At 31.6% G+C, this 57,671-nt stretch carries 60 protein-coding genes (2 of these 60 only partly in view); 46 read left to right on the forward strand and 14 right to left on the reverse strand.

The annotated features are described in order from the left end of the window. The 21 genes from DFQ07_RS12130 to DFQ07_RS12210 form a co-directional block, all read left to right on the forward strand. Positions 1-114: the 3' portion of a hypothetical protein gene (locus DFQ07_RS12130; RefSeq protein ID WP_133537227.1), read on the forward strand. Its footprint begins 96 nt before the window's first position; only the last 114 of its 210 coding nucleotides appear in the window; its start codon lies off the left edge, out of view; it ends in the stop codon at positions 112-114. Between the two features lie 12 nt (positions 115-126). Further along, positions 127-363 (forward strand): hypothetical protein, encoded by a 237-nt coding sequence (locus DFQ07_RS12135; protein ID WP_133537229.1) that lies wholly within the window; start codon positions 127-129, stop codon positions 361-363. Positions 364-379: 16 nt separating this feature from the next. Further along, on the forward strand, positions 380-595 hold the full coding sequence (locus tag DFQ07_RS12140) for a hypothetical protein (protein WP_133537231.1): 216 nt from the start codon (positions 380-382) through the stop codon (positions 593-595). Between the two features lie 22 nt (positions 596-617). After that, entirely contained in the window at positions 618-791 is a 174-nt protein-coding gene (locus DFQ07_RS15625) for a hypothetical protein (RefSeq protein WP_166627778.1), read from the forward strand. Positions 792-824: 33 nt separating this feature from the next. Further along, entirely contained in the window at positions 825-983 is a 159-nt protein-coding gene (locus tag DFQ07_RS15630) for a hypothetical protein (protein ID WP_166627779.1), read from the forward strand. 80 nt (positions 984-1,063) lie between these two features. Further along, entirely contained in the window at positions 1,064-3,250 is a 2,187-nt protein-coding gene (locus DFQ07_RS12145) for a peptidase domain-containing ABC transporter (RefSeq protein WP_133537233.1), read from the forward strand. An 82-nt stretch (positions 3,251-3,332) separates the two neighbouring features. Then, positions 3,333-3,524 (forward strand): hypothetical protein, encoded by a 192-nt coding sequence (locus DFQ07_RS12150; protein WP_133537235.1) that lies wholly within the window; start codon positions 3,333-3,335, stop codon positions 3,522-3,524. 23 nt (positions 3,525-3,547) lie between these two features. Then, positions 3,548-3,739: a hypothetical protein gene (locus DFQ07_RS12155; protein WP_133537237.1), complete on the forward strand. Its 192-nt coding sequence runs from the start codon at positions 3,548-3,550 to the stop codon at positions 3,737-3,739. A gap of 163 nt (positions 3,740-3,902) precedes the next feature. Further along, positions 3,903-4,088 carry a hypothetical protein gene (locus DFQ07_RS12160; protein ID WP_133537239.1) on the forward strand — a complete coding sequence of 62 codons (186 nt, stop codon included), beginning with the start codon at positions 3,903-3,905 and terminating at the stop codon, positions 4,086-4,088. A gap of 18 nt (positions 4,089-4,106) precedes the next feature. Continuing rightward, complete coding sequence (locus DFQ07_RS12165) at positions 4,107-4,298, forward strand: hypothetical protein (protein ID WP_133537241.1); 192 nt, start codon at positions 4,107-4,109, stop codon at positions 4,296-4,298. A gap of 10 nt (positions 4,299-4,308) precedes the next feature. Further along, positions 4,309-4,491, forward strand: coding sequence for a hypothetical protein (locus tag DFQ07_RS12170; protein WP_133537243.1), 183 nt, complete (start codon positions 4,309-4,311; stop codon positions 4,489-4,491). Between the two features lie 17 nt (positions 4,492-4,508). Next, positions 4,509-4,727, forward strand: coding sequence for a hypothetical protein (locus tag DFQ07_RS12175; protein ID WP_133537245.1), 219 nt, complete (start codon positions 4,509-4,511; stop codon positions 4,725-4,727). A 108-nt stretch (positions 4,728-4,835) separates the two neighbouring features. Then, complete coding sequence (locus DFQ07_RS12180) at positions 4,836-5,015, forward strand: hypothetical protein (RefSeq protein WP_133537247.1); 180 nt, start codon at positions 4,836-4,838, stop codon at positions 5,013-5,015. Positions 5,016-5,036: 21 nt separating this feature from the next. Beyond that, entirely contained in the window at positions 5,037-5,216 is a 180-nt protein-coding gene (locus DFQ07_RS12185; RefSeq protein ID WP_133537249.1) for a hypothetical protein, read from the forward strand. Positions 5,217-5,299: 83 nt separating this feature from the next. Continuing rightward, on the forward strand, positions 5,300-6,589 hold the full coding sequence (locus DFQ07_RS12190) for an HlyD family secretion protein (RefSeq protein ID WP_133537251.1): 1,290 nt from the start codon (positions 5,300-5,302) through the stop codon (positions 6,587-6,589). Positions 6,590-6,670: 81 nt separating this feature from the next. Further along, positions 6,671-6,850: a hypothetical protein gene (locus tag DFQ07_RS12195; protein WP_133537253.1), complete on the forward strand. Its 180-nt coding sequence runs from the start codon at positions 6,671-6,673 to the stop codon at positions 6,848-6,850. Between the two features lie 21 nt (positions 6,851-6,871). Next, positions 6,872-7,030, forward strand: coding sequence for a hypothetical protein (locus tag DFQ07_RS15635; RefSeq protein ID WP_166627780.1), 159 nt, complete (start codon positions 6,872-6,874; stop codon positions 7,028-7,030). A gap of 65 nt (positions 7,031-7,095) precedes the next feature. Beyond that, on the forward strand, positions 7,096-7,260 hold the full coding sequence (locus DFQ07_RS15640; protein ID WP_166627781.1) for a hypothetical protein: 165 nt from the start codon (positions 7,096-7,098) through the stop codon (positions 7,258-7,260). 406 nt (positions 7,261-7,666) lie between these two features. Next, positions 7,667-8,383, forward strand: a complete 717-nt coding sequence (locus DFQ07_RS12200; RefSeq protein ID WP_166627782.1) for an LOG family protein — start codon at positions 7,667-7,669, stop codon at positions 8,381-8,383. Between the two features lie 45 nt (positions 8,384-8,428). Next, positions 8,429-11,260, forward strand: coding sequence for a gluzincin family metallopeptidase (locus tag DFQ07_RS12205; protein WP_133537255.1), 2,832 nt, complete (start codon positions 8,429-8,431; stop codon positions 11,258-11,260). 117 nt (positions 11,261-11,377) lie between these two features. Then, the gene (locus DFQ07_RS12210; protein ID WP_133537257.1) at positions 11,378-13,831 is read left to right on the forward strand and encodes an alpha-ketoacid dehydrogenase subunit alpha/beta; all 2,454 of its coding nucleotides are present in this window, start codon (positions 11,378-11,380) and stop codon (positions 13,829-13,831) included. Positions 13,832-13,952: 121 nt separating this feature from the next. Here the strand turns inward: DFQ07_RS12210 and DFQ07_RS12215 are convergent, their stop codons facing one another. Continuing rightward, entirely contained in the window at positions 13,953-15,224 is a 1,272-nt protein-coding gene (locus DFQ07_RS12215; RefSeq protein ID WP_133537259.1) for a DUF2851 family protein, read from the reverse strand. A gap of 124 nt (positions 15,225-15,348) precedes the next feature. Between DFQ07_RS12215 and DFQ07_RS12220 the strand changes: the two genes are divergently transcribed. From DFQ07_RS12220 to DFQ07_RS12230, 4 genes are all read left to right on the forward strand, one after another. After that, positions 15,349-15,981: an NAD(P)H-dependent oxidoreductase gene (locus DFQ07_RS12220; RefSeq protein ID WP_133537261.1), complete on the forward strand. Its 633-nt coding sequence runs from the start codon at positions 15,349-15,351 to the stop codon at positions 15,979-15,981. Between the two features lie 63 nt (positions 15,982-16,044). Continuing rightward, positions 16,045-17,487: a sodium:solute symporter gene (locus tag DFQ07_RS12225; RefSeq protein ID WP_133537263.1), complete on the forward strand. Its 1,443-nt coding sequence runs from the start codon at positions 16,045-16,047 to the stop codon at positions 17,485-17,487. Beyond that, complete coding sequence (locus tag DFQ07_RS15645; RefSeq protein WP_166627783.1) at positions 17,480-17,653, forward strand: hypothetical protein; 174 nt, start codon at positions 17,480-17,482, stop codon at positions 17,651-17,653. The genes DFQ07_RS12225 and DFQ07_RS15645 overlap by 8 nt, the downstream gene beginning before the upstream one ends. Next, a complete protein-coding gene (locus tag DFQ07_RS12230) occupies positions 17,616-18,131 on the forward strand; it encodes a cupin domain-containing protein (protein ID WP_243743979.1) in 516 nt (171 codons plus the stop codon). Before DFQ07_RS15645 ends, DFQ07_RS12230 begins: the two co-directional genes overlap by 38 nt. Before the next feature lie 124 nt (positions 18,132-18,255). On the opposite strand, the gene DFQ07_RS12235 is transcribed toward DFQ07_RS12230, so the two are convergent. Further along, a complete protein-coding gene (locus tag DFQ07_RS12235) occupies positions 18,256-18,879 on the reverse strand; it encodes a LysE family translocator (RefSeq protein ID WP_133537265.1) in 624 nt (207 codons plus the stop codon). Between the two features lie 106 nt (positions 18,880-18,985). Between DFQ07_RS12235 and DFQ07_RS12240 the strand changes: the two genes are divergently transcribed. After that, positions 18,986-19,879, forward strand: a complete 894-nt coding sequence (locus DFQ07_RS12240; protein ID WP_133537267.1) for a LysR family transcriptional regulator — start codon at positions 18,986-18,988, stop codon at positions 19,877-19,879. 29 nt (positions 19,880-19,908) lie between these two features. Here the strand turns inward: DFQ07_RS12240 and DFQ07_RS12245 are convergent, their stop codons facing one another. The 5 genes from DFQ07_RS12245 to DFQ07_RS12265 are packed head-to-tail and all read right to left on the reverse strand — an operon-like array spanning position 19,909 to position 26,553. Then, the gene (locus tag DFQ07_RS12245) at positions 19,909-21,177 is read right to left on the reverse strand and encodes a YaiO family outer membrane beta-barrel protein (protein ID WP_243743980.1); all 1,269 of its coding nucleotides are present in this window, start codon (positions 21,175-21,177) and stop codon (positions 19,909-19,911) included. Then, positions 21,177-23,597: an LTA synthase family protein gene (locus DFQ07_RS12250; protein WP_133537269.1), complete on the reverse strand. Its 2,421-nt coding sequence runs from the start codon at positions 23,595-23,597 to the stop codon at positions 21,177-21,179. Before DFQ07_RS12250 ends, DFQ07_RS12245 begins: the two co-directional genes overlap by 1 nt. Positions 23,598-23,602: 5 nt before the next feature. Further along, on the reverse strand, positions 23,603-25,036 hold the full coding sequence (locus DFQ07_RS12255; RefSeq protein WP_133537271.1) for a glycosyltransferase family 2 protein: 1,434 nt from the start codon (positions 25,034-25,036) through the stop codon (positions 23,603-23,605). Between the two features lie 13 nt (positions 25,037-25,049). After that, a complete protein-coding gene (locus DFQ07_RS12260; RefSeq protein WP_133537273.1) occupies positions 25,050-26,162 on the reverse strand; it encodes a hypothetical protein in 1,113 nt (370 codons plus the stop codon). Between the two features lie 22 nt (positions 26,163-26,184). Continuing rightward, the gene (locus tag DFQ07_RS12265) at positions 26,185-26,553 is read right to left on the reverse strand and encodes a response regulator (RefSeq protein ID WP_133537275.1); all 369 of its coding nucleotides are present in this window, start codon (positions 26,551-26,553) and stop codon (positions 26,185-26,187) included. Between the two features lie 129 nt (positions 26,554-26,682). On the opposite strand from DFQ07_RS12265, the gene DFQ07_RS12270 reads away from it, so the two are divergent. Genes DFQ07_RS12270 through DFQ07_RS12280 form a run of 3 tightly spaced genes read left to right on the forward strand, consistent with a single transcriptional unit; the run spans position 26,683 to position 29,478 of the window. Further along, positions 26,683-27,063 carry an Hpt domain-containing protein gene (locus tag DFQ07_RS12270; RefSeq protein ID WP_133537276.1) on the forward strand — a complete coding sequence of 127 codons (381 nt, stop codon included), beginning with the start codon at positions 26,683-26,685 and terminating at the stop codon, positions 27,061-27,063. Positions 27,064-27,098: 35 nt separating this feature from the next. Further along, the gene (locus DFQ07_RS12275; RefSeq protein ID WP_166627784.1) at positions 27,099-29,045 is read left to right on the forward strand and encodes a sensor histidine kinase; all 1,947 of its coding nucleotides are present in this window, start codon (positions 27,099-27,101) and stop codon (positions 29,043-29,045) included. A gap of 10 nt (positions 29,046-29,055) precedes the next feature. Then, complete coding sequence (locus tag DFQ07_RS12280) at positions 29,056-29,478, forward strand: response regulator (protein ID WP_133537280.1); 423 nt, start codon at positions 29,056-29,058, stop codon at positions 29,476-29,478. A 75-nt stretch (positions 29,479-29,553) separates the two neighbouring features. On the opposite strand, the gene DFQ07_RS12285 is transcribed toward DFQ07_RS12280, so the two are convergent. The 3 genes from DFQ07_RS12285 to DFQ07_RS12295 all read right to left on the reverse strand — a co-directional run bounded on the left by DFQ07_RS12285 (position 29,554) and on the right by DFQ07_RS12295 (position 30,851). Further along, the gene (locus tag DFQ07_RS12285; protein ID WP_133537282.1) at positions 29,554-29,811 is read right to left on the reverse strand and encodes a DUF6952 family protein; all 258 of its coding nucleotides are present in this window, start codon (positions 29,809-29,811) and stop codon (positions 29,554-29,556) included. A gap of 2 nt (positions 29,812-29,813) precedes the next feature. After that, positions 29,814-30,122: a thioredoxin family protein gene (locus tag DFQ07_RS12290; RefSeq protein ID WP_133537284.1), complete on the reverse strand. Its 309-nt coding sequence runs from the start codon at positions 30,120-30,122 to the stop codon at positions 29,814-29,816. Positions 30,123-30,209: 87 nt separating this feature from the next. Then, positions 30,210-30,851: a peroxiredoxin gene (locus tag DFQ07_RS12295; RefSeq protein ID WP_133537286.1), complete on the reverse strand. Its 642-nt coding sequence runs from the start codon at positions 30,849-30,851 to the stop codon at positions 30,210-30,212. Positions 30,852-31,127: 276 nt separating this feature from the next. Between DFQ07_RS12295 and katG the strand changes: the two genes are divergently transcribed. Next, positions 31,128-33,329 (forward strand): catalase/peroxidase HPI, encoded by a 2,202-nt coding sequence (gene katG, locus DFQ07_RS12300; protein ID WP_133537544.1) that lies wholly within the window; start codon positions 31,128-31,130, stop codon positions 33,327-33,329. 73 nt (positions 33,330-33,402) lie between these two features. Here katG and DFQ07_RS12305 read toward each other — a convergent pair whose 3' ends face one another. The 4 genes from DFQ07_RS12305 to DFQ07_RS12320 all read right to left on the reverse strand — a co-directional run bounded on the left by DFQ07_RS12305 (position 33,403) and on the right by DFQ07_RS12320 (position 37,819). Continuing rightward, complete coding sequence (locus tag DFQ07_RS12305) at positions 33,403-34,566, reverse strand: sigma-54-dependent transcriptional regulator (RefSeq protein WP_133537288.1); 1,164 nt, start codon at positions 34,564-34,566, stop codon at positions 33,403-33,405. A 51-nt stretch (positions 34,567-34,617) separates the two neighbouring features. After that, positions 34,618-35,463 (reverse strand): mechanosensitive ion channel family protein, encoded by an 846-nt coding sequence (locus tag DFQ07_RS12310; RefSeq protein ID WP_133537290.1) that lies wholly within the window; start codon positions 35,461-35,463, stop codon positions 34,618-34,620. 100 nt (positions 35,464-35,563) lie between these two features. After that, positions 35,564-36,886, reverse strand: a complete 1,323-nt coding sequence (locus DFQ07_RS12315; RefSeq protein WP_133537292.1) for an ABC transporter permease — start codon at positions 36,884-36,886, stop codon at positions 35,564-35,566. Positions 36,887-36,889: 3 nt separating this feature from the next. After that, complete coding sequence (locus tag DFQ07_RS12320; RefSeq protein ID WP_133537294.1) at positions 36,890-37,819, reverse strand: ABC transporter ATP-binding protein; 930 nt, start codon at positions 37,817-37,819, stop codon at positions 36,890-36,892. Between the two features lie 188 nt (positions 37,820-38,007). Here DFQ07_RS12320 and DFQ07_RS12325 point away from each other — a divergent pair, with 188 nt between their 5' ends. From DFQ07_RS12325 to DFQ07_RS12400, 16 genes are all read left to right on the forward strand, one after another. Then, positions 38,008-38,454, forward strand: a complete 447-nt coding sequence (locus DFQ07_RS12325; protein WP_133537296.1) for a MarR family winged helix-turn-helix transcriptional regulator — start codon at positions 38,008-38,010, stop codon at positions 38,452-38,454. Positions 38,455-38,482: 28 nt separating this feature from the next. After that, positions 38,483-40,888, forward strand: a complete 2,406-nt coding sequence (locus DFQ07_RS12330; protein ID WP_133537298.1) for a 3-hydroxyacyl-CoA dehydrogenase/enoyl-CoA hydratase family protein — start codon at positions 38,483-38,485, stop codon at positions 40,886-40,888. A gap of 4 nt (positions 40,889-40,892) precedes the next feature. Beyond that, positions 40,893-42,083, forward strand: coding sequence for an acetyl-CoA C-acyltransferase (locus DFQ07_RS12335; protein ID WP_133537300.1), 1,191 nt, complete (start codon positions 40,893-40,895; stop codon positions 42,081-42,083). A 41-nt stretch (positions 42,084-42,124) separates the two neighbouring features. After that, complete coding sequence (locus DFQ07_RS12340; RefSeq protein WP_133537302.1) at positions 42,125-42,487, forward strand: four helix bundle protein; 363 nt, start codon at positions 42,125-42,127, stop codon at positions 42,485-42,487. Between the two features lie 45 nt (positions 42,488-42,532). After that, entirely contained in the window at positions 42,533-44,341 is a 1,809-nt protein-coding gene (locus DFQ07_RS12345; RefSeq protein WP_133537304.1) for an acyl-CoA dehydrogenase family protein, read from the forward strand. A 247-nt stretch (positions 44,342-44,588) separates the two neighbouring features. Then, positions 44,589-45,587: a PliI family lysozyme inhibitor of I-type lysozyme gene (locus DFQ07_RS12350; protein WP_133537306.1), complete on the forward strand. Its 999-nt coding sequence runs from the start codon at positions 44,589-44,591 to the stop codon at positions 45,585-45,587. Positions 45,588-45,597: 10 nt separating this feature from the next. Beyond that, a complete protein-coding gene (locus DFQ07_RS12355; protein WP_133537308.1) occupies positions 45,598-46,026 on the forward strand; it encodes an META domain-containing protein in 429 nt (142 codons plus the stop codon). A gap of 658 nt (positions 46,027-46,684) precedes the next feature. Beyond that, positions 46,685-47,530 (forward strand): hypothetical protein, encoded by an 846-nt coding sequence (locus DFQ07_RS12360; protein ID WP_133537310.1) that lies wholly within the window; start codon positions 46,685-46,687, stop codon positions 47,528-47,530. Positions 47,531-47,601: 71 nt separating this feature from the next. Next, positions 47,602-48,678, forward strand: coding sequence for a DUF418 domain-containing protein (locus DFQ07_RS12365; protein WP_133537312.1), 1,077 nt, complete (start codon positions 47,602-47,604; stop codon positions 48,676-48,678). 384 nt (positions 48,679-49,062) lie between these two features. Then, positions 49,063-49,962 carry a Hachiman antiphage defense system protein HamA gene (locus tag DFQ07_RS12370; RefSeq protein ID WP_133537314.1) on the forward strand — a complete coding sequence of 300 codons (900 nt, stop codon included), beginning with the start codon at positions 49,063-49,065 and terminating at the stop codon, positions 49,960-49,962. Beyond that, on the forward strand, positions 49,929-52,226 hold the full coding sequence (locus DFQ07_RS12375; RefSeq protein WP_133537316.1) for a helicase-related protein: 2,298 nt from the start codon (positions 49,929-49,931) through the stop codon (positions 52,224-52,226). The genes DFQ07_RS12370 and DFQ07_RS12375 overlap by 34 nt, the downstream gene beginning before the upstream one ends. Positions 52,227-52,368: 142 nt before the next feature. Next, positions 52,369-52,929 (forward strand): helix-turn-helix domain-containing protein, encoded by a 561-nt coding sequence (locus tag DFQ07_RS12380; RefSeq protein ID WP_133537318.1) that lies wholly within the window; start codon positions 52,369-52,371, stop codon positions 52,927-52,929. A gap of 86 nt (positions 52,930-53,015) precedes the next feature. Continuing rightward, positions 53,016-55,430, forward strand: coding sequence for a heavy metal translocating P-type ATPase (locus tag DFQ07_RS12385; RefSeq protein WP_133537320.1), 2,415 nt, complete (start codon positions 53,016-53,018; stop codon positions 55,428-55,430). Positions 55,431-55,574: 144 nt separating this feature from the next. Next, positions 55,575-55,796, forward strand: a complete 222-nt coding sequence (locus DFQ07_RS12390; protein ID WP_133537322.1) for a heavy-metal-associated domain-containing protein — start codon at positions 55,575-55,577, stop codon at positions 55,794-55,796. Positions 55,797-56,075: 279 nt separating this feature from the next. Further along, on the forward strand, positions 56,076-56,618 hold the full coding sequence (locus tag DFQ07_RS12395) for a Crp/Fnr family transcriptional regulator (RefSeq protein ID WP_243743981.1): 543 nt from the start codon (positions 56,076-56,078) through the stop codon (positions 56,616-56,618). Between the two features lie 80 nt (positions 56,619-56,698). Continuing rightward, a protein-coding gene (locus tag DFQ07_RS12400) for an NAD(P)/FAD-dependent oxidoreductase (protein ID WP_133537326.1) crosses the window boundary here: on the forward strand, positions 56,699-57,671 show its 5' portion. The gene runs 302 nt beyond the window's last position; 973 of the gene's 1,275 nt are visible here — the first part of the coding sequence; it begins with the start codon at positions 56,699-56,701; its stop codon lies off the right edge, out of view.

Below are 57,671 nucleotides of genomic sequence, written 5' to 3' on the forward strand. Positions count from 1 at the left end.
GACCCAGCATTACAATGTTGTACTACTAGTTACTTAGCTCAAAACAACACTAGCTGTGGTGGAACTTATATTTCTGGTTGTCAATATCACCCAGCAACAAACTGTTGTATTTAAAAAATATTTATTATGAAAAAACAAATTTTAAATTTAGGAAAAACGCTAAGTAAAAAAGAACAAAAGTTGGTAAATGGTGGTGGGGCTATAGGCTTTTGTGATGAAGGAGGAAACTGTCCTACAGGACAATACTGCGAAGGCATTTACTGTTACCTTAATGATGGTGGTAGCAATAACGGGGGAAATAATAACTGTACAGGACCGTGGCAATTTTGTCCTGAAGGCAGTATTAGTTGTACTGGTTGTTAAATACAAAATTTAAATTATGAAAAAACAAATTTTAAGTCTAGGTAAAGTTCTATATAAGACTGATCAAAAAGAAATTTACGGAAAAGGACCTATTGAAGGACCAGATTGTAAATGTTTTTGTTATAGTAATGGAGTAAAGGTCTCTAATTCTTGTCGCCAATACTGTCCAGACGGAACAATTCCTGGTGTAGAATCAGGCGACCCTTCATGTTGGACAGGTGCTGAATACTAACTATTAATTCAAAAATTTACTTATGAAAAAGCAAATTTTAAACTTAGGAAAAAGTTTAAGCAAAACAGAACAAAAAAACACCTTTGGAGGTATAGAATTAAAACGTGAAGATGCTTGCTCTGGAGAAAACACTTGTACTGTAGATGATGAATGTCCAGGTAGTTGTTGCTGTACTAGCGATAATGTCTGTATATAAAACACATAACATAATCTTTAACTTTTATAAATTATGAAAAAACAAATTTTAAACTTAGGAAAAACTTTAAACAAAGTTGAACAAAAACAAGTTAATGGAGGTGCTCCTGGACATTGTACAAAATTTGATTGCTACAATCCATATACAAGGGAATGGAGCTGTGTTCCATCAGCTGAATACTGTCCTTATTAATAGGTCGAGTTTTTAACAAAAAAGAGTGGAATTTTTTCTATATTTCACTCTTTTATTATTCTTATTTATCTCTAATTCACTTGAAAAAATTTCCAAATTACAAACAAACTGAAGCCAAAGATTGTGGCCCTACATGTATAAAAATCATAGCTAAGCACTATGGTAAAACCATCAATACTCAACAGTTACGAAAATTAAGTGAAACAACCAGAGAAGGAAGTAGTTTGCTTGGATTAAGTGATGCTGTTGAATCTATTGGGTTTAAATCCTTAGGTATAAAATTAGCTTACAATAAACTTAAAGAAGCTCCTTTTCCTTGTATCATTCACTGGAATAAAAACCACTATGTAGTTCTTTATAAGATTAAAAAAGATGTAATCTACATATCTGATCCAGCACATGGACTCATTACTTTTACTAAAGAAGAGTTCATACAGCATTGGATAGGAAACAATGCCGATGAAAATACTGAGGAGGGAATTGCTTTACTGATTGAACCTACTCCAAGGTTCTATCGAGAAGAATTTGAAGAAGATGAAAAGTTTGGGTTCTCTTTCATTTTCAAATACTTATTCAAGTACAAAAAATTTATAGTTCAACTTATAGTTGGTTTATTAGCTGGAAGTTTACTCCAATTAATCCTCCCTTTCTTAACTCAGAGTGTAGTTGATGTGGGGATTAAAAATCAAGATTTAAACTTTGTTTATTTAATTCTATTCGCTCAATTATTTCTGTTTGTAGGTAAAGCATCTCTTGAAATTATTAGAAGTTGGATTTTATTACACCTTAGTACTCGTATTAACATCTCCTTAATTTCTGATTTCTTTATTAAATTAATGAAACTACCTATCTCCTATTTTGATGTAAGAATGACAGGTGATTTATTACAAAGAATCAACGATCATAAACGTATTGAACGAATCTTAACAACATCATCATTAACAGTACTTTTCTCCTTTTTCAACCTTATAATATTCAGTTTAGTCTTGGGATATTATAGTCTGCAAATTTTTGGAGTATTTGTGCTCGGAAGTGTTTTGTACTTTGGGTGGGTATTATTCTTCTTTAAAAAACGTAAAGAACTAGACTACAAACGTTTTTCTCAAGTAAGCCAAGAACAAAGTAAAGTGATTGAACTTATTAACGGAATGCAAGAAATTAAACTCCATAATGCAGAAAGACGAATGCGTTGGAATTGGGAATATGTTCAAGCTCGATTATTTAAAGTTGCTACAAAAAGTCTCGCCCTTGAACAAACTCAAAGTGTAGGATCAAACTTTATCAATGAACTTAAAAATATGTTCATTACCATACTTTCTGCCAAACTTGTAATAGACGGTAAAATTACACTGGGTATGATGATGGCTATTAGTTACATTGTTGGCCAATTAAACGGACCAATTACTCAATTAATTAATTTTATGAGAGATATACAAGACGCGCAAATCTCTTTGGATAGATTGGGTGAAATTCATAATATGGAAGATGAAGAAAAACCTACCGATGAAAAGGTAACAACCATCCCTGAAGACGCTTCAATAAAACTAAACGATATTTCTTTTAGATATACTGGTGGATTGGAACCTGTTTTAAAAGATTTATCTCTTGAAATTCCTGCCAACAAAACAACTGCAATTGTAGGGGTTAGTGGTAGTGGTAAAACTACCTTAATGAAATTATTACTTGGTTTTTATCAAGTTGACCAAGGAGATATCATGGTTAACAATTTCAGTTTAAAAAATATTTCTCAAAAAGAATGGAGAAGAAATTGTGGAGTTGTTATGCAAGAGGGATATATCTTTAACGATTCCATAGCCAAAAATATAGCTGTAGGAGAAGACTATGTAGATAAAGAAAAGCTAGCTCATGCTATTGATGTAGCCAATATTGGAGACTATATTGAAGGTTTGCCATTAGGCTACAATACTAAAATTGGAAGTGAAGGTAATGGGCTTAGTACTGGGCAAAAACAACGACTACTTATCGCTCGTTCTGTATACAAAAATCCAAAATTTTTATTCTTTGATGAAGCTACCAGCGCCTTAGATGCCAATAATGAAAAAGTTATTATGGGGAAACTTAATGAGTTTTTTGCTAACAAAACAGCTGTTGTAATAGCCCATAGATTAAGTACTGTAAAAAATGCACATCAAATAGTGGTACTTGAAAAAGGAAAAATTATAGAAAAAGGAAACCATCAAGAACTTATTAAATTAAAAGGAAGTTATTACCATCTAGTTAAAAACCAACTAGACCTTGGTAAATAAAACATTTTTTACAAAAAAGTAGACACAGACCTTGAGTGTCTTTAAATGATCAAGGGGTAATCAAATATTTTAATTTTTAATTATGAAAAAGCAAATTTTAAACTTAGGTAAAGCTTTAAACAAAGTTGAACAAAAATCTTTTTGGGGTGGTTTTGGCTCTGTAGATGAAAATGATCGCTGTTTTTGTCTAATACAAAAAGGAGGTCAATTTTATGCGCATTACGTTGACTGCTATAGTACATGTCCTGATGGAAGTGATCCTTTACAATATTAATCTATAATTATAATCTTATGAAAATGAAAAAGCAAATTTTAAGCTTAGGGAAAAACTTAAGTAAATTAGAACAAAAGCAAATAAGAGGTGGCGGTTTAGGGTCTACTTGTGATCTTATTGAAGGACAATGCAAAGGTTGTTGCGAAATAGGTTCAGATGGTGGATGTTATGCTGTTATTGATAAACGATGTGATCCAGGCCCTGCAGATTTTTAGTCGTTAGACCCGAAAAGTTACAAATAGAAAAACGATTTTAAATATAGACAATTAAACAAAATCTAAATAAAACACGACATTAAAAATTCTTTCGCGAAGAATAGACATAAACCTTGAGTGTCTTTAAATGGTCGAGGATTAATTAATATTTAATTTTTTAATCATGAAAAAATCAATTTTAACCTTAGGTAAAGCTTTAAACAAGGTTGAACAACAACAAATTAATGGTGGATATATAGAAGCTACATGTGAAGATTTAGGATGGAATAGTTATACATGTAACCGATGTGAATGGGACTATGATAGTTCTTGTTGGCTACAAAGTGGATATAGAAAATGTTGTTTTTAATCTTAAAAATTAATAATCATGAAAAAATCAATTTTAACCTTAGGTAAAGTTTTAAATAAAATAGAGCAAAAAACTATAAATGGAGGAGGTCACCCTGCTTGTTACTCACATAGTGACTGTCCTGGAACAATGGGTTGTTGTAATGGTGGTTATGGAGAAATGGGTATATGCTTAACCTTTGATCAATATCAAAAATACTGTAACCTTTAATATAGCAATAATGAAAAAAGAAATTCTAAATTTAGGAAAAAGCTTAAGTCAAGCTAAACAAAAGCTAATTTTTGGAGGTACAGATGAATACGGGGTCTGTAAAGAAAAGTTCGGATTCTTTTGCGGTGTAGATGGACATGTATGCTGCAATTATATGTGTGTGTTACCTTCTCACTCTGCTTGTAACTCCTAATAAATAAATTAATTATTATGAAAAAATCAATTTTAAACTTAGGTAAAGCTCTGAATAAAATAGAGCAAAAAACTATAAATGGAGGAGGTGAATCATGCCCTCCAAGAGGATGTTATTATTCTGATGACCCTCTTAACACACCTGCAACTCTTTGTGGCACCTGTCAAGATTACCACAGTCTTCCACAAGAATGTCAAATGAGTGTTTTAGTCAATTATAAGTGTTTTTCTAGATAAGAAAAACTTCTTAAATATAATGTTACAAAAAACTTTCGCGAAGAATAGACACAAACCTTGAGTGTCTTTAAATGTTCAAGGATTTTATCAAATTTTTAATTTTAAAAAATGAAAAAATCAATTTTAAGTTTAGGGAAAGCTTTAAACAGAGTAGAACAGAAACAAATTAATGGTGGAAAATTTATCTGTTGTTACAACAACCCTTCATGTCCTCCTACACATGAAACTTCTTGTATTATTATTGCAGGTCGATGTATTTATGAACCAGATGAAGGTGTTCCGTGCTAATACCCTTAAAACTTGTTAATTATGAAAAAAGCAATTTTAAACTTAGGGAAAAACTTAAGTAAATTAGAACAAAAACAAATTAATGGAGGAGCAATTGTTCTTTGCCCTATGGAAGTTGGTGGATGTACATGCAACTGCTATTGGGATGAAGAAGGAAGGTGTGTAACAAACACTAGTGTTCCTACAAAACCTTGTAATTAATTACTAATTTCAAGGGAAAGATAGATATATCAAATTCTTTGGAGAGGGATACTCCCTCTCCTTTTAAAAGCTAAAAATATTAAATGCCAAACAGTACTCAAGACATAGAAATTAGAAGCGAGGAAGTTCAAGAAATTTTAACCCATGTACCAAATTGGATGATTCGTTGGGGTAACACGCTTTTTTTAGGCCTTATCTTTATGTTATTATTTATTTCATGGTTTGTAAAATATCCTGACGTTATTTCTACTGAAGTAATGGTTACCACCTCTACACCTCCTGAAAAAATTTATGCAAAGTCAACAGGACAATTTGAAACCTTTTTAACCAGCGAAGGCAAAAGTGTTACTGAAGGAGATGTTTTAGCTATCATTGAAAATAGTGCTTCTTATAAAGATGTTTTATTATTAAAAAGTATTGTTGACACTATTAGAATGAATCAAGAAAAATTCTTTTTTCCTATTGATGATGTTCCTCCTTTAATTTTAGGTGATATTACCTCTAGCTATTCTCAATTTGAAAATGATTATTCCGAATACATTTTAAACGAAAAACTAACTCCATTCAAGTCTGAAAATTTTGCTAATCAAATGTCGGTAATTGAAGCTAAAGGAAGATTACAAATTTTATTATCTCAAAAAGATTTAAATTTAAAAGAATTAGGATTTAAAGAAAAAGATTTAGAACGTAGTCGAAAAATGTTTGATCAAGGTGTAATTTCTGCCAAAGAAAAAGATCAAAAAGAAATAGAATACCTACAAGCAAAACGTTCTTACAAAACACTTGAATCTTCAATTTCACAAATCAGAGAATTAATTAGTAACTCCAATAAAAACCTAGAAGGAACCTCCATAAAGAAAACTCAACAAGACAGTCGATTAAAAAAGAAAGCTATACAATCGTTTTTATATCTTAAGAAAGCAATTAAAGATTGGGAAAAACAATACGCTTTAACCTCTTCTATTAATGGAAAAGTTTCTTTTTTATCCTTCTGGAATAAAAATCAAACTGTAAAAACTGGAGATTTAATTTTCACCATCATTCCTAATGAAGGGAATACTTTTATAGGAAAAATTGAAGCTCCCGCAGCTAACTCTGGTAAGATAAAAAAAGGGCAAAAAGTTCAAATAAAACTACTGAACTACCCTTCTGATGAGTTTGGTGAAATTAATGGAAAAGTAAAATCTATTTCACTTATACCAAATGAAAAAGGGAATTACTTAATAGATGTCGAACTACCCCAGAACTTAGAAACAACATACGATAAAACGATTCCTTTTAGGCAAGAAATGAAAGGTGCTGCGGATATTGTAACAGAAGATTTACGTTTGATAGAACGTTTTTTCTATCAACTTAAAAATATTGTCAAATAAAAAATTCTCTCGCGAAGAATAGACACAAACCTTGAGTGTCTTTAAATGGTCAAGGATTATTAAATATTAAATTTTTTAATCATGAAAAAACAAATTTTAAACTTAGGTAAAGCTTTAAACAAAGCTGATCAAAAACAAATTAACGGTGGTGGTTTTGGTAGTTGTTACCAAGATGGATGGAAGTGCTGTCAAACAACCTCTAGAGGAATTGTTTTCTGCGATGCCGGAAAATGTGGGACTTACGGATGTTTTTGGTACTAAACTTAAGATTATCTTAAAATTATGAAAAAATCAATTTTAAATTTAGGTAAAAAGTTAACAAAAGCAGAACAAACACAAATCAACGGAGGCAGAAAACAATGTATGAAACCAGGAGGTACTACTTGTTTTGACTATGGATGGTTTTGTGCTGAATCTGAATGCCAAATAGGTCCTTTCTAAAATTCAATTTAATATAGTAACCATTGTCAAAAAAGTTTGGCAATGGTTTTAAACTTTTATTTATCATGAAAAAATCAATTTTAAATTTAGGTAATCCTCTAAATAAAATACAACAAAAACAAATTAATGGAGGAATTGACCCTTATTTATGCACACTTAATGACCCTTGTTATATTTTCATAGGAGCTATATGTACAGATGTATGCATGCACGAACCTATTGGAAAGTAAATTTGTAATAGCTACTGTAGCTGTAAAAGAAAACAACTAAAAGTTCTCTTATAAAAAATAAGACATAGCACTTGAGTGTCTTTAAATAATCAAGAATTATGAAATATTTATTTTTTAAACTATGGAAAAGTCATTTTCAAATTTAGGCTATCTTTTAAATAAAGCACAACAAAAGCAAATAAACGGAGGTACAATTTGTAGAACAGATCTAGATTGCCCTTCAGACTCTTATTGTAGAAATAGAGTATGTGATTAAAATAATAATCACATGAAGATTAAAAGGTCGATTAAAAATTAATCGACCTTTTTTAAATTGTGATTTGTTAGAATAAAACCACTAAATTAGCAGGCTTGCTAAAATTCTAAATTTTAGGAGTTCTTTAAATTGTTAATTTAATAAAGGTAAATGAATATGAGTCCGAATGATGACAGAAAAATTAGAGAAAAACTACAACAAAAAACGTGGAACGAAATAAAAACCAACGATTCATGGGCAATTTTTAAAATCATGTCTGAATTTGTTGATGGATATGAAAAATTAAGTAAAATTGGACCTTGTGTATCTATTTTTGGATCTGCACGAACAAAAGCTAATGATCCTTATTATAAACTAGCAGAAGAAGTAGCTTATAAATTAACACAAAGTGGTTTTGGGGTAATTACAGGAGGTGGTCCTGGTATTATGGAAGCTGGTAACAAAGGAGCACATAGAGGTAAAGGAACTTCTGTTGGGTTAAACATTGAGCTTCCTTTTGAGCAACACGATAATCCTTGGGTTGACAGCGATAAAAACCTAGAATTTGATTACTTCTTTGTTCGTAAAGTTATGTTTGTAAAATATTCTCAAGGTTTCGTAGTAATGCCTGGTGGTTTTGGTACTATGGATGAGCTTTTTGAAGCTATTACCCTTATTCAAACAAAAAAAATTGGGCGTTTCCCTATTGTTTTGATTGGCACGAAATTCTGGGGTGGTTTATTAGATTGGATTAAAAACACTTTAATCGCAGAAGGAAATATTAACGAAAAAGATTTAAACTTATTTAGAATCGTTGATACAGCAGACGAAGCTGTTGAACACTTTAACAAATTCTATGCTAAATATCAGTTAAAACCAAATTTCTAAAAATATGTATCTTTAAAGCTCGTTGTATTCCCAACGAGCTTTTTTATGTTTGTATTGAAATCAAAAACATACTTCTTTGTCTGTATTATTTTATTGTGTTGTTTAAAAATAACAGCGCAAGTAAATTCAATTAATATTAAAGCCAAACTAGATGTAAAAAACGACTTACTTCACATTCAACAGAAAACTGTTTTTTTTAACCAATCATCTACTAACTTAAAAAAACTTTACCTACATAATTGGGCTAATAGCTACATAGATAACGAAACACCTCTGGGCAAACGTTTTATCGAAGATTACAAAAACGATTTTTATTTTTCAAAAGATAATGACAGAGGTTTTAGTTATATAAAAAATTTGGCTATAAACTATAAATTAGTTCCTTTTAAAGAAAAAAAGAACCAACCTGATGTTATTGAAATTTCTTTAACAGATACACTTAAACCTCAAGATAGCTTAACTATATTCACTTCTTATTTTGTAAAAATCCCGAATGCAAAATACACTGGGTACGGAAAAACAAAAACCGGGTATCATTTACGTTTTTGGTATATAACTCCTGCAGTTTTTAATGAAAATTGGCAAATAATGAGCAACTTAAATTTAGATGATTTATATGAAAAACCTTCTAGTTATACTATTTCTATTGATGTTCCCAAAAATTATCACATCGAAAGTAATTTATATCAATATAAAACTGAACAAGGAGAAACTACCAATTTCTATTTAGTAGGACAAAAGAAAAAAGACATTATACTTCATATTGATACAGTAAAGACATTCAAATCTTTTAAAACAAAAGATAAAGAAGTAAAAACTGATGCTTATTTAAAAGACATCTCGAATAAAGAAACTACCGAAATTATAAATCGGCAAATACAATTTATTGAAGATTTCTTAGGAAAAACTCCGCATCCAGAAATTCTTGTAGATGCTCGTACTGTAAATAAAAACTCCTTACATGAAATTTATGGAATTCCTCGCTGGTTAAAACCATTTCCTAAAAATTTCAGATGGGAAACAGGTTTTTTCAAAGCACTTACACAAAAATATTTTGACGATGTTATTATTCTTAATACAAGAAAAGATTATTGGTTAACAGACGGATTACAAACTTTTTTAATGATGGAGTATATAAAAAAGTATTACCCTGATGTTCCTATTTTAGGTAAATATGCCAATAATTGGCTTATAAAATCCTATAACCTTTCTAAACTTAAACAAAATGATAAATATGCTTTTGTTTATCAATTTAGTGCTCGTAAATTTTATGATCAACCACTAACAACACCTAGTGATTCACTTTCTAATTTCAACCGAAAAGTAGTCAGCAAGTATAAAGCTGGGCTAGGATTTAAGTATTTACAAGATTTTGTTGGGGATAGTGTTTTAAAGAAATCTATAAGAGAGTATTACTTTAAAAATCAATTAAAACTAACTAGTGGTGAAAATTTTGCTACCATTATTCAACAAAACACTTCAAAAGATTTACGATGGTTTTTTGGTGACTATATAAACACCAATAAAAAAATTGATTACAAAATAAAAAAAGTAAAATACTCTAAAAACAAAGATTCCCTTAACATTACCATTAAAAATAAAAGGAATTTTACGGCTCCTGTTGCCTTATATGGTATTCAAAAGAAAAAAGTAAAATTTAAAACATGGGTCACTAATATTGAGTCTATAAAGACTATTAAAATAAAGAGAGGTGATTTTGATAAATTAGCTTTAAATTACGAGAACAACTACCCAGAATTTAATTATTTAGACAACTTCAGAAATGTAAACGACAAACTTATTAACAAACCTCTACAATTTCGTTTTTTTAAGGATGTAGAAAACCCATACTATAATCAATTCTTTTATTATCCAGACATTAAATACAACCTATATGATGGGCTAATATTAGGAGTTAACATTAATAATAGACCTATTATTAATCATAACTTTGAGTTTAGCATAACTCCCAACTACGGAACAAAAAGTAAAAACTTAACAGGCTCATTTGTTGTCGCATACAATCATTTCCTCAAAAAATCTAGTTTATATAAAATACGATACGGTATTGGTGGTAGTAATTTTCATTATGCTCCTGAACTAGGTTATAATACTTTAACTCCATTTGTAAGTTTTCAATTTAGAAGAAATACCCTTCGAGACATAGGATCTAAGTTTTTTTTGGTTCGTTTAGTAGGCATTAATAAAGAAGTCGTTCCTGATGATACTCAAACAGATCAGGACAAGTATAATATTTTTAATTTACGCTACATCAATAACAAGTACACCGCAATTCAAGATATTAGATATGCTTTCAATGCTGAAATAAATTCAAACTTCAACAAAATATCTACAGATATTAGGTACAGAAAGCTTTTCACTACTAATGAAAGCTATGAAGTTCGCTTTTTTGGAGGATTATTCTTAACCAACGATACTGAAGGTGATTATTTTAGCTTTGGATTAAATCGTGGAAATGATTACCTATTTGAACAAAACTTATTCGGACGATCAGAAAATGAAGGGATTTTTAGTCAGCAATTTGTTACAGATCAAGGAGGTTTTAAGTCTAAATTTAAAAACCCTCATTATGCTAATCAATTCATTTCTTCCATCAATACCAGTATTAGTGTTTGGAAGTGGGCAGAAATTTATAATGATGTGGCTATGTTAAAAAATAAAAACACATCACCTAAGTTTTTTTACGAGAATGGGATTCGCTTAAACTTTCTCCCCGATATTTTCGAATTTTATCTTCCTATTTATACCAATGAAGGTTTCGAAATCAACAAAGGAGCCTATCCTTCAAAAATTCGATTTATTATTACAACAGACATTGATAGAATTTATAACTTTTTTAGAAGAGGCCTATTATAAATACTTCAACAAAAACTGTTTTTTTTCTATTATTTTAACAAATATTCAATAAAAACCGAAATTTTTAAATTTCAACTAAAAAAGCTATCTTTGTAACCGTACCTAAATTAGATGATTATGACGCAAAATACCGAAATAGCTAATACTCAACAGCTTTCTTTTCAAGATTTTAAAAACGAAGTTTTAAAAGACTATAGAACCGCTCGTATTAGTCGAGAATGTAGTTTATTAGGAAGAAGAGAAGTTTTAACTGGTAAAGCTAAATTTGGAATTTTTGGAGACGGTAAAGAAGTGCCGCAATTAGCTATGGCTAAAGCTTTTCAAAATGGTGATTTTCGTTCGGGGTATTACCGCGATCAAACCTTTATGATGGCTATTGGAAAATTAACTCCTCAACAATTTTTTGCAGGGTTATATGCTCACACCGATATTGATATTGAACCAATGTCGGCAGGTCGTCAAATGGGTGGACATTTCGCAACCCATTCTTTAGACGAAAATGGAAACTGGAAAAACTTAACAGCTCAAAAAAACTCATCTTCAGACATCTCCCCTACTGCTGGTCAAATGCCTCGTTTATTAGGCTTAGCACAAGCATCAAAAATCTACAGAAATGTTGAAGGATTAGAAAAGCACACCAACTTTTCTATCAACGGAAATGAAGTTGCTTGGGGTACGATTGGTAATGCTAGTACAAGTGAAGGATTGTTTTTTGAAACAATCAATGCTGCAGGTGTTTTACAAGTACCAATGATTATGAATGTATGGGACGACGAATATGGAATCTCTGTACACGCTCGTCATCAAACTACCAAAGAAAGTATTTCAGAAATTTTAAAAGGTTTTCAACGCGAAAATGAAAGCAATGGATATGAGATTTTTGTAGTGAATGGTTGGGATTATGTTCAGTTAGTAGACACCTATAACAAAGCTTCTCAAATAGCAAGAGAACAACATATACCCGTATTAATTCATGTAAAAGAATTAACACAGCCACAAGGACACTCTACTTCAGGTTCACACGAACGTTACAAATCGAAAGAGCGTTTAGAATGGGAGCAAGAGTTTGACTGTATTGCGCAGATGCGTAAGTGGATTTTAGAGTTTGAATTAGAAAATGAAGATGGTGAAACTTTAAAATTTATTGATTCAGAAGAAGATTTAATCAATATTGAAAAAGAAGCTAAAAAAGAAGTTAGTAAAGCAAAACGTGATGCTTGGAGTGCCTACACAGATGAAATAAAGAATGAAGTTTCAGAAGCTATTACTTTGTTAGACTCTATAGCACAAAAAAGTAACAACGGTTCCTTCATTACAAAATATAAAAATGATTTAGCGGCAATTGCTGAACCTATCAGAAAGGATATTTTAGTAGCTGCTCGTAAAAGTTTACGTTATTTAAAAGATGAAGATTTTACTGAAAAAGTAACGCTTCAAAACTTTATCAAATCTTCTATCAATAAAGCTGCTGTAAAATATTCGGCACACTTATTAAGTGAAACTGAATTAGCAACAGAAAATATTGCAGCTGAAGCTCCTACATACGCTTCAGAAAAAAACATCGTAGATGCACGTATTATTATGCGTGATAATTTTGAAGCTATTTTAGCAAAACACCCTGAAGTATTAATTTTTGGTGAAGATGCTGGATATATAGGTGATGTTAATCAAGGATTAGAAGGATTACAAGAAAAGTTTGGTGAATTACGTGTTTCTGATACAGGAATTCGTGAGGCTACTATTTTAGGCCAAGGTATTGGTATGGCAATGCGTGGTTTACGTCCAATTGCAGAAATTCAGTATTTAGATTATTTATTATACGCTTTACAAATTATGAGTGACGATTTAGCAACGCTACGTTACCGTACTTTTGGAAAGCAAAAAGCTCCATTAATCATTCGTACTCGCGGGCACCGTTTAGAAGGAATTTGGCACTCAGGGTCTCCAATGGGAGGAATTATAAACAATGTAAGAGGAATTCACGTATTAGTTCCTCGTAACATGACCAAAGCAGCTGGATTCTACAACACATTATTAGAAGGTGATGATCCTGGTTTAGTAGTAGAATGTTTAAACGGATATCGTTTAAAAGAAGAATTACCAACAAACTTAGGTGAATTTAAAACTTCAATTGGTGTTGTTGAAACTATTAAAGAAGGAAACGATATTACCATTGTTTCTTATGGTTCTACCTTACGAATTGTTGAAGAAGCTGCCAAAGATTTAGCACAAGTTGGTATTGATGTAGAAATTGTAGATGCACAAAGTTTATTGCCTTTTGATATCAATCACGACACTGTTAAATCGGTTGCTAAAACGAATCGTTTATTAGTAGTTGATGAAGATGTTCCTGGAGGAGCTTCGGCATATTTATTACAAGAAATTGTTGAAAACCAAAATGGGTACAAACATTTAGATAGCAAACCACAAACCTTAACCGCAAAGGCACACAGGCCAGCATATGGTACAGATGGAGATTACTTCTCTAAACCATCTGCTGAAGATATTTTTGAAAAAGTGTATGAAATTATGCATGAAGCAAATCCTGCTAAATTTAAGAGTTTATACTAACAACTTTTAAATCACTTCGATATTAAACAAAACAATAAAGATGAATCTCGTGAATTTAAATTCACGAGATTTTTTCATTCTACTCTAAATCTTATATCAGAATCTCTTCGCTAGAAATGTTTTATCTACGCAACAAACTATTTCCTATTGCACATTTTAAACAATGCTTTTTTACACAGTAATTATTTTTCAACTCTAATAAAGCTTGACTTTCAAAAGCATTTTTTGCTTCAATTTTTAACTCAGAAAACTTACTTATAATCGAGTTCTTTTCGGGTTTTAGTTGCTGCATCAATTTCAATAATCCTTCTTCATTAACCTCACCTCTAGCTTGCTCGTAAACAAATTTTAAAGGAATAATTGTATTAATAATCAGCAAATCTATAAATGATTTTGTAAGTCGCTTTGCCGATTTTTTAGAAACAGTTTCAAACGTATAATGTATTTTCCAGAAGTCATTTACCCCTACCGAAAACAACATATAAAAATCTTTTAAACTATAAACTTCTAATATTTGGGAAAACAAATTTTGGTGCCTGTGATACAACGCTACTAACTGTGCAATCCGGATTGTTGGAAAGTTACTCGGTCGCATTCTAAAAAACTGAAAACGTTGTTTCGCCAAAGACTTTAACTGATATTTATGTTGCAGATAGTTATATTCTTTTTGTAGTTGTACATAATAATTATCCTTTACATCACCTTCTAAAAAACCTGCTTGCCCCAACAATAATGCTGATAATTGCTCTTCATTAAATCGAACTTTCCGCAATATTGAAAAATCAAAAGAATTCGACAGCTCTAAAAACGCTTCTCTATTTACTTTTAATCCGAAATTTTTAGCTAGCAGTTGGAATAACACTGCTTCATAATCATTATTAGATTGAATTAATAGCTCTTTTATAAAACCAGCTTTGTTTTCTAATCGTTCAAAATATAAACGTTCTAACCAATTATCCAGTAAAAAAGAATCTACTTCTCTAATTTGTTTCTCACAGGGAATCCACCGTTGTTCTTTTAAGAATAATTTCTGATAGTTTTCCAATACTTCTTTTTGAATAAACTGTTGTAATTCTACGGTAGGCAAAGGAAGGTTGTTTTTCATAAATACTTCAGCATCGTAATCCCAAACTACATGCAAAGTAACCGCATCATAATTAATATCTCTTTCATGATGGTGCATATACCAATCCGATGATTTTACATGGATTTCAATATTCCCAATCCATAATTGACCATCAATCTTTACTTCTGCATTTAAGAAATCAGGACCAGAATTGGTATTATAAACTCCTGAGTTAATTACCTCAATTGTCTCACCTTTTACAGATAGTAAACTTTTAGTATTGAATAATTTATACTGCCATAAAAAATGTAAAAACTCTTCTCTCATAACATTTCTTTTTCATTTTCAAGGTACAAAAATATTCTCTATAACATCATCAATTTTTATTATCCAAAGTGCTTTTCGGTAATTTCATATTAGACTACTTTTGACAAGTAAAAAATTAAATTATATGAATAGTATTGAAAATTTACAATGGCGTTATGCTGTTAAAAAATTTGACGAACATAAAATTCTTTCCGAAGAGCAAATCAACATTTTAAAAGAAGCTTTCAACTTAACAGCTACTTCTTATGGATTACAACCTGTAAAAATGATAGTTGTAAAAAACAAAGACATACAACAACAATTGGTTGAACATTCTTGGAATCAACCTCAGGTTGCACAAGCTTCACATTTATTGGTTTTATGTATCCCTAACGAATTGACTTCTGAATATGTTGAAAGCTACTTTAAACTAGTTAAAGATGTAAGAAACACTCCAGACGAAATCTTAAATCCATTTAAAGAGTACTTAACAAACGACATTGAAAACAAATCGCAAGAAGTTTTATTTCAATGGATGAAAAACCAAGCATACATCGCCTTAGGTAATCTAATGACTGTAGCAGCAAATGAAAAAATAGACTCATGTCCTATGGAAGGCTTTATTCCTGAAAAATATAACCAAATCTTAGAATTAGATAAGTATAATTTACAATCTGTTTTAGTATTACCTGTTGGTTTTAGAGCAGAAGACGATTATATGAAAGACTTAAAAAAAGTTCGTAGAAAAACCGAAGAAGTAGTGATTGAACTTTCTTAGAAAACGTAAATTATGAATTGCGAATGATAATTTTAGTACTTTCGTAATTCATAATTTAACTGTATGCAACCACTACATATATTACTCCTCATTTTAGCTTATTTCGGTGTTTTAATTCTTATCTCATACATCACCGGTAAATCAGCAAACAACGCCACATTTTTTAAAGCTAACAATTCATCACCTTGGTATTTAGTTGCCTTCGGTATGATTGGTGCTTCCCTTTCAGGAGTAACCTTTATTTCAGTTCCTGGATGGGTGGAAGGTGATAAAATGAGTTATATGCAAATGGTATTAGGGTATGTATTAGGATATGCTGTTATTGGTTTAGTACTTCTTCCACTTTATTATCGATTAAACTTAACCTCTATCTACACCTATTTAGAAGGTCGATTTGGTAGATATTCTTACAAAACAGGCGCTTCTTTTTTCTTACTTTCAAGAACTGTTGGTGCTGCTTTCAGATTGTTTTTAGTAGCTAATGTTTTGCAATTAATCCTGTTTGATGCATATGGAATTCCTTTTTGGGTAACGGTAACCATTACTATTTTACTTATTTGGTTGTATACCTTTAAAGGCGGTATTAAAACAATTGTATGGACTGATACTTTACAAACTTTATTCATGCTAATTGCTGTTGGAGTGTGTATTGTAATGATTAAAGATGCAATGAAAATAGACAATCTGTTTTCGTACGTTGCTAATAATAACTTATCAAAAACCTTCTTTTTTGATGATGTAAAAGCAGGTAATTACTTTTGGAAACAATTCTTCTCAGGAGCTTTTATTGCTATTGTAATGACAGGGTTAGATCAAGATATGATGCAAAAAAACCTTACTTGTCGCAATTTAAAAGATGCTCAAAAAAACATGTTTTGGTTTACCATTGTACTAGTCATAGTAAACTTTTTCTTTTTAGCCTTAGGAATTTTATTAACGGATTATGCCACTGCTAATGGTTTAGATGCTCATAAAGACAACCTATTCCCAACCGTTGCCATGAGTGGAGATTTAGGAATTGCTACTGCGTTGTTTTTCTTACTAGGATTAATTGCCGCAGCCTACTCTAGTGCCGATAGTGCTTTAACATCGTTAACCACTTCATTTAGTATCGATATTTTAGAGATTAATAAAAAAGATAACGAGCAAGAAAAAGAAAAAACACGAAAGAAAATTCACGTGTTATTCTCTTTCATTTTGGTAGCTACCATCTTAATTTTTAAATACTTTATCGCCAATGAGAGCGTAATTGCTAAAATATTCCAGTTTGCTGGTTATACCTACGGCCCTTTATTAGGATTATATGCTTTCGGGTTATTTACCAAACTAAAGGTAAAAGACAAACTGGTTCCTGTCATTTGTTTAATTGCTCCAGTGTTAACCTATGTCATTAGCTTTTATAGCAAGGAAAAACTAGGGTTTGATTTTGGATTCTTTGTCTTGATTTTGAATGGATTCTTGACTTTCTTAGGATTATTAACTATTAAAACATCAAAAAATGCCTAAAAAAGGGAAAGCAAAAAACACCGTAAACAAAGCGAAGCATACACGCTTAATGAAGCAGAAAGAAAATAAACTTCGCTTAGAAAAACAGCGTACGAAAGAGCGTTTAAAAGCCATTATTAAAAAAGTGAATGAACAAAAAGAAAATGACAGCACAACAGATAATTAAAAAGTTTGACTTAACGGAACATCCTGAAGGCGGTTTTTATAAAGAAACCTATAGAAGTGAGGGGATTATAAAAAATGAGCAACTAAGCTCTAATTTTAAAGGAGACAGAAATTATAGTACATGCATTTACTTTTTACTAACCTCCGAAAAATTCTCTGCTTTTCATAAAATTAACCAAGATGAAATTTGGCATTTTTATAAAGGAAGTTCTCTGAAATTACATATGATTTCTTCTAAAGGAGATTATTCTTTTGTTCTTATAGGAAATAACATAGAAAATAATGAACAGCCACAATTTGTGGTTCCTGCTGGTTATTGGTTTGCTGCAGAGGTTATTAAAGAAAACTCCTATGCATTTACTGGTTGTACTGTAGCTCCAGGGTTTGATTTTAATGATTTTGTTTTACCAAAAAGAGAAGAACTCATACAGCTATTCCCTCAGCATAAAGAAATTATAAGTAAACTGACACATTCATAGCCTCCTAATAAAACCTAACACTTTTCAGTGTCGACCTATATATTCATTATAAAAACTAAAGAGTTATTTCTAATAAACTTTATAAAAACCCGATAGTAAAACTTTAATGCTATCGGGTTTGAGTTTACATAAACGCTATTTGAGTCCCCATCAATACAAATATTACTCCTGAAATTTTATTCAATTGTATTTCTATCTTCTGATTCTCTTTAATTTTTTTTGAAAACGCTCCTGCAAAAGACGTTAAAATTAAGTACCAAATAGTAGTCATAACCGCATAAGAAACTCCCATAAAAATAAACGGTATTGGATTTTCTATTTGATCTGAACTAATAAACTGCGGAAAAAACGCTAAAAAGAATAATGCAACTTTCGGATTTAATATGTTTGTTATAAACCCTGATTTAAAATCATTTTTTGCTGAACTTTTCTTTTGCTCTTCACCTACATTTCCAATCATTCCTTTACTCGACATTATTTTCACAACTCCTAAATAAACTAAATAAGTAGCTCCTAAATATTTTATCAACGCAAAGAATATTACTGATTTAGCCACGATAACCGATAGTCCTAAAGCACCAAGCAAAGTATGCACCAACGCCCCTGTGTTCAAACCAAAAGCAGTATAAACTCCAGATTTCCTTCCTTGACTAACCGATTTATTAATCAAAAAAACAGTTTCTATTCCTGGCGTTAAAATAAAAAGAATTGTCGCTACAAAAAATGCCATAAAATTTTCAACTCCCATCTTTATCAATTTTAATTAATTACAAAGTTTTTTATGCAAATCAACAGCAGCATCCTTTATTAAAAAATACTTATTTTTGATTCATTAATGCAAAAAACGCATTAGAATGACTTTTCAACAAATTCGATATTTTTTAGTTCTTGCAGAAGAGCTCCATTTTTGGAAGACAGCAGAAAAGGTATACACCTCACAATCTTCTTTAAGCAGGCAAATTCAAGCTTTAGAAGAAGAATTAGGTATTACCTTATTTGAGCGCGACAAAAGAAATGTAAAATTAACTGATGCTGGTATATTTCTAAAAAAAAAGTGGGGAGACTTATTAGATGAGTTTGATCGCACACACCAGCATGCTAAAAAAATTGAAGAAGGCTCTTCTGGTCTTGTTAGTATTGCTTACCCAGGTTCTATCTCTTACAATTATCTCCCTGAATTACTCAAAATATTTTCTGAGGAAAAACCCGATTTAAAAGTAGAGCTTATGGAACCTATTGATATTAGTATTGAAAACCTTCTTACAAATTATCAAATTGATCTTGCTTTTAGTAGAAATAAGGTTTTAAACTCTTCTGTTTTATTTGAAAAACTGTATGCTGAGCCTGTTTGTCTTGTTGTACCAGAAAATCACTGGTTAACAGCTGACAATTTTGTTGATTTAAAAGATGTAAAAAACGAAAAATTTATTATTTCAGGTTTACACCATACTACCTACTTTTCTTCATTACTTCGCAATATATTTAATACTTACGGTTTTGAACCTCAAACCCACATAGAATCCGATTTTGGAAGTATGATATTAAATCTAATTTCAAAAGGACTAGGAATTTCTATTCTACCCTACTCTTTTCAGTTTTCATTAAACTCAAAAGTTCGGTTTATTAAACTACCTGAAAACACAGAACTGTATATAAACTGGCGCAAGAATGACAACAGAAAAATCACACAAGATGTAATTAATTATTCTATAAATCTAGGTAAAAACTACCGTAAAAAGTTTGTATAAATACTTTACTAAAAACAGGTAAGAACTTCCTATCTAAATCTTATATCATAAGCAACTCCTACTGTATATAATAAAAAATATTTACCACGGTCAAAACTCTTTTCTTCTCGCAAGATATTAACAAAAGTCTTCCAAGCATGTTTTTTATTCGAAGAAGTAAACGCATATTCTCCGCTAACTTTTTGTGTTTTTAAGTCGAAAATCACTACTTGTTCAGTATTTACAGGAAATCTATCTATTTCTGGAGAAAATCCCACTCCTACTGCTATTCCAAAGTAATTATCAGCATCGCTATAATATTTTCGATACGTTAAAGTTCCAGATTTACTTGTACCATTATCATTAGGAGTGATATAGGTTCGAAACGACCAATAACTATTCCCTGTATACCATCCTATAGATCCTGTATAAATAGTAGTTGTTTCCGAAAACTTCAACCCTCTAAAACCTAAGGAAACCTCTAAGCTATATGGCAATGTTTTATACAATTCCGCACCATAGCGAATTTCAGGAAACAAGGCATCATTTGAAAAACCACCACTAATATATGCATATAAGCCTTCTACTATTCTCGGATACATATCTATTTCATACTGAAAATTATTAGTATCAAATCTTCGCGAATAATTTACCTTAGCTATAATACTACCATATTTTGTTTGCCTCGAATATCGAACTGTAGAGTAATAAGACGGATCTCTTTCGTCTTTGTTGTATAAAATCATTGAATAGTTCAACCCAACACTGTTAAAACGTAGTGTATTCATTAAGCTTTCCTTGTAAGAAATAGCTTTGTTATTATTACTATCTATTTCAATTATTTTATCTAAAGTTCGTAATGCATCTTCTGGTTTTTGAAATTTCTCTTCAGACTTTGCTTTTAAATAGAGTAAATCAGTATCATCTGGAAAATATAACAAGGCTTTTTTTACCAGCTCATATGCCTTATAAGGTAATTCTGCATATAACTCGTTATTAATTGTCGCTACCCAATCGTTTTTTCTTTTAGCATCTTTTTTTAATATATATTCAAACTCTGTTCGGGCTTGTTTATAGTTACCATCCCAAGAATATGTACTTGCTAAAAACGAACGTACATCCAAGTAATTTGGGTACTTTGTTAAAATAAATCGTAAAGTATCTTGTGCCTCTTTGCGTTGTTTATTAAAAGCCAACTCTCTTGCTTTTTCAAAAGCTACATCAGGATCTCCTTGAAATATTTTTTTCTGAGAAAAAACAGAACATACACACAATATTAACGCTATACATAAACCATAACTTTTCCCTTTTAACATCATTACTTTAGAACTTTTTTGAATTTTATATACTCCTCGTTTTCTGGATATATTTCTAAAAGACTATCTATAACCCTAAACGCTTGTTCTTTTTGTGCTAACTTTTGGTAACCCATCGCTAATTTAAAAGCTACACTTGGGTTCTTAATTTTATTTCTAAAAGCCTTTTTCGCTGTAATGACACTTTTACTTTCTTGACCAGACCATCGATACATATCTAACAACGCCAAATAAGAATCGTCATAAAATGGATGTCGCTCAATAGCTTCTAACAACAATGGTTCTGCTTCATTATATTTTCCATCCCATGATAAAGTTCTTCCTTTTAAAATTCTTGCATCTACGTGATTAGGCATACTATTTAAAATAAAATCACATAACAACCTCGCTGTTTCTCTATCTCCTTCAAATGCTTTAGCTCTTGCTATTAAAAACACCTCATCAAACGTTTTTCCTTCAGCTGTTTCTCTTATTAATTCTTGCTCCTCTACTGAAAATTTAATTCTCTTTTGCTTCTTATGCATCTCAGTGAATGGATAAATTTTATCTTGCTCCGTCACATAGTTATTCATTCTTTTAAAGCTATTGAATGAATCCTTAACAGTCTCCAACATTTTCTTGTCGTTAATTTTATGTGTTTCAAATGAACTATTTATCTTATATAAACTTCCATCAGAGTATAAATACTCATCATAAATAAAATCTTTTAACCCTCCTTTATAACGCATTAACCCTATTTGATGAATATTCCTAAATTTTTTAACTGTATCTAAACCAGACCCCATCCACGCAGTTTGTTTTAGTGGTTTTAGTAGATAATTATTATTTAAAAAAGAATAAATACTGGGAGCTACATCCCAATGAGATGATACCGATTTAAATCGTTGTGCTCTCTTCAACATAGGACTATAAATAAGTAATGGAACATGAAACCTACACAACTTATCCTTTTGTTCAATCGGAATTAATCGGTGGTCTCCAGTTATGATAAAAATTGTGTTTTCTATATCATGTTCTTCCTCATAATCTTTCATAAAAGTCTTTAGAGAATTATCACTATAAAGTAATGTTGCGTAAATGTCTTTTTTACTTTCGATCTCTTCTTTTGAAACCCCAAAATTTTGTGATGTATTTAAAATACTATCAACTTTTCTTTCATATATAGCTTTATTAGGAAACATAAAAGGTTCATGATTACTAAGTGTTGCAATAACATCAAATCTTGGTTGTTTCTTTTCTTTTAAAGTACTCAATACTTTTTTAAACATTTCCGCATCTGGGTATCCCCAAGAAAAACCATCTACACTTCCTGTTTTTACGTACGACGGTCCAAACTTGTTTTCATCTACAATAAAATCAACATCATTGTATTCTAAAAATTTATCAATTTTATCAAAACTTGATGGAGCCCCTGTATAATATGATGTTGTATAGCCATTCTCTTTTAATAGATTGAATAATGATAAGTGTGTTGGGATTTTAGATATTTCTAAAAAACCTGTCTCTCCATAAGGAAGAGATGCTATTAATGAAGGTAAAACTCCAAAAGTTCGTCCTGTATTGCTTACAAAGTTTTCCCAATACAATGATCTAGTTATTAAACTATCTAAATACGGTGTGAATCCGCTATACGAGTTACCATCTACAAACTCACTTCCCACCCCTTCTAAAATGATAACCATAATATTAGGTTTTTGTGATTTTGTATTAAAAAATGATCCTAACACATCTTTTGTATCTTTTGTAAACTTCAAAAGAGGATACTCATTCTCTTCTGTAATATGATAATTACTAGCTTGTAGTTTTCTTAACTTAAATTGTAAAATATCAGTTGCTAAAAACCCTAGTTTATTTTGGTACTTAACTTCATTAAATTCTGTTCCAAAGAACTTTAACGGGACTATTAATATTGATAGTATTAGTAAAATTTTTATTGGCAAAATATCTGACATTTTCCTTTTAAAAAAGTATAAAATTGTCAAAAAAGACAAAGGAACTAAAAGAAAAAGAAGGTAATTTACAATTGAAAATGATGCCGAAGAAGCAACAGTTTTATAGATATCATCATACGAATACCCTAAAAGGTCTGCCCCTAAATTCAACAAGGTTATCGTACTATACTTTACAAGTGATAACTCTATAAGAACAAGAAATACTCCAAAAGCCACAAATACCAAGCTTCCATACTTACTATGCAGTAAATTAAACAAATAATAAACAGGAAAAAACAAAACACCAATTAGTAACACTATCCAAAAATCATTCAATAATTTGTATACTACGAGTTGAAGTATTTCATCTATCGAACTTGCTTTAAGTCTTAAAAAAACTTCCGTCAAGCTTAATAACCAAAACGTCACTAATAGTGCTATTATAATTTTAGAATAAGTAAAAAAGGATTTTTTTAACAAGTTTGCTTTCATTTTCTTTATTTATTGGTCAATCCTTTCCTCTTCATTTCTCCCCATTTTAGGTTTTTATTAAAATAGTAATCTATATTTCCTTTAACTGCTGCATACAATACAACAGGATGCAAAAGCAAAGGTTCTATAAAAGCTGATAACACCAACTGAAAACCTTCTCCCTTTTTTTTATATTGATGAAAAGTAAACTCTTCAGAAAAAACAGCCAAAAGTGTATAAATGACAGAAGAAAAGTATGCCGCTAGAAAAAAACCTAGTGCATAATCCCATTGAATATTTCTTACAAAAAGTAACAATGTGAAATATATAATTCCTAACACTTCTACTATAGGGGCCATCCTTTCAAAAAGAAACCAATAAGGAAAACTTAACATTCCTAAAACTCTGTACTTAGGATTAAATCCAATAACTCTATGTTCTTTTAATGTTTCTATCGTTCCTCGAGTCCATCTATTGCGTTGAGATATAAAAGTCTTATAATTTTCTGGAGCCTCTGTCCAACACAAAGGGTCAGGTATGTATGCTACTTTGTATTCTATTTTTTGTTCTTCCATATATCTACGCATTCGAACAACAATCTCCATATCTTCACCTACTGTCTTTGTATTGTACCCACCTACTTTAATGGCTATATTTTTATCAAACATTCCAAATGCTCCTGAAATCACCAACAATCCATTTAGTTTGCTCCATGCCATTCTTCCCAATAAAAAAGAACGTAAATACTCTAATATTTGTAACCTGACTAATGTTATTTTTGGATAATTTACATCCATTAATTTTCCATCTTCTATAATACAGGAATTCGCTATTCTTATAACTCCTCCTGAAGCAATTACCCTTCTATCTGTATACTCTAAAAATGGCTTTATCATTTTCTGTAATGAATCTTCCATGAGCAAACAATCAACATCAATACATGCTACATAGTCGTTTTTGCTAATATTTAACCCTACATTTAATGCATCTGCTTTCCCTCCATTTTCTTTATCTACAACTATGAGCTTTTCAAAGGCAGGATTTTTCGACTTAAAAACTCCTGCTCTTATTGGTTTTGTTTTAATACGTTCGTTGATTAAATACTCTACTTTTTCCAAATTGTAAGCTTTTATCAACCTATCTAAACTATCATCAGTACTCCCATCATTTACTATAATTACATCATAATTCGCATAATGGGCAGAAAGCAAGGATCTAACATTTTCTACAATATTTAAACTCTCATTATACGCTGGAGCAATAATTGAGATACCTGGTGCTAATTCTGACGATAGTATATCTTTATAATTGACAAAGCTGTTTTTTCGCAAATATGAAATTGTTTCTTTTCTTGAAAAAATAGCTAATATTCCATATGAAAGAAGCACTAAAAAGGAATATGCTAAAAATAAAAAGTGAATAATTAGCAATACATAATACATAACACTTGAAGCATCCATACCTTTCTTTTTCTTATGGGTTATTTTCTAAATAATTAATAACCTTGAGGTTTGCTAATACATTTGTTTCATTTTTAAGTCCAATAAACTTTGAGATGTCTATTTGCTTTAAAATTTTTAAGGCTAAAACTTTAATTTCAAAAACCTTACTATTAATATGTTTTAAAACAAAAGCTCCTTCTTCTCTAACTTCTACTCCAATATTTTCAAGCAATTCAAATACTGCAATTTTTTCTTTTATTGTTAAATTTTCATAGGTATTTATAAGTACCTGCTTTGCTTCAATTATATATAGGTAATTTAAAAGACGAATAGTTTTTAATCGTATTTCCTTATTTTCATGCTTTATTAATAGTAATAATTCTTTTTGAGTTTCTCTTAAATTATACGCTTTTACCAACTCTAAAGTAAATAATACCACATAATCATTTTCAGAGCTCAACCATTTTCTAACATCTGGTACCTCTTGTGTTTCCATTCCTTGTAAAGCATCTAGAATACCTATTTGATCCCAAATTGAGATTGACGATTTTAATTCATCTAAAAAATCAAGTCCTTTAAATCCAAATAAATTAATAAAATATAAATATGCTTGTCGGCGGACTTCCATTTTAGAATGATTGATACACTTCGCTACTTCATCTTGTGCTTCAAGTACCTTAAACCGTCTCAAATCTCTAATTCCTATAGCAATGATATGCCACTTTTTACTATGCAACTTTGACTGTGCTTGTGTAGCTAACCCTAAATCTTTATACAGTTGATTAATAACAGTAATCATGTTTCCAGAAACTTCTCCTTTCAATTTTAAAAGTGTATTGATAAATATCTTTCTGTCTAAGCTTCTTACTAAACTAAGTTTTAGTTTATCTATAATCTCTTTTTGGGCACTATTCAATTCATGGCTATTTTCATTTGAGTATAGGTAATCTACAATGTTTTCTTCATATTTTTTACTCTGTGTTTCAACAAAAAGTTCTTCTTTTCTTAAACGAAATCTTACTACTTTTAAAAAAAACACAAGACTTATCAAAACAAAGAAAAAAACAATAGCAAGTACCCATACTATTATAACAATAGACGGAAAGTCTTCAAAAAAAGAGTTAATAAGTAGAGGGGGGACCATAAAGTTGAGGGATAAATTTATTTTACACAAGTGCTCGTTTCACCCTTATTATCAATTCATTAGGAATTAACGGCTTTACCATAAAGTCAGTTGCTCCTAAATTAAATGCTTGGGTTACCATTTCTTCTTGACCTGAAGCTGAAAAAACAATAATAGGGACATCCATTTTTAATACATTTCTTACATGGCTTATAACCTCTAAACCTGAAAGATAGTCCATCATTATATCTGTCAAAATTAAATCGGGTTGATGAGTTTCTATAAGCTCAAGTGCTTTTTTACCATCTTCAGCTACAAACAATTCATAACCTTCTTTTTCTAATTTCAATTTAATTAGTAGTAAAAACACCGAGTTATCCTCGGCTATAACAATTTTTTGGGTCTTATCCATCAAACTATCATTTGTTTATTTTTTTTATTAATTTTATACACATATCATACACATTACTCAAATATAATAAAAATATATCAGTATATTGGTTAATTCATTATATTAAACAATACTTAAAAATTGCATATTATGTTACATAACAATTGTTTTTTTAGTGAAATTGTTGATTTAGATTTTTTAAACGAAAATCTTTCTGGTAACGTAGAACAGTATTCTGAGATGATTTCTATTTTCTTAACACAAAGCCAAGAAAAAATTGCTATTCTTAAAAAAGCCATCAATGAAGAAAATTTCACATTAATTAAAGAAGCCTCACATTTCTTGAGATCTTCATTTACCATTATGGGTTTAAGATCTAAAAACTTACTTGTTGAAATTGAAAATCTGAGCTCACAATTAAAAGATATCGAAAAAATTAAAACACTCTCTAATTCTATGTTAATCAATTACAATGAAAGTATTATTGAGTATGAAAGAATACTTTCATGCTTTGTAAAAAACAACAACTAACCACTTTTATAGAAGTCCCTCAACAAACTAACTACATGAAAACAAAAAAATTTAAGCATTTAAGCTCAATTTTAACTTTTTCTATAATAATTTCTAGCTCTTTAACTATGTTTGAGTGGATTTTTCATAAGCGAATACTATTCACAGTTAATGAAGATGGAGCCACTACAAAATTTAATACCGCTGTTTTGTTTCTATTATCTATTATAAGCTTGATGATTAGTAGAGGAAGACAAAAAAAATACAAAATAGCTTTTTCATTTTTTACGTATACAATACTAACTATAAGCTTATTAACACTTATAGAATATATCTTTAATATTGATTTATTCATTGATAATTTGCTTGTAAAAGATACCATTACAAAAATATACCCAGGAAGAATGTCAGAAGCTACTGCTGCCTGTTTTATTTTTTTCTCTATAGGGCTCACTGGTTTAAAATCTACCAACAGAGCTTATATAGCCACTACCCAGCACGTCGCTCTTATAACTACAGCTGTTTCGTCTATTATTATTATTTCTTTTGCGCTAAGAGTTCCTATAGAAGCTAAAATTGATTTTTTTAAAACAATGTCTATTCAGTCATCTTTAGGGTTTATTATTATTTCTTTTTTACTAGTATTAAAATCTTACAATATAGGTTTTAAGGAAACTATTCTAGGAAATAATTACGGTAGCAAATCACTTCAAAAATTATTACCTTTCATCATATTAATTCCCTTTTTCCTAAGCTTTTTAATGCTTACTCTTATAAATGAAAAAGTTATCGGAGCGCAATCGGGAATTATTGTTTACACTCTAATTTTAATTCTCTCTGGTTTCTTATACACCTATATAGTTTCTATCGGATTAAATAAATCTGATTATCTCAGACAAAAATTAGAAAAAAACTTAATTAACAAAAACCGAGAATTGCTTCAATTTAAAGAAGCTTTAGATAAAATTGCTATTGTAGCCATTACAGATGAAGACACGAAAATAAAATATGTGAATGATAATTTTTGTGAAATTTCAAAATACACAAAGGAGGAAATAATAGGAAATACAAATGAAATTGTTCGTTCAGATTATCATCCCGATTCTTTTTTCTCAGAGGCTTGGGAAACTGTATCTTCAGGAAATCCTTGGTTTGGTGAAGTTAAAAACAGAGCTAAAGATGGTACTTTATATTGGACAGAAACCGCTATCGTTCCTCTTAAAAATAGAGTAAACTACATTAATGAATATATGGCTATTCAATTAGACATATCTAAACGTAAAGAAGCCGAAGAATTACTTGCTTCTAAATATGTAAAAACCTTAGAGCAAAAAAATAAAGAGTTAGAACAATTCAGTTATATCACTTCTCATGATTTGCAAGAACCACTAAGAACTATTTCTACTTTTTCAGAATTACTCTATAAACAATACCACGATAAATTAGATGATAATGCGAAACAACTCTTTACGTTTATAAAAAAAGCGACTCATAGAATGAGTGACTTAATCACAAATTTATTAGACTACTCTAGGTTAGGCCGTGAAAGAGAGATAACTAAAGTTAATTGTAATACCTTAATTAAGGATATTATAGAAGATCTTAACAGTACTATCACTCAAACAAACACCACTATAATATATGACAACAATTTACCCACAATAGATGCTTATCCTACAGAACTTAGGTTATTGTTTCAAAACCTTATTAGTAATGCTATAAAGTTTGCTAAAAAAGATGTTCCTCCTATTGTTTCAATTAAAGCTAAAAAGAAAAAACACGCATGGAAATTCTCTGTAAAGGATAACGGAATAGGAATTCCTGAGAAATTTCAAGATAAAATTTTTGCTATCTTTCAACGCTTACATTTAGAAGATGAGTACGAAGGTACAGGAATTGGTCTTGCTCACTGCCAGAAAATAGTAGGTATGCATGGAGGTGAAATTGGAGTAAAGTCAAAAATAAATGAAGGAAGTACCTTTTTCTTCACAATACCAAATTAAACTAATAATTATGAAAAAATTACATACTATTTTATTAATTGATGATGACCCTGCTACGAACTTTCTTCATAAATTACTTATCGAAAAAGAAAACTGCACAGAAAATATTGTTTGTATGCAAAGTGCAGAAGATGCCTTAGCTTACTTAAGATTGAAAATTGAAGGGGAATACCCACATCCTGAAATTATTTTTTTAGATATTAACATGCCTAGAATGAATGGTTGGGACTTTCTTGAAGAATATGAAAAATTTGATAAAGAACAGCAAGCAAAAAAAATTATCATTATGCTTACTACCTCTTTAGATCCTCACGATAGAGAGAAAGCTGAATCTATTAATCAAATTAATGAGTTCCAATCTAAACCATTAACTTCTGAAAAGCTGCGAAGTATTTTAAAATCAAATTTTCCTAATATGTTTAATCACGTTTAACACTCCACTTTATAGATATAAAAAATCCCAGCTAACAACATGTCAACTGGGATATTTTCATTTTATTCCTTTAAACTATTGGTCAATCGAACCTAAAACGCGTTTCATAAAATTATTCAACGCTTCCTTTTTAGGCGTTCCGTCTTTAATCATCTTATCGACTTCAATTGCTCCATACATGTTAGAAATTAACTCACCTATTACATCTAGCTCCTCATCTTTTAATGATGGAACTTCAGTTAAAGCTTCAAGAGTTTCAATAGTTTCTAGTACGTAATCTTGATCGTTTTCTTCAATAAAAGAAGTTAAGTGTTTAATTATAGGTAATTTCATAACTAAGCAACTTCGTTTACTAAATCTTTCAATACTTCAAACTTATTAGTTTGTGTTTGATTTACAAACTCTCCATTTACAAATGTTGCAAAGGTTGGTAAATTACTTACATCCGCTAGTTTTCTACTTTCAGGAAACTTTTCTGCATCAACTACTACAAAAACCATCTCTTCATTTTCAGAAGACAACTTCTTAAATTTAGGTTTCATAATACGACAGTTACCACACCAAGTGGCTGAAAATTGTACCACTACTTTTGGGTTTCCTGTAACAACTTCCGATAAATTATCTTGACTTAATTCTTGTACCATAGTCTTGTACTTTTAAATTTCGAAAGGAGTTCGTGCTCGACCCCTTCACTTATCTCACACGAACTTTATTCCTTTCCTAACTGTATTTTAAAGTGCTGCTAAGTACTCTGCAGTAGCTTTAGCGTTTGCTTGCATTGCTTCTTTACCTTCTTCCCAGTTTGCTGGACAAACCTCACCTTTTTCTTGTACATGAGTGTAAGCATCAATCAAACGTAAATATTCATTTACATTACGACCAACTGGCATATGGTTAATTCCTTCGTGGAATACAGTTCCTTCTTCATCAATTAAATAAGTAGCTCTATAAGTTACATTATCTCCTTCAACTTGAACAGTACCTGTAGCCTCATCATAGGTTTCATTAGTAATATCTAAGATACCTAAAATAGATGATAAGTTACGATTACTATCAGCTAACAATGGATATGTTACACCTTCAATACCTCCATTTTCTTTAGCTTGATTTAACCAAGCAAAATGTACCTCAGGAGTATCACATGATGCACCAATTACAATTGTATTTCTTTTTTCAAATTCTGATAATGCAGCTTGAAAAGCATGTAACTCAGTTGGGCATACAAAGGTAAAATCTTTTGGGTACCAAAACAACAATATTTTCTTCTTATTATTAACTGCTTCTTCCAATACATTTAATTTGAACGTATCACCCATTTCGTTCATTGCATCTACGTTTAGATTTGGGAATTTTTTTCCAACTACTGTAGCCATTTTATAGTTTTTTATTGATTAATAATTCTTAACGAGTGCAAATGTATTTCGTTTCCTAACATTTTAAAGAATGAATGTTAAAATATTTTTTTATTTCATTATAAAAATAATTGATAACAAACATAATCAATAATCAAAAAACAAAATACACATCTACATACCAAAACATTACAAAACAAAATAGCTTTATACTATAGTAAAATAAAAAATATAAATAAAAATTATTTAATGATTTATCGTAAATTTGAAGGTACTGTAACCTTAAAAAACAAAAAAATGAACGATACTAATCCACACTTTTCTGGTAGTAAAACAGGTAAATGTCCTTTTTCTCAGGGCGCAAATACTGAAATACACAATAATATTATGGAATGGTGGCCTAAGTCTTTGAATTTAGATATTTTACACCAACACGACACCAAAACAAATCCTTTGGGTAAAGATTTCAATTACGCTGAAGAATTTAAAAAACTAGATTTAGAAGCTGTAAAAAATGATTTAAAAAATTTAATGACTAGCAGTCAAGACTGGTGGCCAGCTGATTGGGGTCATTATGGAGGATTAATGATACGAATGGCGTGGCATGCTGCAGGTACTTATAGAATAGCTGATGGTAGAGGTGGTGGTAATACAGGTAATCTTCGTTTTGCTCCACTAAACAGTTGGCCAGATAATGGAAACCTTGATAAAGCCAGACGTTTATTGTGGCCTATTAAAAAGAAATATGGAAATAAACTATCATGGGCTGACCTTATTATTTTAGCAGGAAACATGGCCTATGAATCAATGGGATTTAAAACTTTTGGTTTTGCAGGAGGACGTGAAGATATCTGGCACCCAGAAAAAGACATTTATTGGGGATCGGAAAAAGAATGGTTAGCTGCCACACACAACAGATATGAAAGCGACACTAATAGAGAGTCTCTTGAAAATCCATTAGCTGCTGTTCAAATGGGATTAATTTATGTTAATCCAGAAGGAGTTGATGGTAAACCAGATCCTTTGAAAACTGCACAAGATGTTCGTTTAACCTTTAAACGCATGGCTATGAACGATGAAGAAACTGTTGCTTTGACTGCAGGGGGACATACCGTGGGAAAAGCACACGGAAATGCCGATGCTGGTGCTTTAGGTCAAAGTCCTGAAGGAGCTGAAATTCACGAACAAGGTTTAGGCTGGTACAACCCTAAAGGAAATGGGAACGCTGAAAACGCAGTTACCAGTGGTTTAGAAGGCGCATGGACAACTACACCCGACAGATGGAATCATACCTATTTTCATTTATTATTAAATCATGATTGGGAACTAACAAAGAGTCCTGCTGGTGCATGGCAATGGGAGCCTGTTAACATGAAAGAAGAAGATAAACCAACAGACGCTCACAATCCAAACATCAAAAGAAACCCTATCATGACCGATGCTGATATGGCGATGAAAATGGATCCTGAATACAGAAAAATATCAGAAAAATTTTATAACGACCCAGAGTACTTTGCTGATACATTTGCTCGTGCCTGGTTCAAATTAACACATCGCGATTTAGGTCCGAATACTCGTTATTTAGGAACCGATGTACCAACAGAAACACTCATTTGGCAAGACCCAGTTCCTACCGTAGATTATACCTTAAGCGAAACTGAAATCGAAGAATTAAAAAACATATTATTAAACAGTGGGTTAACCCGTACCGAACTAATTAATACAGCTTGGGACAGTGCTAGAACATTCAGAGGTTCTGATTTTAGAGGTGGTGCTAATGGAGCAAGAATTCGTTTAGCTCCTCAAAAAGACTGGGAAGGAAACGAACCTACAAGATTGAAGAAAGTACTAGATAAGCTAACTGAAATTCAATCAGAGTTGAATAAAAAAGTGAGTATTGCTGATTTAATTGTTTTAGGCGGTAGTGCTGCTATTGAAAAAGCTGCTCAAGATGGAGGTATAAACATTAAAGTTCCTTTCTCTCCAGGAAGAGGAGATGCAACTCCAGAAATGACAGACATTGAATCTTTTAAAGTGCTAGAACCTTTACATGACGGATACAGAAACTGGCAGAAAAAAGAGTATACTGTAAAACCTGAAGAATTGTTGTTAGACAGAACACAACTTATGGGGCTAACCGCTCCTGAAATGACTGTTTTAGTTGGTGGAATGCGTGTATTAGGTACCAACCATGGAGGTACAAAACATGGAGTATTCACCGACAACGAAGGTGTTTTAAGCAATGATTTCTTTGTGAATTTAACAGATATGAAATATTCATGGAAACCTGCCGGAGAAAATCTCTACAACATTGTTGAACGAAAAACAGGAAATATAAAATGGACAGCTACCAGAGCCGATTTGATATTTGGTTCTAATTCTATACTTAGATCATACGCAGAAGTATATGCGCAAGATGACAACAAAGAAAAATTTGTAAAAGACTTTGTAGCCGCTTGGACTAAAGTAATGAATGCAGACAGATACGATTTAAATTAAAATAAGTATAACCAACAAAAAAAGAAGAGCAAATTGCTCTTCTTTTTTTATATTATTAATAACATCTAGCAACCTATTTACTTGCAAAAAGTTTTACATCATTTTTAGAAACTTCTTTTTCACCTAAAATAAGTAAGCGTTCTACCACATTGCGCAACTCTCGAATGTTTCCTGTCCAATCATACTCTTGCAGTTGTTTTATTGCATCATCTGCAAATTTTTTCTTGGGCATACCCTGCTCTTCAGAAATTTTCTCTGCAAAGAATTTTACCAATAACGGAATATCTTCTCTCCTATCATTTAACGCCGGAACCTCAATTAAAATTACAGCTAAGCGATGATACAAATCTTCTCTAAAACGCCCCTCTGCAATTTCTTTTTTTAAATCTTTGTTTGTTGCTGCAACAACACGCACATTCACTTTAATATCTTTATCAGAACCTACTCGTGAAATTTTGTTCTCCTGTAAAGCTCGAAGTACTTTTGCCTGTGCTGACAAACTCATATCTCCTATCTCATCTAAAAAAATTGTTCCTCCATTTGCAGCTTCAAACTTACCAGCCCTGTCTTTGTTTGCTCCAGTAAAACTTCCTTTCACATGCCCAAACAACTCACTTTCTATCAATTCTGAGGGAATCGCGGCACAATTCACCTCAACCATCGGTGCTTTAGAACGTTCTGATTTTTCATGCAACCAATGTGCTACTAATTCTTTCCCTGTTCCGTTAGGTCCTGTTATTAAAACTCTAGCGTCAGTGCCCGATACTTTTTCAATGATTTCTTTGATATGAGTAATAGCATCACTCTCTCCAATCATTTCATAATTCTTACCCACCTTCTTTTTTAACCGCTTGTTTTCTACCACTAATTCCTTTCTATCTAAAGCATTTCTTACCGTATTTAATAAACGGTTTAAATCTGGTGGTTTTGAAATATAGTCAAAAGCACCTAAACGCATCGTGTTTACTGCCGTATCTAAATCTCCGTGACCAGAAATCATTACCATAGGTGTTTCTGGTTTTATTTTTTTAGCTTTTTCTAATACTTCAACCCCATCCATTTTGGGCATTTTAATATCACAAAGCACTAAATCGTAATCTGTATTTTTTATCATTTCAATTCCTGCTAACCCATCTTCAGCCTCTTCAACTTCATAAGAATTATTTTCTTCTGAAATAATTTTTTTTAATACTCTGCGAATTGCAGCTTCATCTTCTATTATTAATATTTTAGCCATACTTTCTTTTATTCTTTTGAAATTCTCTCTAAAAAAGCAACAATTAAGCCATTATTTATTTTTCTCAATAATATGTATATCTCTTTGAGGAAAAGGAATGCTTACATTATGCTCTCTAAACAGTTCATCGATTCTAAACCTGATATCACTCTTAGGTATTAACGCTTGAAAACTATCATTTAATGTAAATATTAATTTGAAATCTAATGAACTATCACCAAAATTTTCAAATAGTACCATTGGGGCAGGATGTTGATATACTTTTGGATGTTCGTTAGCAGCTTGTAGCAACAATTTTTTAACCAAAGCTACATCACTACCATAAGCAACTCCTACCGTAACATTTTCGCGAGTAGTTGTTCCATTTTGAGTCCAATTGTATAAACTGTTCGATAAATACTTATGATTAGGAATAACCAATACTTTATTATCTATAGTTACTGCTCTTGTGGTTCTTAATTTTATTTCCTCTACCCTACCTACTTTATCATCTAACTCTATAATATCTCCAACATGTACACTTTTATCAACAATTATAAAAACTCCAGAAATAATATCTTGAAAAAAGGTTTGTAAAGCCAAACCAATACCAATTAATAATGCAGAAGACGCAACTAAAACAGCACTTAAATTAACCCCTGCCGAACTTAACGCTATTGAAAAAACTATTACATAAGTTAACCAACTAGTAAACGAGAAAATAGTATTGAACTTATTCTTATCTTCTTGTTCTAATTTACTTTTAGCCAGTTTTTTTAAGTACTTCAATACAATCCTAACAATAACTAAGCTTATTATTAAAAGTAAAATTGTTTTTAAAGTTACATCTATACCTTTTCCTCCCAGAGGTATTTTATAATTTAAAAAATCGGTTATTTGTTTTATAATTTCTTTCATCTGCTAGCTCTTATTATTTTTATTCGTCAGATGTAATTCACATTAAATACTTTCGAAGAATATTAAGTTAATTACTACAGCTCATTTCATAAAAAGTTAATTATCCACTATAGCGAATCCACTTCCATAAATCTTTATAGGTTGGCTTTTTACCATACATTAAAATACCTACACGATAAATCTTGGCCGCAATCCATACAATTACCATAAAAGTAAGAATTAATAACAACATAGAAATTGCTATTTCCCACCAAGCTACTCCAAATGGAATTCGCATTAACATCACGATTGGAGATGTAAATGGTATATATGAAAATATAACTGATACTGGTCCGTGAGGATCATTAATTACCGTTGCAAAACCAACATATACCGCTAAAATTAATGGCAACATAATTGGCATCATAAATTGCTGTGTATCGGTTTCATTATCTACTGCTGCACCAACAGCTGCAAATAAAGAACTATATAACATATACCCTCCTAAAAAGTAAAAAATGAACAAAAAGAACATTTTAACCAAAGGTAATCTGAAAATTTCTTGAACTATCATTTCTCCTTTTTCGGTTGCTGTTTGCTGGATAGCTTCCATTTGTTCTGGTGAAACTTTGGCAGATTGCATATCCATCATATCAACTCCAAAGAAAGAAGAAGCGATAAAACTGAATACCAAGAATAAAACTCCCCAAATAAAGAATTGCAACAAACCTGCCGAAGCATTTCCTATAATTTTTCCTAACATTAATTGGAAAGGTTTTACCGAAGACACAATTACCTCGATAATTCTACTCGTTTTTTCTTCAATTACACTACGCATAACCGAAGTACCATATATCATCACAAACATCATTAACAAGTACCCTGCAATAGCTCCTACACCTATTTTTAATCCGTTGATTAATTTTGATGATTTTTCACCAGAAAAATTCAACATCTTAATTTCTGATGCTATTTTAGACTCTTCAATATGGGCAATATCAATTCCAAAACTGGTTAGCTTTTCATGACGTAATACTTTGTCTATCTTGTCTTCTAAGCCTTCCATAATAGACATACTTGGAGAATCTTTTGAGAAAAACTCTATCGATTTTGCTAGTATTTCTAAGCTATCTTGTTTCGGAATATATAAAGCTCCATAATAATCTCCTTCCTCTACTTTCTTTTTAGAGTCTTCAATTCCCAAAGCTGTAAAATCTTGATATTTTACAGTTTTTGAATCTGAGAATACTTCTTTAGAAAACATTCCTGACTCATCTACATATACTATTTTCTTGACTTTTTCATCATTCTTTTTCATTAAGAAAAACACCAAAGCTCCCATACCAATCATTAATAAAGGACTTAAAAAAGTCATAACGATAAACGACTTATTTCTAACCTTGGCAATAAATTCACGCTCTATTATTAATCGTAATCTTTTCATAGGTTAACTGTTTTTATTAACTGCCTGAATAAAAATATCGTTGGCACTTGGTACTAATTCTACAAAATGTTGTACTTCTCCTTGTGTTGTTAAATACGATAATAAATCGTTAGCTGAATTTCCATTGGTCAGCTTCACATTCAATTTTAATCCGTTATTTAACAATTTAAAATCAGCAGGTAGTACTTCAAAATTTTGTTTTAGCTTATCTTCTACCTCTTTTGAGTTAGAAGTAGCCAACCCTACCTGAAAAGTGTGAGTTCTAAATTCTTTTTTAATATCTTCTAGCTTACCATCTAAAATTTTGTTCGATTTATTAATCAAAGCAATATAATCGCACATCTCTTCTACACTTTCCATACGGTGTGTAGAAAAAATTATGGTAGCACCTTCATCACGCAATTGTAAAATTTCTTTGGCTATTAACTGCGCATTTATTGGATCAAATCCTGAAAAAGGTTCATCAAAAATTAATAGTTTTGGTTGATGCAATACTGTTACAATAAACTGTACCTTTTGCGCCATTCCTTTAGAAAGCTCTTCTATCTTTTTATTCCACCAAGCACCTATATCAAACTTATCAAACCAATATTTTAAACGCTTTTTTGCTTCTGATTTACTTAACCCTTTTAATTGAGCCAAGTACAACGCCTGCTCTCCTACTTTCATACTCTTATATAAACCACGTTCTTCTGGTAAATATCCTATATGTTCTATATGGTGTGGTGCTAGCTTTTCTCCATCTAATATAATCTCTCCTGCATCAGGCATTGTAATTTGATTGATAATTCTAATAAGAGAGGTTTTTCCTGCTCCATTTGGACCTAACAACCCAAAAACACTCCCTTTTGGTATATGCATAGACACATTATTCAATGCAGTATAATCGCCATAACGTTTTACAACATTGTTAATTTCTAATAAGTTACTCATTGATTTATTTGATAATTAGTTAACTTTTTGTAACATAAAATTCCTACAAACTTACATAAATTTACAAGTATTAGATAGCCATACAACAAAAACGTTACACTTAAAATTTGTGTTATTTTTATTATGCACGCATAATTTTTTTTCAAAATACTATGCATGCATAATAAAATTTTATATATTTGGCATCGATGGATAAGGATAAATCAATAGATCACCAGTTGAGAGCTACATGGCAAGCTGTAGCCAAAATGTATAATGAGCAAGCTGCAAAGCACGATAGCACTATGGCTACAGCCTTTGCTTTATTGAATATAGATTTTGAAAACGGTACTCCTTCAACAGCTTTAGGACCATTAATGGGAATGGAGCCTACTAGTCTTTCTCGTTTACTTAAAACTATGGAAGATAAAGGAGTAATATCAAGAGAAAAAAACCCAAATGATGGAAGAAGTGTCATTTTAAAACTTACCGACTTTGGTAAGGAGATGCGTGAGGTTTCGAAAGGGCATGTATATCAATTCAATAATAAAGTACGAGAGTATATTACTGAAGAAGAGTTAGAAACTTTTTTTAAAGTAACTACAACGATAAACAAACTAATTACAGACAAATTGATATATGATGATATCGATTAAAACTGTATAAAAACAAACCAACAAACAAATGGCAAGAAGAATTAAAAAAGTAGCAATTATTGGCTCAGGTATCATGGGATCAGGTATTGCATGTCATTTTGCTAACATTGGCGTTGAAGTGTTATTATTGGACATCGTTCCAAGAGAACTTAACGACAAAGAAAAAGCAAAAGGCCTTACCTTAGAAGACAAAGTAGTTCGTAACCGTTTGGTTAATGATGCTTTAGCTGCTTCGTTAAAATCAAAACCATCACCTATCTACAACCAAAAGTTTGCAGATAGAATTACTACTGGAAACCTTGAAGACGATTTACACAAAATTAAAGATGTAGATTGGATTATGGAAGTAGTTGTTGAACGCTTAGATATTAAACAAAGTGTTTTCGAACAAGTTGAAAAATACCGTACTCCTGGTACAATAATTTCTACCAATACTTCTGGTATTCCTATTAAATTTATGAACGAAGGACGTAGTGAAGATTTCCGTAAACACTTTGCGGTAACACACTTCTTTAATCCTCCTCGTTATTTAAAATTATTTGAAGTTGTTCCTGGACCTGACTGTAAGCAAGAAGTAACTGATTTTTTAATGGACTATGGTTCGAAATTCTTAGGAAAAACTTCTGTATTAGCTAAAGATACGCCTGCTTTTATTGGTAACCGTATTGGTATCTTTGGAATACAGTCTTTATTCCACCAAGTAAAAGAATTAGGATTAACTGTTGAAGAAGTTGATAAATTAACAGGTCCTGTTATTGGACGTCCAAAATCAGCTACTTTCCGTACTGTTGATGTAGTTGGATTAGATACATTGGTACACGTTGCTAACGGTATTTATGAAAACTGTCCTAACGATGAAGCTCACGATTTATTTAAACTACCATATTTCATCAACAAAATGATGGAAAACAAATGGTTAGGAGATAAAACCAAGCAAGGTTTCTATAAAAAGACAACCAATGCAGAAGGGAAACGTGAAATTTTAGCCTTAGATTTAGATACGATGGAATACCGTCCGTCTAAAAAAGCAAAATTTGCTACTCTTGAATTAACCAAGACAATTGACAAGCCAATTGACCGATTTAAAGTATTAGTTGGCGGAAAAGATAAAGCGGGAGAATTCTACCGTAAAAACTTCGCAGCAATGTTTGCGTACGTTCAAAATAGAATTCCAGAAATTTCTGATGAATTATATAGAATTGACGATGCCATGAAAGCAGGTTTCGGATGGGAAAATGGTCCTTTCGAAATTTGGGATGCTGTAGGTGTTGAAAAAGGTATCGAATTAATGAAAGCTGAAGGAAAAGAGCCTGCTCCTTGGGTTACTGAAATGGTAGCTAAAGGAGAGAAATCTTTCTATACAGTTAAAGACGGTGCAACATATTACTACGATGTGCCTGCAAAAGCACAAGTTAAAAAGCCAGGACAAGATTCATTTATCATCTTAGATAACATTCGTAAAACTACCGAGGTATTCAAAAACTCTGGTATTGTGATTGAAGATTTAGGAGATGGAATCTTAAACTGTGAATTCCAATCTAAAATGAACACTATTGGTGGTGATGTTTTAGCTGGATTAAACAAAGCGGTTGATTTAGCTGAAAAAGACTTTCAAGGATTAGTTATTGGTAACCAAGCAGCGAATTTCTCTGTTGGTGCCAACATCGGAATGATTTTTATGATGGCTGTTGAGCAAGAGTACGACGAGTTAAACATGGCAATCAAGTATTTCCAAGATACGATGATGCGCATGCGCTATTCTGCTATTCCTACCATTGCTGCTCCTCACGGAATGACCTTAGGTGGTGGATGTGAATTATCATTACACGCCGACAAAGTAGTTGCTGCTGCTGAAACCTACATTGGATTAGTAGAGTTTGGAGTTGGAGTAATTCCTGGTGGTGGTGGATCAAAAGAAATGGCGTTAAGAGCGCAAGATTTATTCCACACTGGTGATGTTCAATTAAACGTGTTACAAGAACACTTCTTAACTATCGGTATGGCAAAAGTCGCTACTTCAGCTTATGAAGCATATGACTTGAACTTACTACAAAAAGGAAAAGATGTTGTTGTTGTAAACAAAGACCGTCAGATAGCAGAAGCTAAAAAACACGCTGTGTTATTAGCAGAAGCAGGTTATACACAACCAGTAAAACGTAAAGATGTTTTAGTATTAGGTAAGCAAGCCTTAGGAATGTTCTTAGTAGGAACTGACTCTATGGAAGCTTCTAAATATATTTCTGAACACGATCAGAAAATTGCAAACAAACTAGCCTATGTAATGGCTGGGGGAGATTTATCAGAACCAACAAAAGTTACTGAACAGTATTTATTAGACCTTGAACGTGAAGCTTTCTTAAGTTTAACTACAGAACGTAAAACGTTAGAGCGTATTCAGCACATGCTAAAAACTGGTAAACCATTAAGAAACTAAAACAATGAAAACAGCATATATAGTAAAAGGATATAGAACCGCCGTAGGGAAATCTAAAAAAGGTGTGTTCAGATTTAAAAGAGCTGATGAATTAGCTGCTGAGACCATCAAATATATGATGACTCAACTGCCAGAATTCGACGTAAAGCGTATCGACGATGTTATTGTTGGTAATGCAATGCCAGAAGGTTCTCAAGGATTAAACATGGCAAGAATCATTTCATTAATTGGATTAGATTCTGTAGATGTTCCTGGAGTTACCGTAAACCGTTTCTGTTCATCAGGATTAGAAACTATTGGTATGGCAGTAGCAAAAATTCAATCTGGAATGGCAGAGTGTATTATTGCTGGTGGAGCAGAAAGTATGAGTTCTGTACCAATGACAGGTTTTAAACCAGAGTTAAACTACGATATCGTAAATGCTGGTCACGAGGATTACTATTGGGGAATGGGAAATACTGCTGAAGCAGTAGCACAACAATACAACATTTCTCGTGCAGATCAAGATCAGTTTGCATACGAATCACACATGAAAGCTTTAAAAGCTTTAGATAGTGACCGTTTCCAAGATCAAATAGCACCAATCAATGTTGAAGAAACTTATATTGATGCGAACGGAAAACGTGCCACAAGAAATTATACAGTTACTAAAGACGAAGGTCCACGTCGTGGAACTAGCGTAGAAGCCTTAGCAAAATTACGTCCAGTATTTGCTGCTAATGGTTCTGTTACAGCTGGTAACTCATCACAAACAAGTGATGGAGCTGCTTTCGTAATGGTAATGAGTGAAGATATGGTAAAAGAGTTAGGTATTCAACCAGAAGCTCGTTTAGTAAGTTATGCAGCAGCAGGTGTACCACCTCGTATTATGGGAATTGGTCCTGTAGCAGCCATACCAAAAGCATTAAAACAAGCAGGTTTACAACAAAGTGATATTGAATTAATTGAACTAAATGAGGCATTTGCTTCACAATCATTAGCTGTTATCCGCGAATTAGGTTTAAATCCGGATATCATTAACGTAAATGGTGGAGCAATTGCTTTAGGTCACCCATTAGGATGTACTGGTGGTAAACTATCTGTTCAGTTATTTGATGAAATGCGTAAGCGTAACATGAATGGCAAATACGGAATGGTAACCATGTGTGTAGGTACTGGTCAAGGTGCTGCTGGTATTTTTGAATTCCTTAGCTAGTTAAGAGTAAAGAGCATAGAGAAAAGAGAATAGACTTTGTAATGAGTACTAGTAAGAGACATAATTATAAAAATCTAAAAATTTGGCAACTAGGATTAGAAATTGCAAATGACATTTCTGATGTACTAGTAGAGTTTCCAAAGCATGAACGTTATGATTTGTCTTCTCAAATGAGCAGATGCTCTGTTTCTATGCCCAGTAATATTGCAGAGGGTTCGGCAAATACCAATAAGTCGTTTAGCAACTATTTAAACATTGCTTTAGGTTCTTCTTTTGAACTAGGCACACAGTTATTAGTTGCTTTTCACAGAAAATATATTAACCAAAAAACTTTAACAATACTTGAAGAAAAAATAGAAGAATTTCAAAGAATGACAATGAGTTTTCAAAATACTCTTACCTAGTCTTTTTTCTATTCTCTATTTTCTCTTTTCTTAAAACTAATAAAGATGTCAGAATTAACAAAAGATCTTTTACGTGGAGGACAGTTCTTAGTAAAAGAAACAAAATGTGAAGATATATTTACTCCTGAAGATTTTTCAGAAGAGCAAACAATGATGCGTGATGCGGTTAAAGAATTTAACGACCGTGAAATCATTCCCCATAAAACTCGTTTCGAAGCAAAAGATTACGCACTTACTGAAGAAACTATGCGTAAAGCTGGTGAATTAGGATTTTTAGGTGTAGCAGTTCCTGAAGCTTATGGCGGATTAGGAATGGGATTCGTTTCTACCATGTTAACATGTGATTACATTTCTAGTGGAACAGGATCTTTTAGTACTGCTTTTGGTGCACATACGGGTATTGGTACCATGCCAATTACTTTATACGGTACTGAAGAGCAAAAGCAAAAATATGTTCCTGCATTAGCAATGGGTGAAAAATTCGGAGCTTACTGTTTAACAGAACCAGGAGCAGGATCTGACGCTAACTCTGGTAAAACTACTGCTGAGTTAACTGAAGACGGAAAACATTATAAAATTAACGGACAAAAAATGTGGATTTCGAATGCAGGTTTTGCTGAAATCTTCATCGTTTTTGCTCGTATCGAAGACGATAAAAACATTACTGGTTTTATCTTAGAATATGATAAAAACAATCCTAACGGAGTAACTTTAGGAGAAGAAGAACACAAATTAGGTATTCGCGCCTCTTCTACTCGTCAGGTATTTTTCAACGATACATTAATTCCAGTTGAAAATATGTTATCTGTACGTGGTGGTGGGTTCAAAATTGCCATGAACGCCTTAAACGTTGGTCGTATTAAATTAGCAGGAGCTTGTTTAGATTCTCAAAGAAGAATTGTAACTCATGCTGTAAACTACGCAAACGAGCGTAAGCAATTTAAAACTCCTATTGCTGAGTTTGGAGCTATTAAAATGAAATTAGCTGAAATGGCTACCAATGCATATGTTGGTGAGTCTGCATCGTACAGAGCTGCTAAAAACATCGAAGATAGAATTGCAATTCGTGAATCAGAAGGAAACACACATCAGGAAGCTGAGTTAAAAGGTGTTGAAGAATATGCTATTGAGTGTTCTATCTTAAAAGTAGCGGTTTCTGAAGATGTACAAAACTGTGCTGATGAAGGAATCCAAATTTTTGGAGGTATGGGATTCTCTGAAGAAACTCCTATGGAAGCTGCTTGGAGAGATGCTCGTATTGCTCGTATTTATGAAGGAACTAACGAAATCAACCGTTTATTATCAGTTGGAATGTTAGTTAAAAAAGCCATGAAAGGTCATGTAGATTTATTAAATCCTGCAATGGCAGTTCAAAATGAATTAATGGGAATTCCTTCTTTTGATACTCCAGATTATTCTGAACTATTCTCAGAAGAAAAAGAGATCATCGCTAAATTAAAGAAAGTATTCTTAATGGTAGCTGGGGCTGCTTTACAAAAGTTTGGTCCTGAGTTAGAGCAACACCAACAATTATTAACGGCTGCTTCAAATATTTTAATTGAAATATACATGGCAGAATCTGGAATTTTAAGAACTGAAAAGAACGCGAAGCGTTTTGGTGAAGCAGCTCAAAAAGAACAGATTGCGATGGCAAAATTATACTTATACAATGCTGTAGAAATCATTACCAAAAGTGCAAGAGAAGGTATTATTTCTTTTGCTGAAGGTGATGAGCAACGTATGATGTTAATGGGATTAAAGCGTTTTACAAAATACACTAACTACCCTAACGTAGTAGAGTTACGTGACATAATTGCAGAGAAATTAAAAGCAGAAAATAAATACTGCTTCTAATAATTCTCTGGATAGATTAGATTAGTTTCATAGTTAGTTTTATTACAGATGAACTAACTATTGAATAAAAAATTTCTTCAACTTTTATAGGTTTTAGAATTTAGTTGTTTGTTTAAAAGATCGTCAAATTAGGTTTTGGCGGTCTTTTTTTATGTTGTTACTCAGAATCCTAAGATTTTCTTAAAACCTTTTTTTATAAATTTAATGGTATATTTATTGAATCAATTCCTATGAAAAATAAAATAGCATGATAAAACTAAACGCAACTTTACTAGGAATGGCTTTTTTAGTATTCGTTAGCTGTAAAAACGAGTCTAAAAAAACAACCTTACAAAAAAATACTACTCAAGAAACAATTGCCACTCTAGACAATATTGTAGGAAACTATGTTTCTTCAGAATACGAAAAAAGAAACGAAGGATACGATTGGGTATCGATTGCAGTGAAGCCTTCTATAAACAATCAGTTAAAAATTGTTATTCGCTCACGTGCTGACAAGAAAAAGCCGACCTGTACTTTTGACGCTCTTGTAGAAAAAGAGAATGATAGTACCTATAAATCTGTCATAGAAGGAAAAACCATATTTTTTTCTTTTAAAGACAAACAAATTTCTATTGCCGCTGAAAATGAAGAAGATAGTGATATCCTAAATTTTTATTGTTCAGGAGGTGGAAGTCTTGCAGACACTTACCATAAAATTGAAGGAGATCTAGACCAAACACAAATAGATAAGACCATTTTCAACAAACATTTAAACTTACAAGGCATCGGTTTTAATATTACCACAAAAAGGAATGATATAGAAACCGAGTTAACCGTCGTTCCTTATGGATTAGAGATAGACAATACACCTTTTACACAAATTATTGACGGTAGCGTTGTAGATGCTGAAATAGAAGATTTAAATTCTGATGGTTCTCCCGAAGTACTAATCTACACCCAATCTGGTGGAAGCGGAAGCTACGGAAATGTTATTGGGTTTTCGGTAAATAATAAAAAGTCGATGAGTTCAATCTACTTCCCTCCTATTACCGAAAATAAAGAATTGAGTAAGGGATATATGGGACACGATAGATTTACTCTTATTGAAACCACCTTAACGCAGCACTTTCCTATTTATAAAGAAGAAGACAGTAATGCCAACCCTACAGGTGGTGTAAGACAAGTTATTTATCAAATGATTGATGGGGAAGCTTCAAGAAAATTTGTAATAAAAAATTCAACTATTATTAACACTAACAATTAAAATAATTATTATGAAAAAACTAACATTTTTATTTGCTACAATTCTGTTAATCAACGTATCGTGTACCAAAAAAGACGCTAGTGAACAATTATATGGTACTACTTGGGAATTAGAATATATTTCTGGACCAAGAATTGCTTTTGATGGATTGTTCCCTAACAAAAAACCTCAACTTACCTTTGATAAAGAAACAATGAAAGTGATGGGAAATGACGGTTGCAACGGATACTCTGCTGAATTTACCTTAGGTAAAGAAAATGCTATTTCTTTTGGAGAAGCTGGACCAACAACCATGATGTATTGCGGACAAGGAGAACAAGAATTTTTAAAAACCATAAAAAAAATAAACAAATACAGTTTTGACGAAGAAAGAAAACTAAACTTATTACTAGACGATGTATCAATGATGCGTTTTAAAAAAGTAACCCTAACTGAATAAAATTAGTAACTCTTTTTTACAAGATTTCTCAGTCATGCCTTCTTCGAAATGACAGAAATACTACCAACGTCTTTAATGGGAAAAATGATGAAGTAATTTGTTTACTTTTATTTACAAAAGCAAAGATTACTTCACTATTGTTCGCAATGACGATAAATAAAACGTCATAACGAGGAGCGACAGCGACGTGGTTATCTCATGAAATATAGCACACAAAACGTCATTTCGAACTGGAGTGCAACCAAGGTGAGAAACCGCTAGGTTCAGCGTAGCTAAACCTCACTCTCGTGTAACGTCATAACGAGAAGCAATAGCGACGTGGTTATCTCACAAAATATAGCACACAAAACGTCATTTCGAACTGGAGTGTAACAAAAGTGAGAAACCGCTAGGTTCAGCGTAGCTAAATCTCATTCTCGAATAACGTCATAACGAGAAGTGACAACGACGTGGTTATCTCACGAAGTATAGCACCAACATCCTTTATTTATTAAAAACTACGGAAAACCTCTATTCTTTTTACGGTTTTCTGCAAACCTAACTACGCCTTTTATAATAAATTACGAAACTTAAAAGAGTACTTATATACTACCTAATTGGAGTATAAAAGAACAAAAAGTATTTTTATAAACAAGTTGTGTGTAATTAAAGGAATCCCATGCAAAATCAAGGTGAATTTTTAACATTTTTAGAAAAATTAAATGAGTATGACAGAAGATTTCAACAACTTGTTTTAAATAGAAATCAGTTTGAATTGTTCTCTCTTTTGGGTAAAGACATTTTTCTTGATTTTCCGAATAACTTACCAAGTGACTTACTAGTAGATTATTTTGGAAGAAGATATTTAGAAATACATAATGAAATAAAGAAAAGAGGGATAGAAATAGACAATTCAGAGGAAAGCGAAAAATTATATCAATGGTATTTCTCTCAAATTGAACCCGAACAGAATATTTCTAAAGTAGCCGCAATTCTTGGTAATATTCACCAAACCAGTAGATATTATCTAAGTATGCCTGAATCTACATGGCCTGATTTTGAAACTATTAGATTATCTCAAGAAATTATCTCATCATATTCAATTGCGGAAGGCTTTATAGTTGACAGTGTTCGGCAAATTGTAAACCATATTCCAGAGTCTGTTTATAATGAAAAGGATATTTATAATCTATGCTACGGGCAGATTGGGGAGAAATTAAAAGCAATTAGCAAAGAGTTTCAATTAGACCTTCAGCTTTCAGATAAACAAAAATTCGATCTTAAAAGGTTGGGAAAAACAAGAAACTTAATCATTCATAACTCCTCAAAAGCAGATGAAAAATGGATTAATTACTTCAAAGCGGATATTAGCATTGGTGAGGTAATAATTTTTAAAGCAGATATCATCGAGGACTTATTAGATAATTTGGTTGATTCAATGCATGAACTTTATTACAAAGTGAGTACAAAGTTTATTAAAAAAGAAGAAAAATTTCTATTTCCAAAACTAATAGACGCTGAATAACTACACACAACAAAACCTATACGCAATGCCCTTTGGGACACTGCGCATAACCAGACCGTTAAAAACAATCTATGAATAAAAGAATAATAGGAATTGACGTTGCACGTGCGTTGGCAGTTATCGGAATGATAATTGTTAATTTTAAAATGGTTTTTGGCTCAGAGGGCTCAAATTGGGTAAAAAATTTCGCTAGTATTTTTGAAGGAAAAGCAGCAGCTACTTTCGTGGTTCTTGCAGGTGTTGGGCTTGCCTTAACTACAAAAAAAGCCATTCAAACAAATAATATAGAAAAGCTAAAAACAGCAAAAAAAAGAATCACTAAAAGAGCATTGCTCTTATTCTTAATTGGAATTTCATACATAGCTATTTGGCCAGCTGACATTTTACATTTTTATGGTGTTTATATTTTTATAGTTCTCCTCCTATTAAAAAGCAGTGGGAGATTTATTTTGTTATCAGGTACTATACTAATTTTGGGTTACCCTTTGTTAATGATAATATGGAATTATGAAACAGGTTGGAATTTTGATACTTTCAACTATCAAAATTTTTGGACAGTTAAGGGTTTTGTTAGAAATTTATTTTACAATGGCTTTCATCCAGTGCTCCCTTGGACAGCATTTATGATTTTTGGCTATTGGTTCGGAAAGCAAGATTTACAAAACGCGAACTATGTAAAAAGACTGTTTGTATATTCAATCATTACATTTATATCCATTCAACTCATATCTTTACTCTTAATAAGTCTACTTTCTGATGGAACTGAACAAATGACAAAAGAATTAACAGAAGTATTAGGAACAAGCCCTATGCCTCCTTTACCAATCTATATGTTCAACGGTATTGCAATTGCTTTCACAATAATTTCTGCATGTATTTTAATTGGAGAAAAATATGAAAACAATAAAATAATTAGTGCTTTAAATAAAACAGGGCAATTAGCGCTAACATTTTATGTTGCTCATGTTGTTTTAGGAATGGGAATAGTTGACGCAATAAATCCAGGTAAACTTGGGCTGTTATCGGTAGAGTTTTCAGTAGGATATGCCATCGTTTTTAGCTTATTGTGCATTCTGTTTGCTATAATTTGGTTGAAATACAAAAAAAGTGGCCCATTAGAATGGGTGTTTAGAAAATTGACTAATTAAAAGATACTAAGCTAACAAAACAACTCTCCATTATTATTTCGAGCTATAGTGAGAGATCTCATATTTAACAGCACTCTTTAAAAACGTCATAACGAGGAGCGACAGCGACGTGGTTATCTCACAAAGCATAGCACACAAAACGTCATTTCGAACTGGAGTGTAACGAAAGTGAGAAATCTCACGAAGTATAGCACCAACATCCTTTATTTATTAAAACTACGGAAAAACCTCACCTCTTTTACGGTTTTCCATAAACCTAACTACTGCTTTTATAATAACTTACGAAATATAAAAAAGGCCTTATATACTTCCATATTGAGAGTATAAAAGACAAAAACACTTTTTTAAACAAATTAGTATCCATAAACTATCAGGTACTTACTTATGAGGAATGAACTATTAAACTTAATTAGAAATACTATACTTTATAGGTATGATCTTCCACATATAGAAAAGGACATTTCTAATTCAGTTTTCTCTACTGAAAATGATAAATGCTATGAAACATCTGACATTAATTCCCTTTCTGAAATTATTTACAATTCTATAATAGAATACTCACTTAGTAACTTAGATTTTGAGAAAAATGAATTTGAAAAATTACACGCCATAGCCTTAAAAACTAAGTTAAAGTACAATGAGCTTTCATCTGAAACAATTAAAATTAGTCATGGATTCCATGGAGAAACAGTCTTGTTTTGTATTCTATATGCTATCTTAAACTCTAAACCAGCAATTTCGAGAGGATACTTTTACAACCCATTAGAATCATCAGAAACAAAAGGTTATGATTCATACCACCTTATAGAAAATAATGGAACTACGGAATTATGGTTTGGTGAAGTGAAATTTAGAACCACACATAGTTCTGGTATTAAGAGTGCTTTAGATAGTATTGAAAAAGCTATTTCTGACGATTATTTGGCCAGTAACTTTCTGGCTATGACAAACTTTAAAAACAGCTTTAACATTGAAGGCACTAAAATAGAAGAGATTATTAGAAATTGGGAAGATAATCCTGTGGTGGACATTATTGAAGAGATAAAAAAACATAATCTAAAATTAATCTACCCAATTGTTATCCTTTACAATAAAAGCTCTGATGGTTATGACAAGAGTATAAAGAATGCTATTAGCTATATCGAAGAGAGATACTCATCTCTAAATTTCAAACTCTCAATACCATATTCAATTTATTTCATTTGGATACCAGTTGAGGATGTTCGTCAAATAAAATTAAACGTAATTGAATGGATAGAATCGAAGAAACCTCTAATGTCCTAAGGCAAATAAATAATTACAAAAACGGCAGGATTGAAGATTTTATTCTAATCAAACATGTGTGTAATTATTTTGATAAAATCAAAGATCAAGACTTAAAACAAACAGATTATAAATTTTTAATCTATTTAGCAAATATCTCTGGAGTACCGCACTTCTTTGATATACTTAATTCAAGATTTAATCATGATTCAAATATTGAAGATTTTGATTTAAACACATTTTCTTCTTTGCTTTATGAAAGTACTCTACACACAGATAGTGAAAATAAACTTCATAAATACCAAAGTAAAATCCTAGGTAATTTTGAGAGAAACAGACTAAACCGTTATTTCCTATCAGCAAGTACATCTTTTGGTAAAACTCACATTGTTTATGAAATATTGAAGAAGATGGAATATAAAAATGTGGTATTAATATTTCCAACTATTGCTTTGCTATCTGAAAATTTGGAAAGGATAATAGCAAATCCAAATTACAGTTACTTCAAGGAAAACTATAAAATTCATACATTAAGTGAAGTTGATGAATTTGGAGAACAAAATCTATTCATTTATACCCCTGAGAGATTCTTATCTTACTATGAAAAACATGAATATGACTTAGAATTTGATTTTTCATTTGTTGATGAAATCTACAAAATAGACAACGATTATATAATTGACGAGGAAACAAAAGAGAATGAAAGAGATGTTGCTTATCGTCTTGCTGTATTCTACTCATTAAGTAATAACAGTGATTCTCTATTAGCAGGTCCTTATTTAGAATTTCATGTCAAGGATTCAAACTCATATAATAGCTCATTTGATTTTTTTCTTGAAAAGAATAACATTGAACTCATTGATTACAATAATTACGAAATAGTAAATAAATCATACAGTAATATAAAATCATCAAGGTCGTATAAAATTGATGTCAATTTAAATTTGCAGTTTACGTCTAACAATAAAACTCAAAGATTAATTCAAACTCTTAATCAAATAAATACAATCAATCAGAATGCAATTGTATACTGTGCTAATAGAGGTAAAAATGGCGGTGTCGAAGGGTATGCCTTGAGCATAATTGAATCTAAAATATATTCCAATCATAATCACTCAAATTACCAAGACCTAATCGATCATATTTCATCAAACTTTTCTCAAGATTGGGTTTTAGTAAAAGGTCTTAAAAATGGTATTGGCATTCATCATGGTTTAATTCCAAAATATCTTCAAAAAGAAATTATATCGCTGTTTAACGAAGGATTACTAAATGTTTTAATTTCAACTACAACTATCACAGAAGGAGTAAACACATCTGCTAAAAACCTTATTGTCATGCACAATAAGAAAGGAAATAAAGACCTAAAAAAATTCGATGCTAAAAACATTGCTGGAAGGGCAGGTCGTTTTGGATATCATTATAGTGGTCGTGTAATCGTTCTTAAAAATGATTTTATGGAAACTATAGATTCTCAAGCTGATGGAATTAAACATAAAAACTATGACCCCGAATCTCCAAAGGATGAGATTGATTTGTTCTATTCTGAAGATGTATTTTTAAATCAAAATGATAGATTAAAAAAACAGACTATTATTACAGAACAAAGATTGAGAAACCTACCAGAAAGTCTTTTTTCCATGTACAAAGTTGTAAGCCGCATGGATAAAATTAAACTTTATGATTCAATATCTGAATACTCTGAAACAGAGTTTGAATTAATAAAAAGATTAATAAGAATAATTAATTTCAGAATGGACATTGATTACGATGGATTTCAAGTTTTATTAAAAACAATTAAACCTATTGTAAAAAATAAAAATCTAAAATTTTTAATTGAATATACAGGTGAAACATCTGAATATTCAATGCTTACCAACTTAATACACTTTTATTTAAATGGTGGATTTAAGGGTTCTATTTCTTATAACTTAAGTAGAGGTAATCATATAGATAAGGCCATTACAGAGACTTCCAAGTTTGTGTATAATACTTTAAAATACCAAGTAGTGAAATACCTTGGTGTATTTAATTTAATGTACAAGTATGTAATTTCAACTAGAACAAATATAAAAATGGAAGATGTCAAGGGAATAGACAAACTCTTATTGAAGTTTGAATATAATGCTGTTACTGATGAAGGAAGAATAGCAAGTGATTATGGTGTCCCTGCAACAATATTGAAGTACTATGAATCGCCAGAAAACAGAAATACAATCAAAAATAGCTTTGATAATTTTGAGAATAATATTTTCAATAAAATCGAATCTGTAATTAATAGATAAAAAACGAAACAATAACAAAGTATATACTTCTCTTTATGATGCTGCGACACTGAACATTACACTAATTTAAATTTAAATAGTGTAACCAATTCCTTTCTTATAGATCTGTATCTTTACAAAAAATAGATGCAAGAAAAATACGATGACACTTTTTATCAAAAACATGGTTTGCAACCGCTGTATTCTAGTCATTCAAAATGAATTGGATAAATTAGGGTTGAGTGTAAAAAACATCAAATTAGGAGAAGTTACGCTCGAAAAAGAACTTACATCGGAAGAAAAAGAGCAATTAGGCAACATATTACTCAACCTAGGTTTTGAAATCATAGACGATAAAAAAAGTCGCATTATCGAGCATATAAAGAATGTAATCATCAATTTGGTACATCATCAAGATAACGACATTAAAATGAACCTTTCTGAGGTTGTTAGCAAGGAACTCAATCACGATTACAATTATTTATCTAACCTGTTTTCAGAAGTAGAAGGCACTACCATAGAAAAATATTTTATTGCTCAAAAAATAGAAAAGGTAAAAGAACTATTGGTTTACGACGAATTGTCGTTAAGTGAAATTGCTTTCCGTTTAAACTATTCAAGTGTAGCTTATTTAAGCAATCAGTTTAAAAAAGTTACAGGACTTACTCCTAGTCATTTTAAAAAAATCCGTGAAGATAAGCGAAAACCGTTAGACAAAGTGTAAATCTTATAAATCAATCCCAAAATTCCACAATAATTTTTCTGTATATTAATGTCAACTTTGTATTGTACAATTAATACAACAAAAAAATGGCAACAAATAATAACAATATCATTTACCTACCTTTAGAAGGGGTTGAAAGTGAACACTGTGCATTAATCGTTGAAAAAGGACTCGCACATGTTGAAGGAATTACTACCCACAAAGTAGAACTAAACAACCAAAGAGCTGCTATTACTGTAAATAACGAGGAAGTGCTTTCCAAAGCAGTCAATGCCATAAAAGACCTTGGTTATGGGGTTACCGTCGTTAAAAAAGTATTCCCAGTATTAGGTATGACCTGTGCTTCTTGTGCAGGAAGTGCCGAGAGTATAGTTAGCTACGAACCCGGTGTTGTCAATGCAAATGTAAATTTTGCCACTGGAAACCTTACCGTTGAATATCTTCCAAATATGACCAACGCTTTAAAACTACAAAAAGCAGTGCAAGGTGTAGGTTATGACTTGTTAATTGAAGATGAAACCTCTCAACAGGAAACTTTAGAAGCTATTCACGAAAAAAAGTTCAAACAATTAAAAAACAAAACTGTTTGGTCAATAATTCTCTCGTTACCTGTAGTAGTTATCGGAATGTTTTTTATGAACATTCCCTATGCCAATGTTATCATGTGGGCATTTGCTACACCTGTAGTTATGTGGTTTGGTAAAGACTTTTATATCAATGCATGGAAACAAGCCAAACACCGTTCTGCTAATATGGACACACTGGTGGCCTTAAGTACGGGGATTGCCTATCTATTTAGCGTCTTTAATATGCTATTCCCTGAATTTTGGGAAGCCAAAGGATTAGAAGCGCATGTGTATTTTGAAGCTGCCGCAGTAATTATTGCATTTATTTTATTAGGTAAGTTATTAGAAGAAAAAGCCAAAGGAAACACCTCCTCTGCCATTAAAAAATTAATGGGGTTACAACCTAAAACGGTTGTTGTAATACAAGCTGACGGAACCGAAAAACAAACCGCTATTGAAGAAGTGATTGCCGATGATATTATTCTTGTAAAACCAGGAGAAAAAATTGCGGTAGATGGAATCGTAACCACAGGTAGTTCTTATGTAGATGAAAGTATGTTGAGCGGTGAACCTGTCCCCGTATTAAAAAAAGAACATGAAAAAGTGTTTGCAGGAACCATCAATCAAAAAGGGAGTTTCCAATTCAAAGCTATTAAGGTCGGAAAAGAAACTATGCTTGCGCAAATTATCAAAATGGTACAAGATGCACAAGGTAGTAAAGCTCCAGTGCAAAAATTAGTAGATAAAATTGCGGGTATTTTTGTTCCTGTAGTGATGGGAATTGCGATCATAACCTTTATACTTTGGTTGATTTTAGGAGGTGATAATGGAATGGTACAAGGTTTGTTAGCTGCTATAACGGTGTTGGTTATTGCATGCCCTTGTGCCTTAGGACTTGCTACCCCAACAGCGATTATGGTAGGTGTTGGTAAAGGTGCCGAAAAAGGTATTTTGATTAAAGATGCCGAAAGTCTTGAATTGGCTAAAAAAGTAAATGCCATTATTTTAGATAAAACAGGGACTATTACAGAAGGAAAACCTCAGGTTGCTAATATTCATTGGTTAGACAATGATAACTCTGCTCAAAATATTCTTTTAAGTATTGAAAAAAAATCGGAACATCCATTAGCCGAAGCTGTGGTAAAACATTTGGGAGAACTACCAACTACAGAATTATCTAATTTTGATAGTATTACAGGTAAGGGAGCCAAAGCCAACTATAATGACGAAACCTACTTTGTGGGTAACAAAAAACTATTGGCAGAAAGTAACGTGACTATAGCTGAGACTCTTCTACAACAAGCTGATGAATGGAGCACTCAAGCAAAAACTGTTATTTGGTTTTCCAATAGCCAACAAGCGCTTTCTGTACTAGCTATTTCTGATAAAATTAAAGAAACATCGGTACAGGCAATTAAAGAATTACAAGCGATGGATATTGAGTTGTACATGCTTACAGGTGATAATGAAGCTACGGCAAAATCAATAGCTCAAGAAACAGGTATTCAACATTACAAAGCTGAAGTATTACCACAACACAAAGCCAATTTTGTTAAAGAATTACAACAACAAGGAAAAATTGTTGCCATGGTAGGTGATGGTATTAACGATAGTACTGCTCTTGCCACTGCTGACGTAAGTATCGCTATGGGTAAAGGTAGTGACATTGCTATGGATGTAGCAAAAATGACCATTATTTCGTCCGATCTTAGTAAAATACCACAGTCCATAAAATTATCTAAACAAACGGTAGCTACCATTAAGCAAAACTTATTTTGGGCATTTATCTATAACCTTATTGGTATTCCGATTGCGGCGGGTATTCTGTATCCTGTAAATGGTTTTTTATTAAACCCAATGATTGCAGGGGCAGCTATGGCAATGAGTAGTGTGAGCGTGGTGAGTAATAGTTTACGATTAAAGTGGAAAAAGTAAAAACACTTAGACTCAAGTGTTGGTAATTTTTAAAACTCATTTAATGAGTAAATTTCACAAATCAATTCCAAAATTATACAACAACAAATTAGAGTAATGTGCAGAAATTTGCAGTATTAGAATAACAAATAAATTTTTAAAACAATGGATAAAAATAAAGAACTACAATTTAAAACAAACCTTAACTGTGGAGGTTGTGTCTCAAAAGTACAATCGGACTTAGACAATGCAACCGGTATCTGTCATTGGAATGTAGATACCAACAATGAAGATAAAATTCTTACGGTAAGTTCTAAAGGAATTACTAAGGAAGAAGTGGTTGCTATTATAAAAAGTAAAGGATTCCAAGCAACTCCTTTAGTATAAAATAACTCTTGATGCAATAAAAAGCAGATTTCTATTCTTAGAAGTCTGCTTTTTTTCTTTTAAAATCAGGTTTAAAGTTCCTTTGTTATTTCTTCTTTTAAATGATATTTTTATTTTGATTCCTTAAATACTTCCCTTATTTTTAAAAACCATAAAAACTTCTTTTTTGCTATAAGGAAAACCCAATATTTTTTTTAAAAAAAACACATGTCTTATAGCTTCCAGAATTGGAAAAAATAGAAATCTAAATTAATGACTGAAAACACTTTAATAAACCATATGAAAACATACTTGGCTCTTTCAGAAGAAGAGTCATCTGAAATTCTAACTTTTTTCGATTATCAATCATACAAAAAGAAAGAAACATTATTGTTTGCAGGTAAACAATGTGGCAGGTTGTTTTTTGTTACGAAAGGCTGTTTACAGCTATATTTCATTAACGATTTGGGTAATAATAAAACCATACAATTCGCTATAGAAAATTGGTGGTTAACAGATTTTATAGCTTTTCAAAACCAAAAACTATCTAATTTCAATATTGCAGCTGTAGAGAATTCAAAAGTATTATCTATATCATTTTCAAATTTTCAAGAGCTCTTGTCTAAATTTCCAAAATTGGAAAAATATTTTAGACTTATTTATGAGACGGCTTATGGTGCTGCTTTAATGCGTTTAAAATATTCATACAGTTTATCTAAAGAAGAGATATTTTTTAGGTTTCGTGAAGATTTCCCAGATTTTGTACAACGGGTACCACAATATCTTTTGGCAAGCTTTCTTGGCTTAACCCCTGAATATTTAAGTGAAATTAAAAGAAAATAGTTTTCTTAAACTAGTTTAATTTTTACCGAAATTGGTTTGACTACCTTTGTTACTACATCAAATAAAGTGTAAACTTAATCATGAAAAACACTAAAAAACTTGTTGTTATTGGAGGTGGGTTTGCTGGTTTAGAACTTGTAAAAAGACTGGGAAACTCAGAAGATTACGAAATAGTTTTAGTTGACAGCAACAACTATAATTTCTTTCCTCCTCTAATTTATCAGGTATCCACTGGTTTTATGGAACCCTCGGCAATAAGTTATCCATTTCGAAAAATTCTAAGAAAGTTAAAAAATGTTCGTTTCCGACTTGGAATCCTTGAAAAAGTGGTTCCCGAAGAAAACAAAATAATACTAAGTAATGGTGAGCTAGAATATGACATTTTAGTAATGGCTACGGGTACAGAAACCAACTTTTTTGGTAATAAAAATATTGAAAAATATAGTTTACCAATGAAAACAATTAGTGATGCGTTGTCCCTTAGAAATGTTATTTTAACCCGATTTGACCGTGCCACCAGAATTCATAATGCAGAAGAAAGAAAAAAATACTTAACCTTTGTTATTGCTGGTGCTGGCCCTACAGGAGTTGAACTTTCGGGAATCTTAGCTGAAATGAGAGCTTCAATTATCATGAAAGATTATCCTGAATTACACAAAAATGATCTTGGAGAAATATATTTAATTGACGGAAATGAATCTGTTTTAGCAGCAATGTCTAAAAACGCTCAAGCATATACCTCAAAAAAGTTATCCGAACTAGGCGTTACTCTAATTATGAATACATTGGTTAACGATTTTAATGGTGAGACGGTGTATTTATCTAATGGAAAAGAAATTCAATGTAAAAACCTTATTTGGGCGGCAGGAGTTTCAGCAAAAACTTTTGAAGGATTTTCAAAAGACAGTTTTGGAGCTGGTAAAAGATTAAAAACAAATCAATTTAACCTAGTACATTCATACAAAAATATTTATGCTTTAGGAGATTGCTCTCTAGTTCTTGGTGATAAAAAATATCCTAATGGACATCCTCAGTTAGCACAACCTGCATTAC

Source organism: Tenacibaculum caenipelagi (genome assembly GCF_004363005.1).
Taxonomy (GTDB): Bacteria; Bacteroidota; Bacteroidia; order Flavobacteriales; family Flavobacteriaceae; genus Polaribacter; species Polaribacter caenipelagi.

What these genes read in the sequence shown, in the direction of transcription:
- DFQ07_RS12135 (WP_133537229.1), top strand. Translation starts at nt 127, where the DNA reads ATGAAAAAACAAATTTTAAATTTAGGAAAAACGCTAAGTAAAAAAGAA.
- DFQ07_RS12140 (WP_133537231.1), top strand. Translation starts at nt 380, where the DNA reads ATGAAAAAACAAATTTTAAGTCTAGGTAAAGTTCTATATAAGACTGAT.
- DFQ07_RS15625 (WP_166627778.1), top strand. Translation starts at nt 618, where the DNA reads ATGAAAAAGCAAATTTTAAACTTAGGAAAAAGTTTAAGCAAAACAGAA.
- DFQ07_RS15630 (WP_166627779.1), top strand. Translation starts at nt 825, where the DNA reads ATGAAAAAACAAATTTTAAACTTAGGAAAAACTTTAAACAAAGTTGAA.
- DFQ07_RS12150 (WP_133537235.1), top strand. Translation starts at nt 3,333, where the DNA reads ATGAAAAAGCAAATTTTAAACTTAGGTAAAGCTTTAAACAAAGTTGAA.
- DFQ07_RS12155 (WP_133537237.1), top strand. Translation starts at nt 3,548, where the DNA reads ATGAAAAAGCAAATTTTAAGCTTAGGGAAAAACTTAAGTAAATTAGAA.
- DFQ07_RS12160 (WP_133537239.1), top strand. Translation starts at nt 3,903, where the DNA reads ATGAAAAAATCAATTTTAACCTTAGGTAAAGCTTTAAACAAGGTTGAA.
- DFQ07_RS12165 (WP_133537241.1), top strand. Translation starts at nt 4,107, where the DNA reads ATGAAAAAATCAATTTTAACCTTAGGTAAAGTTTTAAATAAAATAGAG.
- DFQ07_RS12170 (WP_133537243.1), top strand. Translation starts at nt 4,309, where the DNA reads ATGAAAAAAGAAATTCTAAATTTAGGAAAAAGCTTAAGTCAAGCTAAA.
- DFQ07_RS12175 (WP_133537245.1), top strand. Translation starts at nt 4,509, where the DNA reads ATGAAAAAATCAATTTTAAACTTAGGTAAAGCTCTGAATAAAATAGAG.
- DFQ07_RS12180 (WP_133537247.1), top strand. Translation starts at nt 4,836, where the DNA reads ATGAAAAAATCAATTTTAAGTTTAGGGAAAGCTTTAAACAGAGTAGAA.
- DFQ07_RS12185 (WP_133537249.1), top strand. Translation starts at nt 5,037, where the DNA reads ATGAAAAAAGCAATTTTAAACTTAGGGAAAAACTTAAGTAAATTAGAA.
- DFQ07_RS12190 (WP_133537251.1), top strand. Translation starts at nt 5,300, where the DNA reads ATGCCAAACAGTACTCAAGACATAGAAATTAGAAGCGAGGAAGTTCAA.
- DFQ07_RS12195 (WP_133537253.1), top strand. Translation starts at nt 6,671, where the DNA reads ATGAAAAAACAAATTTTAAACTTAGGTAAAGCTTTAAACAAAGCTGAT.
- DFQ07_RS15635 (WP_166627780.1), top strand. Translation starts at nt 6,872, where the DNA reads ATGAAAAAATCAATTTTAAATTTAGGTAAAAAGTTAACAAAAGCAGAA.
- DFQ07_RS15640 (WP_166627781.1), top strand. Translation starts at nt 7,096, where the DNA reads ATGAAAAAATCAATTTTAAATTTAGGTAATCCTCTAAATAAAATACAA.
- DFQ07_RS12200 (WP_166627782.1), top strand. Translation starts at nt 7,667, where the DNA reads ATGAATATGAGTCCGAATGATGACAGAAAAATTAGAGAAAAACTACAA.
- DFQ07_RS12205 (WP_133537255.1), top strand. Translation starts at nt 8,429, where the DNA reads ATGTTTGTATTGAAATCAAAAACATACTTCTTTGTCTGTATTATTTTA.
- DFQ07_RS12210 (WP_133537257.1), top strand. Translation starts at nt 11,378, where the DNA reads ATGACGCAAAATACCGAAATAGCTAATACTCAACAGCTTTCTTTTCAA.
- DFQ07_RS12215 (WP_133537259.1), bottom strand. Translation starts at nt 15,224, where the DNA reads ATGAGAGAAGAGTTTTTACATTTTTTATGGCAGTATAAATTATTCAAT.
- DFQ07_RS12220 (WP_133537261.1), top strand. Translation starts at nt 15,349, where the DNA reads ATGAATAGTATTGAAAATTTACAATGGCGTTATGCTGTTAAAAAATTT.
- DFQ07_RS12225 (WP_133537263.1), top strand. Translation starts at nt 16,045, where the DNA reads ATGCAACCACTACATATATTACTCCTCATTTTAGCTTATTTCGGTGTT.
- DFQ07_RS15645 (WP_166627783.1), top strand. Translation starts at nt 17,480, where the DNA reads ATGCCTAAAAAAGGGAAAGCAAAAAACACCGTAAACAAAGCGAAGCAT.
- DFQ07_RS12230 (WP_243743979.1), top strand. Translation starts at nt 17,616, where the DNA reads ATGAACAAAAAGAAAATGACAGCACAACAGATAATTAAAAAGTTTGAC.
- DFQ07_RS12235 (WP_133537265.1), bottom strand. Translation starts at nt 18,879, where the DNA reads ATGGGAGTTGAAAATTTTATGGCATTTTTTGTAGCGACAATTCTTTTT.
- DFQ07_RS12240 (WP_133537267.1), top strand. Translation starts at nt 18,986, where the DNA reads ATGACTTTTCAACAAATTCGATATTTTTTAGTTCTTGCAGAAGAGCTC.
- DFQ07_RS12245 (WP_243743980.1), bottom strand. Translation starts at nt 21,177, where the DNA reads ATGATGTTAAAAGGGAAAAGTTATGGTTTATGTATAGCGTTAATATTG.
- DFQ07_RS12250 (WP_133537269.1), bottom strand. Translation starts at nt 23,597, where the DNA reads ATGAAAGCAAACTTGTTAAAAAAATCCTTTTTTACTTATTCTAAAATT.
- DFQ07_RS12255 (WP_133537271.1), bottom strand. Translation starts at nt 25,036, where the DNA reads ATGGATGCTTCAAGTGTTATGTATTATGTATTGCTAATTATTCACTTT.
- DFQ07_RS12260 (WP_133537273.1), bottom strand. Translation starts at nt 26,162, where the DNA reads ATGGTCCCCCCTCTACTTATTAACTCTTTTTTTGAAGACTTTCCGTCT.
- DFQ07_RS12265 (WP_133537275.1), bottom strand. Translation starts at nt 26,553, where the DNA reads ATGGATAAGACCCAAAAAATTGTTATAGCCGAGGATAACTCGGTGTTT.
- DFQ07_RS12270 (WP_133537276.1), top strand. Translation starts at nt 26,683, where the DNA reads ATGTTACATAACAATTGTTTTTTTAGTGAAATTGTTGATTTAGATTTT.
- DFQ07_RS12275 (WP_166627784.1), top strand. Translation starts at nt 27,099, where the DNA reads ATGAAAACAAAAAAATTTAAGCATTTAAGCTCAATTTTAACTTTTTCT.
- DFQ07_RS12280 (WP_133537280.1), top strand. Translation starts at nt 29,056, where the DNA reads ATGAAAAAATTACATACTATTTTATTAATTGATGATGACCCTGCTACG.
- DFQ07_RS12285 (WP_133537282.1), bottom strand. Translation starts at nt 29,811, where the DNA reads ATGAAATTACCTATAATTAAACACTTAACTTCTTTTATTGAAGAAAAC.
- DFQ07_RS12290 (WP_133537284.1), bottom strand. Translation starts at nt 30,122, where the DNA reads ATGGTACAAGAATTAAGTCAAGATAATTTATCGGAAGTTGTTACAGGA.
- DFQ07_RS12295 (WP_133537286.1), bottom strand. Translation starts at nt 30,851, where the DNA reads ATGGCTACAGTAGTTGGAAAAAAATTCCCAAATCTAAACGTAGATGCA.
- katG (WP_133537544.1), top strand. Translation starts at nt 31,128, where the DNA reads ATGAACGATACTAATCCACACTTTTCTGGTAGTAAAACAGGTAAATGT.
- DFQ07_RS12305 (WP_133537288.1), bottom strand. Translation starts at nt 34,566, where the DNA reads ATGGCTAAAATATTAATAATAGAAGATGAAGCTGCAATTCGCAGAGTA.
- DFQ07_RS12310 (WP_133537290.1), bottom strand. Translation starts at nt 35,463, where the DNA reads ATGAAAGAAATTATAAAACAAATAACCGATTTTTTAAATTATAAAATA.
- DFQ07_RS12315 (WP_133537292.1), bottom strand. Translation starts at nt 36,886, where the DNA reads ATGAAAAGATTACGATTAATAATAGAGCGTGAATTTATTGCCAAGGTT.
- DFQ07_RS12320 (WP_133537294.1), bottom strand. Translation starts at nt 37,819, where the DNA reads ATGAGTAACTTATTAGAAATTAACAATGTTGTAAAACGTTATGGCGAT.
- DFQ07_RS12325 (WP_133537296.1), top strand. Translation starts at nt 38,008, where the DNA reads ATGGATAAGGATAAATCAATAGATCACCAGTTGAGAGCTACATGGCAA.
- DFQ07_RS12330 (WP_133537298.1), top strand. Translation starts at nt 38,483, where the DNA reads ATGGCAAGAAGAATTAAAAAAGTAGCAATTATTGGCTCAGGTATCATG.
- DFQ07_RS12335 (WP_133537300.1), top strand. Translation starts at nt 40,893, where the DNA reads ATGAAAACAGCATATATAGTAAAAGGATATAGAACCGCCGTAGGGAAA.
- DFQ07_RS12340 (WP_133537302.1), top strand. Translation starts at nt 42,125, where the DNA reads ATGAGTACTAGTAAGAGACATAATTATAAAAATCTAAAAATTTGGCAA.
- DFQ07_RS12345 (WP_133537304.1), top strand. Translation starts at nt 42,533, where the DNA reads ATGTCAGAATTAACAAAAGATCTTTTACGTGGAGGACAGTTCTTAGTA.
- DFQ07_RS12350 (WP_133537306.1), top strand. Translation starts at nt 44,589, where the DNA reads ATGATAAAACTAAACGCAACTTTACTAGGAATGGCTTTTTTAGTATTC.
- DFQ07_RS12355 (WP_133537308.1), top strand. Translation starts at nt 45,598, where the DNA reads ATGAAAAAACTAACATTTTTATTTGCTACAATTCTGTTAATCAACGTA.
- DFQ07_RS12360 (WP_133537310.1), top strand. Translation starts at nt 46,685, where the DNA reads ATGCAAAATCAAGGTGAATTTTTAACATTTTTAGAAAAATTAAATGAG.
- DFQ07_RS12365 (WP_133537312.1), top strand. Translation starts at nt 47,602, where the DNA reads ATGAATAAAAGAATAATAGGAATTGACGTTGCACGTGCGTTGGCAGTT.
- DFQ07_RS12370 (WP_133537314.1), top strand. Translation starts at nt 49,063, where the DNA reads ATGAGGAATGAACTATTAAACTTAATTAGAAATACTATACTTTATAGG.
- DFQ07_RS12375 (WP_133537316.1), top strand. Translation starts at nt 49,929, where the DNA reads ATGGATAGAATCGAAGAAACCTCTAATGTCCTAAGGCAAATAAATAAT.
- DFQ07_RS12380 (WP_133537318.1), top strand. Translation starts at nt 52,369, where the DNA reads ATGACACTTTTTATCAAAAACATGGTTTGCAACCGCTGTATTCTAGTC.
- DFQ07_RS12385 (WP_133537320.1), top strand. Translation starts at nt 53,016, where the DNA reads ATGGCAACAAATAATAACAATATCATTTACCTACCTTTAGAAGGGGTT.
- DFQ07_RS12390 (WP_133537322.1), top strand. Translation starts at nt 55,575, where the DNA reads ATGGATAAAAATAAAGAACTACAATTTAAAACAAACCTTAACTGTGGA.
- DFQ07_RS12395 (WP_243743981.1), top strand. Translation starts at nt 56,076, where the DNA reads ATGAAAACATACTTGGCTCTTTCAGAAGAAGAGTCATCTGAAATTCTA.